General features: G+C 65.7%; 46 protein-coding genes, 2 rRNA genes, 2 pseudogenes and 1 riboswitch (1 of these 51 only partly in view). Of the genes and pseudogenes, 43 read left to right on the forward strand and 7 right to left on the reverse strand.

Annotated elements, in window-relative coordinates; genetic code table 11:
* Window positions 1-998, forward strand: a 23S ribosomal RNA gene (locus tag ACYVH8_RS01350); it begins 1,879 nt to the left of the window's first position.
* Between the two features lie 112 nt (window positions 999-1,110).
* Window positions 1,111-1,223, forward strand: a 5S ribosomal RNA gene (gene rrf / locus ACYVH8_RS01355).
* A gap of 137 nt (window positions 1,224-1,360) precedes the next feature.
* Here rrf and ACYVH8_RS01360 read toward each other — a convergent pair.
* Window positions 1,361-3,046, reverse strand: coding sequence for an AMP-binding protein (locus ACYVH8_RS01360; protein ID WP_460487080.1), 1,686 nt, complete (start codon window positions 3,044-3,046; stop codon window positions 1,361-1,363).
* A gap of 152 nt (window positions 3,047-3,198) precedes the next feature.
* Here ACYVH8_RS01360 and ACYVH8_RS01365 point away from each other — a divergent pair, with 152 nt between their 5' ends.
* The 8 genes from ACYVH8_RS01365 (at window position 3,199) to ACYVH8_RS01400 (ending at window position 11,834) form a co-directional block, all read left to right on the forward strand.
* Entirely contained in the window at window positions 3,199-3,915 is a 717-nt protein-coding gene (locus ACYVH8_RS01365; RefSeq protein WP_460487081.1) for a GNAT family N-acetyltransferase, read from the forward strand.
* A gap of 86 nt (window positions 3,916-4,001) precedes the next feature.
* Complete coding sequence (locus ACYVH8_RS01370) at window positions 4,002-4,883, forward strand: HlyC/CorC family transporter (RefSeq protein WP_460487082.1); 882 nt, start codon at window positions 4,002-4,004, stop codon at window positions 4,881-4,883.
* Entirely contained in the window at window positions 4,876-6,390 is a 1,515-nt protein-coding gene (lnt, locus tag ACYVH8_RS01375; protein WP_460487083.1) for an apolipoprotein N-acyltransferase, read from the forward strand. The genes ACYVH8_RS01370 and lnt overlap by 8 nt, the downstream gene beginning before the upstream one ends.
* A gap of 121 nt (window positions 6,391-6,511) precedes the next feature.
* Window positions 6,512-7,417: a glycine--tRNA ligase subunit alpha gene (glyQ, locus tag ACYVH8_RS01380; RefSeq protein ID WP_460487084.1), complete on the forward strand. Its 906-nt coding sequence runs from the start codon at window positions 6,512-6,514 to the stop codon at window positions 7,415-7,417.
* A gap of 4 nt (window positions 7,418-7,421) precedes the next feature.
* On the forward strand, window positions 7,422-9,566 hold the full coding sequence (gene glyS, locus ACYVH8_RS01385; RefSeq protein WP_460487085.1) for a glycine--tRNA ligase subunit beta: 2,145 nt from the start codon (window positions 7,422-7,424) through the stop codon (window positions 9,564-9,566).
* A 12-nt stretch (window positions 9,567-9,578) separates the two neighbouring features.
* Window positions 9,579-10,133 carry a D-glycero-beta-D-manno-heptose 1,7-bisphosphate 7-phosphatase gene (gmhB, locus tag ACYVH8_RS01390; protein WP_460487086.1) on the forward strand — a complete coding sequence of 185 codons (555 nt, stop codon included), beginning with the start codon at window positions 9,579-9,581 and terminating at the stop codon, window positions 10,131-10,133.
* 10 nt (window positions 10,134-10,143) lie between these two features.
* Entirely contained in the window at window positions 10,144-10,878 is a 735-nt protein-coding gene (locus tag ACYVH8_RS01395; protein WP_460487087.1) for a lysophospholipid acyltransferase family protein, read from the forward strand.
* Window positions 10,879-10,898: 20 nt separating this feature from the next.
* On the forward strand, window positions 10,899-11,834 hold the full coding sequence (locus ACYVH8_RS01400) for a M48 family metallopeptidase (RefSeq protein ID WP_460487088.1): 936 nt from the start codon (window positions 10,899-10,901) through the stop codon (window positions 11,832-11,834).
* Window positions 11,835-11,877: 43 nt separating this feature from the next.
* On the opposite strand, the gene ACYVH8_RS01405 is transcribed toward ACYVH8_RS01400, so the two are convergent.
* On the reverse strand, window positions 11,878-12,078 hold the full coding sequence (locus ACYVH8_RS01405) for a hypothetical protein (RefSeq protein WP_460487089.1): 201 nt from the start codon (window positions 12,076-12,078) through the stop codon (window positions 11,878-11,880).
* 237 nt (window positions 12,079-12,315) lie between these two features.
* Between ACYVH8_RS01405 and ACYVH8_RS01410 the strand changes: the two genes are divergently transcribed.
* On the forward strand, window positions 12,316-13,047 hold the full coding sequence (locus tag ACYVH8_RS01410) for an ABC transporter substrate-binding protein (RefSeq protein WP_460487090.1): 732 nt from the start codon (window positions 12,316-12,318) through the stop codon (window positions 13,045-13,047).
* A 9-nt stretch (window positions 13,048-13,056) separates the two neighbouring features.
* On the opposite strand, the gene ACYVH8_RS01415 is transcribed toward ACYVH8_RS01410, so the two are convergent.
* A complete protein-coding gene (locus ACYVH8_RS01415; RefSeq protein WP_460487091.1) occupies window positions 13,057-14,184 on the reverse strand; it encodes an HPP family protein in 1,128 nt (375 codons plus the stop codon).
* A 299-nt stretch (window positions 14,185-14,483) separates the two neighbouring features.
* A complete protein-coding gene (locus ACYVH8_RS01420; RefSeq protein ID WP_460487092.1) occupies window positions 14,484-15,557 on the reverse strand; it encodes an MBL fold metallo-hydrolase in 1,074 nt (357 codons plus the stop codon).
* 114 nt (window positions 15,558-15,671) lie between these two features.
* On the opposite strand from ACYVH8_RS01420, the gene ACYVH8_RS01425 reads away from it, so the two are divergent.
* The 14 genes and pseudogenes from ACYVH8_RS01425 (at window position 15,672) to ACYVH8_RS01490 (ending at window position 30,574) form a co-directional block, all read left to right on the forward strand.
* Window positions 15,672-16,073, forward strand: a complete 402-nt coding sequence (locus ACYVH8_RS01425) for a MerR family transcriptional regulator (protein WP_460487093.1) — start codon at window positions 15,672-15,674, stop codon at window positions 16,071-16,073.
* 33 nt (window positions 16,074-16,106) lie between these two features.
* Window positions 16,107-16,665 (forward strand): annotated as a pseudogene (locus tag ACYVH8_RS01430) (acyl-CoA dehydrogenase family protein); the annotation flags it as partial.
* Window positions 16,666-16,736: 71 nt separating this feature from the next.
* Window positions 16,737-17,372: pseudogene (locus tag ACYVH8_RS01435) on the forward strand (acyl-CoA dehydrogenase family protein); the annotation flags it as partial.
* Window positions 17,373-17,441: 69 nt separating this feature from the next.
* A complete protein-coding gene (locus tag ACYVH8_RS01440; RefSeq protein ID WP_460487094.1) occupies window positions 17,442-19,472 on the forward strand; it encodes an LTA synthase family protein in 2,031 nt (676 codons plus the stop codon).
* 10 nt (window positions 19,473-19,482) lie between these two features.
* A complete protein-coding gene (gene can, locus ACYVH8_RS01445) occupies window positions 19,483-20,139 on the forward strand; it encodes a carbonate dehydratase (RefSeq protein WP_460487095.1) in 657 nt (218 codons plus the stop codon).
* 3 nt (window positions 20,140-20,142) lie between these two features.
* On the forward strand, window positions 20,143-21,960 hold the full coding sequence (aceK, locus tag ACYVH8_RS01450; RefSeq protein WP_460487096.1) for a bifunctional isocitrate dehydrogenase kinase/phosphatase: 1,818 nt from the start codon (window positions 20,143-20,145) through the stop codon (window positions 21,958-21,960).
* A gap of 47 nt (window positions 21,961-22,007) precedes the next feature.
* Window positions 22,008-22,109, forward strand: a riboswitch (TPP riboswitch).
* Window positions 22,110-22,210: 101 nt separating this feature from the next.
* A complete protein-coding gene (thiC, locus tag ACYVH8_RS01455) occupies window positions 22,211-24,097 on the forward strand; it encodes a phosphomethylpyrimidine synthase ThiC (RefSeq protein WP_460487097.1) in 1,887 nt (628 codons plus the stop codon).
* A gap of 86 nt (window positions 24,098-24,183) precedes the next feature.
* Window positions 24,184-25,365, forward strand: a complete 1,182-nt coding sequence (locus ACYVH8_RS01460; RefSeq protein ID WP_460487098.1) for an acetyl-CoA C-acyltransferase — start codon at window positions 24,184-24,186, stop codon at window positions 25,363-25,365.
* 98 nt (window positions 25,366-25,463) lie between these two features.
* The gene (locus ACYVH8_RS01465) at window positions 25,464-26,984 is read left to right on the forward strand and encodes a methyl-accepting chemotaxis protein (RefSeq protein ID WP_460487099.1); all 1,521 of its coding nucleotides are present in this window, start codon (window positions 25,464-25,466) and stop codon (window positions 26,982-26,984) included.
* 67 nt (window positions 26,985-27,051) lie between these two features.
* Window positions 27,052-28,179, forward strand: coding sequence for an acyl-CoA dehydrogenase family protein (locus tag ACYVH8_RS01470; protein ID WP_460487100.1), 1,128 nt, complete (start codon window positions 27,052-27,054; stop codon window positions 28,177-28,179).
* A 37-nt stretch (window positions 28,180-28,216) separates the two neighbouring features.
* Window positions 28,217-29,104: an amidohydrolase family protein gene (locus ACYVH8_RS01475; protein WP_460487101.1), complete on the forward strand. Its 888-nt coding sequence runs from the start codon at window positions 28,217-28,219 to the stop codon at window positions 29,102-29,104.
* 22 nt (window positions 29,105-29,126) lie between these two features.
* Window positions 29,127-29,543, forward strand: a complete 417-nt coding sequence (locus tag ACYVH8_RS01480) for a rhodanese-like domain-containing protein (protein ID WP_460487102.1) — start codon at window positions 29,127-29,129, stop codon at window positions 29,541-29,543.
* 3 nt (window positions 29,544-29,546) lie between these two features.
* A complete protein-coding gene (locus ACYVH8_RS01485; protein WP_460487103.1) occupies window positions 29,547-29,927 on the forward strand; it encodes a YchJ family protein in 381 nt (126 codons plus the stop codon).
* Window positions 29,924-30,574, forward strand: coding sequence for an HAD family hydrolase (locus tag ACYVH8_RS01490; RefSeq protein ID WP_460487104.1), 651 nt, complete (start codon window positions 29,924-29,926; stop codon window positions 30,572-30,574). Before ACYVH8_RS01485 ends, ACYVH8_RS01490 begins: the two co-directional genes overlap by 4 nt.
* Here ACYVH8_RS01490 and ACYVH8_RS01495 read toward each other — a convergent pair.
* The gene (locus ACYVH8_RS01495; protein WP_460487105.1) at window positions 30,571-32,736 is read right to left on the reverse strand and encodes a putative bifunctional diguanylate cyclase/phosphodiesterase; all 2,166 of its coding nucleotides are present in this window, start codon (window positions 32,734-32,736) and stop codon (window positions 30,571-30,573) included. The two genes, ACYVH8_RS01490 and ACYVH8_RS01495, sit on opposite strands and share 4 nt — an antisense overlap.
* Window positions 32,737-32,926: 190 nt before the next feature.
* Here ACYVH8_RS01495 and ACYVH8_RS01500 point away from each other — a divergent pair, with 190 nt between their 5' ends.
* The 12 genes from ACYVH8_RS01500 to ACYVH8_RS01555 all read left to right on the forward strand — a co-directional run bounded on the left by ACYVH8_RS01500 (window position 32,927) and on the right by ACYVH8_RS01555 (window position 45,549).
* Window positions 32,927-34,534 (forward strand): carboxyl transferase domain-containing protein, encoded by a 1,608-nt coding sequence (locus ACYVH8_RS01500; protein ID WP_460487106.1) that lies wholly within the window; start codon window positions 32,927-32,929, stop codon window positions 34,532-34,534.
* Window positions 34,535-34,858: 324 nt separating this feature from the next.
* Window positions 34,859-36,214: an adenosylmethionine--8-amino-7-oxononanoate transaminase gene (bioA, locus tag ACYVH8_RS01505; protein ID WP_460487107.1), complete on the forward strand. Its 1,356-nt coding sequence runs from the start codon at window positions 34,859-34,861 to the stop codon at window positions 36,212-36,214.
* Window positions 36,211-37,407, forward strand: a complete 1,197-nt coding sequence (bioF, locus tag ACYVH8_RS01510; RefSeq protein ID WP_460487108.1) for an 8-amino-7-oxononanoate synthase — start codon at window positions 36,211-36,213, stop codon at window positions 37,405-37,407. The genes bioA and bioF overlap by 4 nt, the downstream gene beginning before the upstream one ends.
* The gene (gene bioD / locus ACYVH8_RS01515) at window positions 37,407-38,093 is read left to right on the forward strand and encodes a dethiobiotin synthase (protein ID WP_460487109.1); all 687 of its coding nucleotides are present in this window, start codon (window positions 37,407-37,409) and stop codon (window positions 38,091-38,093) included. Before bioF ends, bioD begins: the two co-directional genes overlap by 1 nt.
* Entirely contained in the window at window positions 38,086-40,224 is a 2,139-nt protein-coding gene (locus ACYVH8_RS01520) for an acetyl/propionyl/methylcrotonyl-CoA carboxylase subunit alpha (RefSeq protein WP_460487110.1), read from the forward strand. The genes bioD and ACYVH8_RS01520 overlap by 8 nt, the downstream gene beginning before the upstream one ends.
* A 36-nt stretch (window positions 40,225-40,260) precedes the next feature.
* Window positions 40,261-41,181 (forward strand): 2-hydroxyacid dehydrogenase, encoded by a 921-nt coding sequence (locus ACYVH8_RS01525; RefSeq protein ID WP_460487111.1) that lies wholly within the window; start codon window positions 40,261-40,263, stop codon window positions 41,179-41,181.
* A gap of 22 nt (window positions 41,182-41,203) precedes the next feature.
* On the forward strand, window positions 41,204-42,109 hold the full coding sequence (locus tag ACYVH8_RS01530) for a hydroxymethylglutaryl-CoA lyase (protein ID WP_460487112.1): 906 nt from the start codon (window positions 41,204-41,206) through the stop codon (window positions 42,107-42,109).
* Window positions 42,110-42,114: 5 nt separating this feature from the next.
* The gene (locus ACYVH8_RS01535) at window positions 42,115-42,339 is read left to right on the forward strand and encodes a DUF1289 domain-containing protein (RefSeq protein WP_460487113.1); all 225 of its coding nucleotides are present in this window, start codon (window positions 42,115-42,117) and stop codon (window positions 42,337-42,339) included.
* Window positions 42,336-42,968 carry a DsbA family protein gene (locus ACYVH8_RS01540; protein WP_460487114.1) on the forward strand — a complete coding sequence of 211 codons (633 nt, stop codon included), beginning with the start codon at window positions 42,336-42,338 and terminating at the stop codon, window positions 42,966-42,968. The genes ACYVH8_RS01535 and ACYVH8_RS01540 overlap by 4 nt, the downstream gene beginning before the upstream one ends.
* Before the next feature lie 133 nt (window positions 42,969-43,101).
* Window positions 43,102-44,760, forward strand: a complete 1,659-nt coding sequence (locus ACYVH8_RS01545; RefSeq protein ID WP_460487115.1) for an MFS transporter — start codon at window positions 43,102-43,104, stop codon at window positions 44,758-44,760.
* Window positions 44,761-44,858: 98 nt separating this feature from the next.
* The gene (locus ACYVH8_RS01550; protein WP_460487116.1) at window positions 44,859-45,050 is read left to right on the forward strand and encodes a hypothetical protein; all 192 of its coding nucleotides are present in this window, start codon (window positions 44,859-44,861) and stop codon (window positions 45,048-45,050) included.
* A gap of 46 nt (window positions 45,051-45,096) precedes the next feature.
* Entirely contained in the window at window positions 45,097-45,549 is a 453-nt protein-coding gene (locus tag ACYVH8_RS01555) for a hypothetical protein (protein ID WP_460487117.1), read from the forward strand.
* A 3-nt stretch (window positions 45,550-45,552) separates the two neighbouring features.
* Here the strand turns inward: ACYVH8_RS01555 and ACYVH8_RS01560 are convergent, their stop codons facing one another.
* Entirely contained in the window at window positions 45,553-46,659 is a 1,107-nt protein-coding gene (locus ACYVH8_RS01560; RefSeq protein ID WP_460487118.1) for an ABC transporter substrate-binding protein, read from the reverse strand.
* Between the two features lie 252 nt (window positions 46,660-46,911).
* On the opposite strand from ACYVH8_RS01560, the gene ACYVH8_RS01565 reads away from it, so the two are divergent.
* Together ACYVH8_RS01565 and ACYVH8_RS01570 are read left to right on the forward strand one after the other, a co-directional pair.
* Window positions 46,912-53,193 (forward strand): excinuclease ABC subunit UvrA, encoded by a 6,282-nt coding sequence (locus ACYVH8_RS01565; RefSeq protein ID WP_460487119.1) that lies wholly within the window; start codon window positions 46,912-46,914, stop codon window positions 53,191-53,193.
* Window positions 53,194-53,297: 104 nt separating this feature from the next.
* Window positions 53,298-54,122 carry a DUF4399 domain-containing protein gene (locus ACYVH8_RS01570; protein WP_460487120.1) on the forward strand — a complete coding sequence of 275 codons (825 nt, stop codon included), beginning with the start codon at window positions 53,298-53,300 and terminating at the stop codon, window positions 54,120-54,122.
* Between the two features lie 10 nt (window positions 54,123-54,132).
* Here ACYVH8_RS01570 and ACYVH8_RS01575 read toward each other — a convergent pair whose 3' ends face one another.
* Window positions 54,133-54,948, reverse strand: a complete 816-nt coding sequence (locus ACYVH8_RS01575; protein ID WP_460487121.1) for an HAD-IIB family hydrolase — start codon at window positions 54,946-54,948, stop codon at window positions 54,133-54,135.
* 53 nt (window positions 54,949-55,001) lie between these two features.
* Between ACYVH8_RS01575 and ACYVH8_RS01580 the strand changes: the two genes are divergently transcribed.
* The 4 genes from ACYVH8_RS01580 to ACYVH8_RS01595 all read left to right on the forward strand — a co-directional run bounded on the left by ACYVH8_RS01580 (window position 55,002) and on the right by ACYVH8_RS01595 (window position 57,633).
* The gene (locus tag ACYVH8_RS01580; protein ID WP_460487122.1) at window positions 55,002-55,892 is read left to right on the forward strand and encodes an alpha/beta hydrolase; all 891 of its coding nucleotides are present in this window, start codon (window positions 55,002-55,004) and stop codon (window positions 55,890-55,892) included.
* A gap of 69 nt (window positions 55,893-55,961) precedes the next feature.
* Window positions 55,962-56,282 (forward strand): AbrB/MazE/SpoVT family DNA-binding domain-containing protein, encoded by a 321-nt coding sequence (locus ACYVH8_RS01585; RefSeq protein ID WP_460487123.1) that lies wholly within the window; start codon window positions 55,962-55,964, stop codon window positions 56,280-56,282.
* 122 nt (window positions 56,283-56,404) lie between these two features.
* Complete coding sequence (locus tag ACYVH8_RS01590) at window positions 56,405-56,848, forward strand: putative toxin-antitoxin system toxin component, PIN family (protein WP_460487124.1); 444 nt, start codon at window positions 56,405-56,407, stop codon at window positions 56,846-56,848.
* A gap of 131 nt (window positions 56,849-56,979) precedes the next feature.
* Window positions 56,980-57,633, forward strand: a complete 654-nt coding sequence (locus tag ACYVH8_RS01595; RefSeq protein WP_460487125.1) for an ankyrin repeat domain-containing protein — start codon at window positions 56,980-56,982, stop codon at window positions 57,631-57,633.
* The last annotated feature ends 38 nt before the right edge of the window (window positions 57,634-57,671 follow it).

Below are 57,671 nucleotides of genomic sequence, written 5' to 3' on the forward strand. Positions count from 1 at the left end.
GGCCGTAACTATAACGGTCCTAAGGTAGCGAAATTCCTTGTCGGGTAAGTTCCGACCTGCACGAATGGCGTAACGATGGCCACACTGTCTCCTCCTGAGACTCAGCGAAGTTGAAATGTTTGTGATGATGCAATCTCCCCGCGGAAAGACGGAAAGACCCCATGAACCTTTACTGTAGCTTTGTATTGGACTTTGAACAGATCTGTGTAGGATAGGTGGGAGGCTTTGAAGCGGTGCCGCTAGGTATCGTGGAGCCAACGTTGAAATACCACCCTGGTGTGTTTGAGGTTCTAACCTGGATCCCTTATCGGGATTGGGGACAGTGCATGGTAGGCAGTTTGACTGGGGCGGTCTCCTCCCAAAGCGTAACGGAGGAGTTCGAAGGTACGCTAGTTACGGTCGGACATCGTGACGATAGTGCAATGGCATAAGCGTGCTTAACTGCGAGACTGACAAGTCGAGCAGATGCGAAAGCAGGACATAGTGATCCGGTGGTTCTGTATGGAAGGGCCATCGCTCAACGGATAAAAGGTACTCTGGGGATAACAGGCTGATACCGCCCAAGAGTTCATATCGACGGCGGTGTTTGGCACCTCGATGTCGGCTCATCTCATCCTGGGGCTGTAGCCGGTCCCAAGGGTATGGCTGTTCGCCATTTAAAGAGGTACGTGAGCTGGGTTTAAAACGTCGTGAGACAGTTTGGTCCCTATCTTCCGTGGGCGCTGCAGATTTGAGGAAGCCTGCTCCTAGTACGAGAGGACCGGAGTGGACACACCTCTGGTGTACCGGTTGTCACGCCAGTGGCATTGCCGGGTAGCTATGTGTGGAAGAGATAACCGCTGAAAGCATCTAAGCGGGAAACTCGTTTCAAGATGAGATCTGCCGGGGCCTTGAGCCCCCTAAAGAGTCGTTCAAGACCAGGACGTTGATAGGTCAGGTGTGGAAGCGCAGTAATGCGTTAAGCTAACTGATACTAATTGCTCGTGCGACTTGACCCTATAACTTTGATTCAAGCAATCAAGGTTGTTATGCCATGTGACGCATTCAAAATAAGCTGATTGGCTCTATAAATTGGTCGTCTTGACCCAGTCAAGATGACAAAAAGTTATGCCTGATGACCATAGCGAGGTGGTCCCACTCCTTCCCATCCCGAACAGGACAGTGAAACGCCTCAGCGCCGATGATAGTGCGGATTCCCGTGTGAAAGTAGGACATCGTCAGGCTCTTACAGCAGAAAACGCCCCGCCATTCGACGGGGCGTTTTTATTTGTGCGATTGAAAAACCTGTTGGTTCTGAAGGCCGTAAGCGTGCGGTAAACCCATCTTGAATCGAAGTCGGTAAGTCAGGGCCGGGCCCCGCTCATTTGCCGGCTCGCAGCTCGCGGCGCAGGATCTTGCCGACGTTCGACTTGGGCAGCTCGTCGCGGAATTCGATGTACTTGGGATGCTTGTAGCCTGTCAGGTTCTGGCTGCAGTACTTGGCGACATCGTCCTCGCTGAGGGTGGGATCGCTGCGCACCACATAGATCTTGATAGCCTCACCTTGCTTGGTATCCGGCACGCCGATCACTGCGCATTCCAGCACGCCGTCACAGAGAGAAATCACGTTCTCGAGCTCACTGGGGAAGACATTGAAGCCGCTGACCAGGATCATGTCTTTCTTTCGGTCGACGATGCGGGTGTAACCCTGGGCATCCATGATGCCGATGTCACCGGTGCGCATGAAACCATCGGGCGTGAAGGCATTGGCGGTTTCTGCGGCCTGCTGGTAATAACCTGTCATCACGTTGGCGCCCCTGATGCAGATCTCGCCGGATTCACCCAGAGCGAGGGACTTGCCCTCGTCGTTCTTGATGGCGATCTCGACGCCGGGCAGGGGCAGGCCGATGGTGCCACTGAATTTGCTGGTCGTGACCGGGTTGTTGGTGCCGATGGCGCAGGTCTCGCTCATGCCCCAGCCTTCGACCATGGCGCAACCTGTGACATCCTGCCAGTGCCTGGCCGTGCCTTCAGAAGCGGCCATGCCACCCGCCTGCGAGATGCAGAGGTGAGAAAAATCAAGGGTGCGGAATTGCGGGTGTTGCAACAGGGCGTTGAACAGGGTGTTCACGGCCGGCAGCATGTGGAAAGGGCGGCGCTTAAGCACTTCGATGAATTTGCCAATGTCGCGCGGATTGGGGATCAGCGTCATGTGCGAGCCCCAGCGGATCGCCAGGAAACACAGGGTCAGCGCGAAGATGTGGTAGAGCGGCAGCGCGGCAACGCTGTTGGTCTCACGCACATTGCCCACCTTGTCCAGCGCCGGCGTGAACCAGGCTTCGGCCTGCAGGATGGCCGCGACCACATTGCGATGGGTCAGCACCGCGCCCTTGCTCAGGCCGGTGGTGCCGCCGGTGTATTGCAGGAAGGCGATCGAATCGAGATTGATGGCTGCGGGCTTGAGTGAGAGGTGGGCACCCTCGTCCAGGGCCTTGCGGAAGGGGGTGACGGTGCTGCCCTCGTTCACGGGCAGGCGGAACGGGGGGACCATCTTGGCAAGATGGCGCACGGCAAAGGTCAGCCATCGGCCATACCAGGGGCCCAGCAGGTCCCCGAAGGCCGTGAGCACAACGTGCTTGACGGGGGTGCGGGCGATGACCTCTTCCAAGGTGTGCGCGAAGTTCTCGAGCACCACAATGGCGGTCGCTCCGGAATCCTTGAGCTGGTGTTCCAGTTCGCGCGCCGTGTACAGCGGATTGACGTTGACGCAGGTGTAGCCGGCACGCAGGATGGCGGCCATGGTGACGGCAAACTGCGGGATATTGGGCAGCATGATGGCCACCCGCGCGCCTGGTTCCAGACCCAGACGCTGCAACCAGGCCCCCAGCGCCGCAGACAACTCGTCGAGCTGGCGGTAGCTCATCCAGCGCTCCATGCAGACGGAGAAGGGTTGGGTGGCATTCTTGCGGAATGACTCTTCCAGCAACTGGACCAGGGAGCTGTATTGGCCCGGGTCGATATCGTGAGGGACCCCGGCGGGGTAGCTGCGCAACCAGAATTTTTCCATCAGTGACTCCATGATCCGGCTATTGAACCGCAGTGGCGCCTGACGCGACATCGGGCTTGTCCTAGGTTGGCGGGTGAAACTGTCACGCACGCGTCAAGAGCGATGGCCTGGATGAACTGGATGAAAGGGGGAAATGCCCGTACAGTCGCGGCATGAGCGCCAACGACGAAACCAGCGACGCCGAGCGCAACAGCGAGCTGCTGCGCGTGCTTCCCGCCGAGCAAAGTGCGTCGGCACGTGCGCCCTGGGTGGCTGTCATCCGCCGCCTGGGTTCCCGGCACCGGGGCCGCATCGCACGGCATTTGCAGGCGCTGGACGAACGTGACCGCTATCTGCGTTTTGGCTATCTGGCCAACGACGCGCAGATCCAGGCCTATGTCGACACGCTGGACTTCGAGCGCGACGGCGTCTTCGGCATCTACAACCGCAAACTGGAACTGGTGGCGATGGCGCACCTGGCGCACTCCGTGGACAAGAGCTTCGACGCCTGCGCCGAGTTCGGTGTTTCGGTGCTGCCTTCGGTGCGCGGCCATGGCTATGGCAGCAAACTCTTCGGGCGGGCCGTGCGACACGCACGCAATGAAGGCGTGCACCTGATGTTCATCCATGCCCTGAGCGAAAACAAGGCCATGCTCAACATCGCTCGCAAGGCTGGCGCCACAGTGGAAAACGACGGATCGGAGGCGAGTGCATACTTACGCTTGCCGCCTGCCACTTTTGAGAGCCAGGTCACGGAAATGCTGGAGGAGCAGCTGGCGCGAACGGATTACCGCCTCAAGGTGCAGGCCAAGCAGTTCTGGGCATTCCTGACCGGCCTGCAGGATGTGCGCCGTGGTGTGCGGGACGCACGGCACAAATCGGGCGCCTGAGGGCGGCTGGCACCCCGTCATCTGCGGGTCCTGGTGATCCGCTATCCTATGGGGGTCGTAACAACTGCACCCATGTGCTGACGTCAGTGCCTGACCCTCACCCTGCGCGCGTCCCCGAAAAAGAAGACAAGCGCACCTTTCTGAAGAAGCTCGCGGAATTCATCCATCCGGGGCCGGACTCCACCGCCGAGCTGATCGAAACCCTGGCCGAGGCCGAAGACAACCAGGTCATCGGCGCCGAATCGCGCTACATGCTCGAAGGCGTGCTGCGCATGGCCGAGATGACCGCCGGGGATGTGATGGTGCCTGCGCCGCGCATGGACCTGGTCGACATCGGCGCCCCCTTCGACGAACTGCTCAACGTCGTGATCGACACGGCGCACTCGCGCTTTCCGGTCTACGAAAACGAGCGCGAAAACATCATCGGCATTCTGATGGCCAAGGACCTGCTCAAGCTGCAGCGCGCGCCCGAGCTCAACATCCGTGCCCTGCTGCGGCCGGCGGTCTTCGTGCCCGAGAGCAAGGGCCTGAACGACCTGTTGCACGAGTTCCGCGGCAACCGCAACCATCTGGCCATCGTCATCGACGAGTTCGGCCGGGTGGCGGGCTTGATCACCATCGAGGACGTGCTTGAACAGATCGTGGGCGAGATCGAGGACGAGTTCGATATCTCCGAGGACGAGGGCGATATCTTCGGTCTGGCTGACCAGACCTACCGCGTCAGCGGCCGCGCCTCCGTAGAGCGCGTCAACGAGGCCTTTGATGCCAAGATCACCGGCAGTGCACCCGAGGAAAATTTCGACACCATCGGCGGGCTGATTGCCCACGAGATGGGGCATGTGCCCAAGCGTGGGGAGCAGCATGTGATCAGCGGCCTGAAATTCGTGGTGCTGCACACCAAGGGAGGCGCCGTGAAGTGGTTCAAGGTTTCACCCGTGCCGCCGCCCAAGGCCAAACTTGATGCGTGAGCGCTGGGCGCGCGCCGGCTCCTGGGCCCTGAGCATCGGGGCCGGCCTCGCCCAGGCGCTGGCCATGGCAGCACCCTGGGACGGCCAGCCGCGCTGGTGGCTGCAAATTCTGGCGCTGGGCCTGCTGGCCTGGGTGCTCGAACGCAGCACCCATTGGAAGCAGGCGGCACTGGCCGGCTGGCTGTTCGCCACGGCCTGGCTGGCGACCACCTTCTGGTGGCTCTACATCTCCATGCACACCTATGGCGGCCTGCCCGCTGTGCTCGCTGTACTCGCTGTGCTGGCCCTGGCGGGTGGACTGGCGCTGTACTACGCGGCGGCCTGCGCCCTGCAGCAGCGTTACGCCCCGCGCAGCCCTGCGGCGCGGCCCCTGCTGTTCGCGGCGCTCTGGCTGCTGGCGGAGCTGGCGCGTGGCGTCTGGTTCACCGGTTTCGGCTGGGGCGGCAGCGGTTACGCCCATGTCGAAGGGCCGCTGGCGGCTTATGCGCCCTGGCTGGGCGTCTACGGCATCTCGGCCCTGGCCGCCTGGCTGGCCATGACGCTGCCGCAGATAAGGGCAGCCAGCCACTGGCAGCGCCTGGCGGTGCTGGCGGTTTTGGTCCTGCCTTCCATGCTGCAGATGGGAGGCGGCGAGCTGACCCGCTCTACCGGCCGCCTGAGCGTGGCCCTGCTGCAAGGCAATATCCCGCAGGACGAAAAATTCCAGCCCGGCAGCGGCGTACCCCTGGCTCTGCGCTGGTATGGCGAGCAGCTGCAACAGGAGCATGCGGCCCTGGTCGTGGCGCCTGAAACGGCCCTGCCCCTGCTGCCACAGCAGCTGCCCGAGGGGTATTGGGAAACCTTGCGCCAGCGTTATGCCGGCGGCCAGCAGGCGGCGCTGATCGGTCTGCCCCTGGGCAGCTACCGCGAGGGCTACAGCAATTCAGCGGTGGGTCTGGCGCCGGGCCAGACGCCCTGGCGCTACGACAAGCACCATCTGGTGCCTTTCGGGGAGTTCGTCCCGACCGGCTTCAAATGGTTCACGGCCATGATGAACATCCCCCTGGGGGATTTCAAGCGTGGTGATGCGGGCCAGCCCACTTTCGACTGGCAGGGCCAGCACCTGGCGCCCAATATCTGCTACGAGGACCTGTTCGGCGAAGAGCTGGGCGCGCGCTTTCGCGACCCGGCCCAGGCGCCCACGGTTTTCGTCAACCTCAGCAACATCGCCTGGTTCGGCAACACCGTGGCGATCGATCAGCACCTGCAGATCACACGCATGCGCGCGCTGGAGTTCGAGCGTCCCTTCGTGCGGGCCACCAACACCGGCGCCACGGCCATCATCGACCACCGCGGCCAGGTCATCGCCGAGCTGCCCCGTCACACCCGGGGCGTGCTGCGGGGCGAGGTGGAGGGACGCGCCGGCCTGACCCTCTACGCCCGCTGGGTGGCCTACGCGGGCCTGTGGCCCCTGTGGCTGGCCGGGCTGGCCCGGCTCATCTGGGCTGTCTGGCGCAAAAGAGCCTGACACAGCCCGGGGACGGGCCCGAAGCCCCGTAAAATCAAGGGCTTACGCGGAAATCCGTCCACTTCGGCGCCCCGGCGCGCGACGCTCGCTGCCGGGTGGATGCGCTTGCACTGACCCAAACATGTTGACCTTCCAACAAATCATCCTGAAACTGCAGTCCTACTGGGACGCCCAGGGCTGCGCGCTGTTGCAGCCCTATGACATGGAAGTCGGCGCCGGCACCTCGCACACGGCCACCTTCCTGCGCGCCCTCGGCCCCGAACCCTGGAAGGCCGCCTACGTGCAGCCCAGCCGCCGGCCCAAGGACGGCCGCTACGGCGAGAACCCCAACCGCCTGCAGCACTACTACCAGTACCAGGTGGTGCTCAAGCCCGCACCGAGCAACATCCTCGAGCTCTATCTCGGTTCGCTCGAAGCCCTGGGCTTCGACCTGAAGAAGAACGACATCCGCTTCGTCGAGGACGACTGGGAGAACCCCACACTCGGCGCCTGGGGCCTGGGCTGGGAGGTCTGGCTCAACGGCATGGAGGTGACGCAGTTCACCTACTTCCAGCAGGTCGGCGGCATCGACTGCAAGCCCATCACCGGCGAGATCACCTACGGCCTGGAACGTCTGGCCATGTACCTGCAGGGCGTGGACAACGTCTACAACCTCAAATGGACGGATGCCCTGAGTTATGGCGATGTCTACCTGCAGAACGAAAAAGAACAGTCGGCCTACAACTTCGAACACAGCGATGTCGACTTCCTGTTCACCGCCTTCACGGCGCATGAAAAGCAGGCCAAGCACCTGATGGAGCAGCAGCTCGCGCTGCCGGCCTATGAGCAGGTGCTCAAGTGCGCGCACAGCTTCAATCTGCTGGACGCGCGCGGCGCCATCTCGGTGACCGAGCGCGCCGCCTACATCGGCCGCATCCGCAACCTGGCGCGCGCTGTTGCGCAGAGTTATTACGAGAGCCGTGAGCGCCTGGGTTTCCCCATGGCGCCGCGCGAGTGGGTTGAGCAAATGACGAAGAAGGCAGCCTGAGACCATGACGACCCACAACCTTCTCGTTGAACTGTTTGTCGAAGAGCTGCCGCCGAAAGTCTTAGAAAAACTGGGCCGCGAATTCGCAACACGGATTGCCCTTAGCTTGACAACTCAAAGACTCTTTACCGAGCATTACGAATTGGGAGTGAACATCAAGCCTTATGCGAGCCCAAGGCGTTTGGCTGTTTGGTTAAAAGACGTTCTCGTCAAAGCACCTGATTCCGCGGTGTCGCAGAAGCTAATGCCCGTGGCCGTTGGACTTGATGCCGCCGGCAAGGCCACGCCCGCGCTGCTCAAAAAACTGCAAGCTCTGGGCGCTGATGTGGCCAACCCCGCCGTTGCCGTGGCCGCGCTCAAGCGCGCACCCGATGGCAAGGCCGAGGCCCTGTTCTATGACAGCATGGTCACGGGAGCCACACTGGAGAGCGGCTTGCAGAAGGCACTGGACGAAGCCATCGCCAAGCTGCCCATCCCCAAGGTCATGAGCTACCAGCTCGAGACCGATTGCGAGCTGCCCGGCTGGAGCAGTGTGAACTTCGTGCGTCCGGCCCATGGCCTGGTGGCCCTGCACGGCAGCACCGTGGTGCCCGTCAAAGCCCTGGGCTTGAAGGCCGGCAACAATACCAAAGGCCACCGCTTCGAGGCGAAGAAGGAGGCCGTGGTGCTCAAGGACGCCGACAGCTACGCGACTACCCTGCGCGAGGACGGTGCTGTCATTGCCTCATTCGCCGAGCGCCGCGCCGAGATCGTGCGCCAACTCACGGCAGCGGCAGCCAAGATTGGCGGTGGTGTACGTGCCATCGAAGACGAAGCCCTGCTGGACGAGGTGACGGCCCTGGTCGAGCGTCCCAATGTGCTGGTCTGTGAGTTTGAAAAAGAGTTCCTGGCCGTGCCGCAGGAATGCCTGATCCTCACGATGAAGGCCAATCAGAAGTACTTCCCCTTGCTCGATGCCGCCGGCAAGCTCACCAACAAGTTCCTCGTGGTCAGCAACATCAGCCCGGCTGACGCCAGCGCCGTGATCGGCGGCAACGAGCGGGTGGTGCGTCCGCGCCTGGCCGATGCCAAGTTCTTCTTTGACCAGGACCGCAAGAAGACGCTGACCTCGCGTGTCGAGGGTCTGGGCAAGGTGGTTTATCACAACAAGCTCGGCACGCAGGGTGAACGCATTGAGCGCGTGCGCGCCATTGCCAAGGCGATTGCGCAGCAACTGGGTGATGCCAAGCTGGTGGCGCAGGCCGACATGGCAGCCCGCCTGGCCAAGACCGATCTGCTGACCGACATGGTGGGCGAGTTCCCCGAGCTGCAGGGCATCATGGGTGCTTACTACGCGCGCCACGACGGTCTGGGCGACGATATCGCCCACGCCATCGAGGACCACTACAAGCCGCGTTTTGCCGGTGACGAGCTGCCGCGCAACACCGTGGGCCTGGTCGTGGCCCTGGCCGACAAGCTGGAGACCTTGGTCGGCATGTTCGGTATCGGCAACCTGCCCACGGGTGACAAGGATCCTTTCGCGCTGCGCCGTCACGCCTTGGGCGTGATCCGCATGCTGGCCGAGCAGAACCTTGCACTCGACTTGTCGGTGCTGCTGACGGCGACGCTGCCGGCCTTTGGTGACAAGGTGAGCGATGCCACGCCAGCACTGGCCGACTTCATCTACGACCGCCTCGCTGGCAGCCTGCGCGAGCAGGGCTACAGCGCACAGGAAGTCGATGCCGTGCTGGCCCTGCGCCCGCAGCGCCTGGGTGAAGTGGCCCAGCGCCTGGCCGCCGTGCGTGCCTTCGCCGCCCTGCCCGAAGCCGCCGCCCTGGCCGCGGCCAACAAGCGCATCAGCAACATCCTCAAGAAGGCCCAGGAGGTTGACGCGCATGTCAGCGAAGTGCTGCTCAAAGAGGCTGCCGAGAAGAGCCTCTACGCCGCCTTGAAAGACGTGGTCCCCAAGGCCAACCAGCAGTTCGAAGCCGGCGACTACACCGCCTCGCTCAAGACCCTGGCTGCCCTGCGCGTGCCGGTGGACGCCTTCTTCGACGGCGTGATGGTGAACGCCGAGGAAATGGACCTGCGACTGAACCGCCAGGGCCTGCTCAAGAGCCTGCACGAAGCCATGAACCGCGTGGCCGACCTGTCCCGATTGGCTGCATAACAGATGCACACCATGAAGCTGGTCATCCTCGACCGTGACGGCACCATCAACGAGGACAGTTCGGAATTCGTCAAATCCGCGGTCGAGTGGAAACCGCTGCCCGGTGCGCTGGAGGCGATTGCCAAGCTGAACCATGCCGGCTGGCATGTGGTGGTGGCGAGCAACCAGTCGGGGCTGGGCCGCGGCCTGTTCGATGTGGCGGCGCTCAACGCCATGCACGCCAAGATGCACAAGCTGTTGGCCGCAGTAGGCGGTCGCGTCGAGGCCATCTTCTACTGTCCGCATGCGCCCGACCAGATCTGCCGCTGCCGCAAGCCGCTGCCGGGTCTGTTCGAGCAGATCGGCGAGCGCTATGGTGTCGCGCTCAAGGGGGTGCCCACCGTGGGTGATTCGGCGCGCGACATCATTGCCGGTGCGGCTGCGGGTTGCGAACCGCATCTGGTGCTGACCGGCAAGGGCGGGGTCCTGCGTGGCCAGCCCCTGCCTGATGCGTTCCCGGCCGGCACGCGTGTGCACGAGAGCCTGCTGGCCTTCGCCGATTACCTGGTCGCACGCGACCCCGCCTGAGGAAACCGCCATGTCTTTCCTGCGCTCCCTGCTCCACATGCTCTGGATGTCGGTCACCGTCATCCCGGTGGCCATCGTCCTGCTGACGGCCTCGATCTTTGTGCGTGGTGATCCGCTCTACTGGATTGCCGTGTTCTGGCTGCGCCTGGCCGTGGTCGGCGCGCGCCACATCCTGGGCATCCAGGTGCGTGTCAGCGGCATGGAGCACCTGCCCGTGGGCGAGACCAGCTCGGCCATCCTGCTGGTCAAGCACCAGTCCACTTTCGAAACCTTTCTCATGCCCACGCTGATGCCGCACCCGCTGGCCTATGTGTTCAAGAAGGAATTGCTCTACGTGCCCTTTTTCGGCTGGGCCATGGGGCGGCTGGACATGATCCACATCGACCGTTCGCAGCGCAACGAGGCTTTCAGCAAGGTGGTGGCACAGGGCAAGCAACTGCTGGCGCGCGGGGTCTGGATCATCATGTTCCCCGAAGGCACGCGCATCCCGCGCGGCCAGGCCGGCACCTACAAGACCGGTGGCACGCGCCTGGCCGTGGAGACCGGCGCGCCCGTGATTCCGATCGCCGTGAGTTCGGCCAAGTGCTGGCCGCGCAAGGCTTTCATCAAGCGGCCCGGTATGGTCGACGTCTCCATCGGCGCACCGATTCCCAGCACGGGCCGTGAGCCGGCCGAACTCATGAAGGAAGTCGAGGCCTGGATCGAGGCCGAGACGCGCCGCCTGGACCCCGACGCCTACCCATGAGGCTCTACTAAGATCAGGGCATGCGCAGCTTCCTTCAGCTCGCCCTCGACCTCTTCGATGCAGCGCCCGTGCAGGCGCCGGTGTCCGAGCCTGCGCTGCACGGCCCGCAGCAGCCTGCCCAGCCCATTGCCAGCGTGATGGCGCCGGCCCGGTTCAGTCACCCCCGCGCCAACCGCGAGACGCGCCTGTGCGACGCCCAGGTGGCCTACGAGTTCAAGCGCGGCAAGCGCCGCACCATCGGCATGCAGGTGGGGCCCGACGGCCTGGTGGTCAGCGCGCCGCGCTGGGCGCCGCTCTACGAGGTGGAGGCCGCGCTGCAGGAGAAGGCGAGCTGGATCGTGCGCAAGCTCGACGAGATGCGCGAGCGTCAGCAGCGCCTGGACTCGACGCACATCGAGTGGCGCGACGGTACCAGCTTTCCCTTTCTGGGTGAAACGGTGATCGTGGTGCTGGACCCGACGCACGCCTACAGCGCGGTGGGCGGCAGCCTCAAGGCCGATGACGCGGAAGTGCTGCTGCACACCGATGCCCAGGCGAGCAACCTGACGCTGGAGGGGGTGCCGCGCCTGACCTTGCACATCGGCCTGCCGCAGCACGCGAGCACCCAGCAGATTCGCGACACCGTACAGGCCTGGCTCATGCGCCAGGCGCACCGCGTCTTCACTGAACGCCTGCAGCACTACGCGCCGCAACTGGGCGTGCAGTGGCGCAAGCTCTCGCTCAGCAGCGCGGGCACACGCTGGGGCAGCGCCAGCAGCGACGGTGCGATCCGCCTGAACTGGCGCCTCATCCATTTCCGACAGAGCGTGATCGACTACGTGGTCGCGCATGAGCTCAGCCATCTGCGCGTGATGGACCACAGCCCGCGCTTCTGGGACACGGTGCGTTCGGTCGTGCCGGACTATCAGAGCCTGCGCGGCGAATTGCGCGACGAAGCCCTGCCGCGCTGGCACTGAGAAAAAAGCCCGCACGCAGCGGGCTTTTCAGGGGGCGGGGGGCTTACTTCTTGGCTTCGGCCTTCTTCTCGGTTTTCTTGGCGGTCTTTTTCTCGGCCTTCTTTTCCATCTTGGCCCCGGCCTTTGCGGCCGGCTTGGCAGCAGCAGGGGTGGCCGGTGTCGCGGGTGCGGCAGGTGCGGCTGCCTGGGCAAAGACATTGGCAGCAAACAGGCCGGCGATCAGGGTAGCGAGGATCTTGCTCATTTCATTTGCCTTTCGGTGGATGTTGTGACTTCAGTGGATCTGAAGACACCCACACAACGGGACGCATGACGATTGCGTTGACCGGGCAGGTGTATCGAGACGTATCGGGGCGTGCATCGTTATGATGAAGCGGCTACATGCTCCAGCGACCCCAAGCAAACGTTGGCATGAGTACACAGGCCGATCCGATGTCTTGCAGGACCGCGGCCCCTGCATGATTTCCACGGAACAAGAACGATGGACTCCCCTCTGACCACTGTCTTCGCCCCGACAGGCTGCTTGCGCGCCTCGATCAATCTCGGCAACCCCATCCTGGCCAACAGGGATCCGCTTACAGGCGAAGCCGTGGGCGTGTCGGTCGATCTGGCGCGGACTTTTGCCGAGCGTCTGGGCTTGCCGCTGGAGCTGGTGGTGTTGGAAACGGCGGGCAAGTCGGTCGATGCCGTGCGGCAGGAACAGGCCGACATCGGATTTTTTGCCATCGATCCGCTGCGTGGCCAGGAGATCGCGTTCACCGGGCCCTATGTGCTGATCGAAGGCTGCTACCTGGTGCGCGCGGACTCCCTGTTGCAGCGCAACGAAGAAGTCGACCGGCCCGGCCTGCGTGTGACGGTGGGGGTTGGCAGCGCCTACGACCTCTACCTCAGCCGTGAGATCAAGCAGGCGCAACTGGTGCGTGCGCCCAGTTCGCCCGCAGTGGTGGAAACCTTCCTGGCGCAGGGGCATGACGTGGCCGCCGGTGTGCGGCAGCAACTGGAGGCCGATGCGCGGCGCTTTCCGGGTTTGCGTTTGTTGCCGGATCGTTTCATGGTGATCCGCCAGGCCATGGGTTGCCCCAAGAGCCGGGGCCCGGCGGCGAGCGAACACCTCGGTGCTTTCGTGGAGGAGATGAAAGCCTCCGGCTTCGTGGCGGACGCGCTCCAGCGGCACGCCATCCAGGGTGTCACTGTGGCGCCCGCTGGCGCCTGACCCGGCGCTTTACGCCCCGGTCTTGAAGAGCGCCGCCACCACGTCCGACTGGGTGATCATGCCGACCACGTGCAGCTGTCCGTCCACCACCGGCATGTGGTGCAGACCGCCGTCGGAGAACAGGGTCACCAGGTCCACCATCAGTTGTTCCGGGCGCGCCACGCGCACCTTGCGCGTCATGATGTCGGCCACGTAGCGTGCCGTGCTCATGACGGGCATCTTGCGCGGGTCGGGCGCGCTGTGCCCGACGAAGAAATCATGCAGCGAAACGATGCCAGCCAGCGTGCCATCGAGGCGGATCACCGGCAGCGCCTTGACCTTGTGCCGCACCAGGCGGGCCCAGGCCTCGTCCACCGAGTCGAGCGGCCGGACGTGGACCACATCGCGCGACATGATGTCGCGGCAATGCACATCACCCCATTTGCGACGGCTGGCCTGCAGCTGCGCGCGTGTGAGGATCTGCTCCAGATCGTCGGGGTTGATGTCGAGCAGCTGGCCCTGGCTGGCCAGCGCGGCATCCAGATCCTCTTTGCTGAGGCCCAGGCGTGCGCTGGGCAGCCGGTCGGCCGTGCGGTGCGGGTGGGGCTGGGGCACGGCCTGGTGCGGGTAGCGCCGCTGCATCAGGTTGTTGAAGAGCAGGGCCAGGGCGAGCAGCAGCGCGGAGTTCGCGGCCACCGGCCACAGCACATAGGCGTAACCCAGCTGGCTGATGGCCGGCCCGCCCAGCACGGCGGTCAGCGCCACGGCGCCGCCGGGCGGGTGCAAGCAGCGCAGCGCGAACATGGCGGCGATGGCGCCGGCGCCGGCGATGCCGGCGGCCAGGCCGTCATGGCCCAGGATGTGGGCGCACAGCACGCCGATCAGCGCCGACACCAGGTTGCCGCCGACGATGGACCAGGGCTGGGCCAGGGGGCTGGCCGGCACGGCAAAGAGCAGTACGGCCGAGGCGCCCATGGGCGCGATGAACCAGGGGTTGAGTTCGCCCAGGGCGTGGTGGCTCAGCCATTCGGTGCCGAGCAGGCCCAGACCGGCGCCCAGGCAGCCCAGCCAGATTTCACGCCGGCTGACCGTGAGCGGCGCGGGCCAGAAGCTGCGCAGCCAGAGAAGAAGGGGATGCACGCGAGGGCCTGTTGACATTAATTTCTCGAGATGCGTTGCGGATCAAAAAAGCCATGCGGTAGGCGCGTGGACGCCGCCGGGGTCGCCCCCGGCCACAGTCCGCGCAACACCCCGCATGGCCTTTTTGGCCGCAACCCGTAGGGAACGTGGTGCAAACAGCGCCACTCGTTGTTGCACTCCTCGCCCAGGCGGCCAGCCTGGGCGTCGTCGCGCGCCTAGATTGGCGCTGTTTGCACCACGTTCGCACTTGAGAAATTAGTGTCAACAGGCCCTGCTCCTGCAGGCACCAAAACTGGGCATTGTAGGGGCTGCTGTTTTCATGGCGTGGTTCTGAAGCGGTAGACCCCTTCGGCATCACGCTGGCGCTGCAGTTTCCCTTCGAACCACAGGGCATGCAGATGGGCCACGGCCTCGCCCATGGCGAAGGTGGTCTGGTGCAGATCGAGCTTGCGCTTGAAGAGGGTGGGCAGCACATCGGCGGCGCTGCAGGGTTTTAGTGTGCAGGCCTCCAGCACCTCGGCCAGGCGGTCGCGGTGGTGTTCGTGCAGCTGTTCGATGCGCCGGTGCAGGCCGGTGAAGGGCTTGCCGTGCGAGGGCAGGGTCAGCGTGTCGGCCGGCAGGGCCTTGAACTTGTCGATCGACTGCAGAAAGAGTTTCAATGCATCGGCCTCGGGCTCCATGTCGAAGACGCTGACGTTGGTGGAGATGCGCGGCAGCATCATGTCGCCGCCGATCAGCAGTTTCAGCTCCTCGCAGTAGAGCGCGATGTGCTCGGGCGCATGGCCGTGGCCGCTGATGCAGCGCCAGCCGCGCCCGCCGATGGCCACCACGTCGCCCTCCATCATCCGGCGGAACTGGCGCGGCACGGCCGGCACCAGGGTGGGGAAGTAGCTGGCGCGCTCGCGGATCTTTTCCATCGATGCCGGATCGCGCAGGCCGTGCGCGGCGAAGAAAAGCGCAGAGCTGTCGCCGCCAAAGCCGTTGCCGCCGGACGAACCGATGCGCGCGAGGTTGTAGTCGGTGGCGCTCATCCACAGGCGGCAGGGGTGTTCGGGTGTGCTCCAGCGCTCGCACAGCCAGTAGGCCAGGCCGATGTGGTCCGGGTGCATGTGCGTGACGATCACGCGCAGCAGGGGCAGGCCCTCGAAGCTGCCGGCGAAGAGCTGCTCCCACTGGGCCTTGGCTTCGTCGCGGCTGATGCAGCAGTCCACCACCGTCCAGCCCTCGCGCCCGTCCAGGCAGTCGCGCAGCAGCCAGAGGTTGATGTGGTCCAGCGCAAAGGGCAGGGCCATGCGGATCCAGCGCACGCCCGGGGCCACGTCCAGGGTGGCGCCGGGCTCGGGCAGGGTCTCGCCCAGGGGGTAGTGCAGCTGGCGTTCGAGTTCGTTCATGGGGTCCGTGAATTGCGACATAATTGACGTTTACGTAAACGTCAACTGGCATCCGGCATTCTAGGCGCGCCACCGAGACCGCGCTGTCGCCTTTGTTTTACACCACCCACGACCATGGCAACGACCTACAGCATCAGCGATCTGGCCCGGGAATTCGACCTGACCACGCGCGCCATGCGCTTCTATGAAGACATGGGGCTGCTGCAACCCGAGCGCAGCGGGCCGGGCGGGCGCATCCGCGTCTACAGCGGGCGCGACCGCACCCGCCTCAAGCTCACCCTGCGCGCCAAGCGCCTGGGCCTGAGCCTGAGCGAGGCCAAGGAGATCATCGATCTGTACGACAGCCCGCGTGACACCGGGCTGCAGCTCAAGAAATTCCTCGACGTGCTGGCCGCGCACCGCGCCCAGGTCGAGGAGCAGATGGCCGACCTGCAGGCCAACCTGGACGAGATCAAGGCGCACCAGCGCGAGGCCCGCGCTCTGCTGACCAAACTCGACAAGAAAAACGGCAAATAAGGCCGGACACACAAAAAAGACGGAGACCTATTCATGAACCTGCCCGGACTCAACTTCCAGCTCGGCGAAGACATCGACGCGCTGCGCGACGCGGTGCGCGAATTCGCGCAGGCCGAGATCGCCCCGCGGGCGGCCGAGATCGACCGCAACGATCAGTTCCCCATGGATCTCTGGCGCAAGATGGGTGATCTGGGCGTGCTGGGCATCACTGTTCCTGAGGCATACGGCGGCGCCAACATGGGCTACCTGGCGCACATGATCGCCATGGAGGAGATCAGCCGCGCCAGCGCCTCCGTGGGCCTGAGCTATGGCGCGCACAGCAACCTCTGCGTGAACCAGATCAAGCGCAACGGCAACGAGGCGCAGCGCAGGAAATACCTGCCCAAGCTGATCAGCGGCGAACACGTGGGCGCGCTGGCGATGAGCGAGCCCGGCGCCGGCAGCGACGTGCTGAGCATGAAACTGAAGGCCGAGTGGAAAGAACCGAGTGCCTCGGGGGGTGGCTACTACCTGCTCAACGGCAGCAAGTTCTGGATCACCAACGGCCCCGACGCCGACACCCTGGTGGTCTACGCCAAGACCGAACCCGGTTCCGACGGCCCCCACGCTTCGCTGCCCCCCGAGGGGGCTCACCGGCCTTCGGGCGGCCGGGCGGCCGGTGGCGGCGCGCGCAGCATCACGGCCTTCCTGATCGAGAAAGGCATGAAGGGCTTTTCCATCGCGCAGAAACTCGACAAGCTGGGCATGCGCGGCAGCCACACGGGCGAACTGGTGTTCCACAACGTCGAGGTGCCGGCCGAGAACGTGCTGGGCACGCTCAATGGCGGCGCCAAGGTGCTCATGAGCGGGCTGGATTACGAGCGCGCCGTGCTGACCGGCGGGCCGCTGGGCATCATGCAGGCGGTGATGGACAAGGTCATTCCCTACATCCACGACCGCAAGCAGTTCGGCCAGAGCATCGGCGAGTTCCAGCTGATCCAGGGCAAGGTGGCCGACATGTACACCGTGTTGCAGGCCGGCCGTTCCTTTGCCTACACCGTGGCCAAGAATCTGGACCTGCTGGGCGCTGAGCACGTGCGCCAGGTGCGCAAGGACTGCGCCTCGGTCATCCTGTGGACGGCCGAGAAGGCCACCTGGATGGCCGGCGAGGGCGTGCAGATCTTTGGCGGCAACGGTTACATCAACGACTACCCGCTGGGCCGCCTGTGGCGCGATGCCAAGCTGTACGAGATCGGGGCGGGCACCAGTGAAATCCGCCGCATGCTGATCGGTCGCGAGCTGTTTGCCGAGACCATGTAAGCCCGGCGGTCATGCACGGGCCATGGACAGACGGCACAATACTTCCCTGACATGAAAGGGAAGTCTGACGTGAAGTTTTCGCTGCGCACCTTCGGCCGCCACCTGCTGGGGGCACTGGCTTCGGCCACGCTGCAGGCCTGGGTCATGGTCTTGTGCGTGGCCTTCGTCCTTACCCTGCTGCGCCTGGGCCAGATCGCCTGGCACTGGCCCGAGGGTTTCGGGGCGCCGCTGGCCGATCTCTGGGCCGTGGTCTACCAGGGTGCGCGCTTCGATCTCAAGGTCTGCGCCGCCGCCGCCATCCTGATCTGGCCGCTGCTCATCATCGTGCCCGCGCGCTGGCATGGCTGGCTGGCCGGCACGGTGGCCACGCTGTTCGTCACGGCCAGCCTGATCAACCTGCACTACTTCGGCTTCTACAAGACGCCCATCGACCCGGTGGTCTTCGGTTTCTTCGAGGACGACACCAAGGCGATCGTCCAGACCATCTGGAGCGACTTCCCGGTCTTCCTGACCCTTGCGGTGCTGGTCGGCGCCAGCTGGGGGGCCATGGCCGCACGCAAGGCGGCTTACAGTCGTCTGAGTCTGCGCCTCAACCGGGGCGTGGCGGAGCGGCGCATCCCGGTCTGGCTCACGCTGCTGGGTGTGCTGTTCGCTTTCCTGCTGCTGGTGATGACGACCAAGGGCACGCTGCGCGCCATGGCCCTGGGGCGGCAGAACGTCTCGGTGACCACTTCGCAGTTCCTCAACGACATGGTGCCCAACGGCGTGATCGCGTTCAAGTTCGCCTGGGACGCGCGGCGCGACTCGCAGAACCTCAGCGACCCGCTGCTGGGCCTGAAGCGCCTGGGCTACGGCTCGCCCATGGAAGCCGCGCAGGCGCTGGGCATCGAGGCCCGGGACGAGCAGGCCCTGCGCGCCTCGCTCATCTCGCAGGGCGCGGCGCCGGCTTCGGGGCCGCGCAAGAACCTGCTGTTCTTCCTCATGGAGTCCTGGAGCGCCGAGCCCTTCCTCTACCACGACCCCAAGGACTTCGATGTGCTGGGCCGGCTGGCGCCCACCCTGCCCGGCGCCTGTCACTTCTCCAACTTCGACTCGGCCCAACCCGGCACGCACCCTTCGCTGGAAGCCATTCTCTTCTCCACGCCCATCACGCCGCTCACCCTGGGGCCGCAGGGCAGGACGCCCATCCCCTGGGCCGTTCCGCTGCTGCTCAGGCAGGCCGGTTACCGCACCCTGTTCGTGACTTCGGCGCGTTCAGGCTGGCGCGAACTGGACCGCGTGCTCAAGACCCAGGGTTTCGACGAGGTGGTCGACGCCAGCCACCTGAAGGCCGCCTACCCCGAGGCCGAGCTCGGTATCTGGGGCGTGTGGGACAGTTATGTGTTCCGCTACCTGTCCGAGCGCCTGAAGAAGCCGCAGGACAAACCGCTTTTCGTCTTCGTGCTGACGGCCACCAACCACCCGCCTTACGACCTGCCGCCCGAATACCAGCGTGCCAAGCGCAATCAGGCGAAGTGGGGCGGCGAGCGCAATGCCGACACCCTGTGGCTCAACATCGATTCCTATCACTACGCCACCGACCAGCTCGGCGGCCTGGTGCAGGAGGTGCGCAACGGCCCGCTGCGCCACAACACCGTGATCGCCGCCACCGGCGACCACAATGTGCGCAGCTTCGGCCTCTACGCCACGCCCGAACGGCGTTACCTGATCAGCCAGGTGCCCTTCGTGATCTGGGACGAAGGCCTGAACTGCGGCCCGCAGCGCCAGCTGCCGGCCAGCCACCGCGACATGTTCCCTACGCTGCTGCCTTTGCTGGGCGTGAACAGCGGTTACGTCCAGACCGGGCGCAACCTGCTGCTCGATCCGACGAAGCAGGCGAACCCGGCGTTGAACGCGCCGCTGAGCGTGAACTACTACGGCAATGCCCGCAATGCGCAGGGGGGCTGGACGCTGGGCAACCCGGCCAGTTTCATCTGCTCACCCGTGGACCCGAAGAGGGCCGCCAGCTGCCAGTTCGATCCGAAAAGCGACGCCCTGGCGCGCGCGCAGCTCGGCCTGCTGGACTGGAATGTGCGGGCGGCCTTGAATCGACCTAAGTGAGAATGGAGCCATGAACAAATCCGTCAACGACCTTTTTTCCCACAACCGCCAATGGGCGGCCCAGATGGAGCGCGAGCGCCCCGGCTTTTTCACGGGCCTGGTCAAGCAGCAGACGCCCAAGTACATGTGGATCGGCTGCTCCGACAGCCGCGTGCCGGCCAACCAGATCACGGGGCTGGAGCCCGGTGAGGTCTTCGTGCACCGCAACGTTGCCAATGTGGTGGTGCATTCGGACCTGAACGCCCTGTCGGCCATCCAGTTCGCGGTGGAACGGCTCAAGGTCGAGCACATCATGGTCGTGGGCCACTACGGTTGCAGCGGTGTGCAGGCCGCCTTCGAAGGCGCGCGCATCGGCCTGGCCGACAACTGGTTGCGCCACATCCAGGACGTGCGCGACCGTCACCGTGATCTGCTGGAGCGCCTGCCCGAGGCCCAGCGCGCCAATGCCCTGTGTGACCTCAACGTCATCGAACAGGTGGTCAATGTCTGCGTCAGCACGGTCATGGTGGACGCCTGGGCGCGCGGCCAGCAGGTCAGCATCCACGGCTGGGCGTTCGGCGTGCACGACGGCCTGCTGCAGGACCTGAAAATGACCGTGTCCAGCACCGATTCCATCGAGCCCCTGTACCGTGCGGCCATCCAGGGCGTAGTCGCCGCGCGGGGTTAGGCGGTGTTTCCGCAGCGGCTCGATTCGACCGTTGCCTACGACATCGCCCTGGCGATGATGGACGGCTTCAACCGCCATTACCAGCTCTTCCGCACCGAGTCCGCACGCGCCCAGCACCGTTTCGAGATGGCCGACTGGCATGGCCAGCAGCGTGCCCAGCGCGAACGCATCGAGTTCTACGACCTGCGTGTCAGGGAGTGCGTGAGCCGGCTGGAGCAGGCCTTCCAGGCCGGCACCCAGCCCATGGCCATCTGGCAGCAGGTCAAGCTGCACTACATCGGCCTGCTGGTGGATCACCACCAGCCCGAACTGGCCGAGACCTTTTTCAACTCGGTCACCACCAAGATCCTGCACCGCACGCACTTCCACAACGACTTCATCTTCGTGCGCCCTGCGGTCAGCACCGAGTACATCGAGAACGACGAGCCCGCCGCCCGGCCGACCTACCGCGCCTACTACCCCGCGCGCGAGACTCTGCGCGAGACGGTGGAGCGCATCATCGGCAACTTCCGGCTGCAGTGCCCTTTCGAGGATCTGGAACGGGATGTCGGCCATGTGCTGGCCGCGGTCAACGACCTGCTGGGCCAGAACAAGTTGCGCACCAATTTCCAGGTGCAGGTCCTGTCCAGCCTGTTCTTCCGCAACAAGGGCGCCTACGTGGTGGGCAAGATCATCAACGGCTTTGTCGAGGTGCCCTTTGCCCTGCCCATCCTGCACGGCGAGCAGGGCGGGTTGGTGATCGACGCCGCGCTGTTTGGCGAGGACGACCTGCTCATGCTCTTCAGCTTCGCCCGGGCCTATTTCATGGTGGACATGGAAGTGCCCTCGGCTTATGTGCAGTTCCTGCGCGGCCTGATGCCGCGCAAGCCGCGGGCCGAGCTCTACAACGCCCTGGGCCTGGCCAAGCAGGGCAAGACCCTGTTCTACCGTGACTTTCTCTACCACCTCCAGCATTCGAGCGACCGCTTCCGTATCGCACCCGGCATCAAGGGCATGGTCATGCTGGTGTTCGACCTGCCCTCCTTCCCCTACGTCTTCAAGATCATCAAGGACTGGTATCCGCCGCCGAAGGACACCACGCGCGAGCAGGTGAAGGGCAAGTACCTGCTGGTCAAGCAGCACGACCGCGTGGGCCGCATGGCCGACACGCTGGAGTACAGCCTGGTGGCTTTCCCGCTGGAACGTTTTGACGAGGCGCTGATCGCCGAGATCCACAAGTTCGCGCCCAGCCAGCTGGAGATCAGCGATCGCGACCCCGACGGGCGCAGCGAAGTCATCATCCAGCATCTCTACATCGAGCGGCGCATGATCCCGCTCAACATCTACCTGCAGGAAGCCTTCGACGCGGGCGCGGCCGATCCGGCCAACACCTCGGAGGAAGCCCGCCGGGCGCGCCGCCAGCTGGAGCGCACCGTCATCGAGTACGGCAAGGCCATCAAGGACCTGGTGGCGGCCAATATCTTCCCCGGTGACATGCTGTGGAAGAACTTCGGGCTGACGCGCCAGGGCAAGGTGGTGTTCTACGACTACGACGAGATCGAGTACATCACCGACTGCAACTTCCGCGAGGTGCCGACACCGCGCAACGAGGAAGAAGAGATGAGCGGCAAGGTCTGGTACAAGGTCGGTCCGCGTGATGTGTTCCCCGAGACCTTCGCGCCTTTCCTGCTGGGCAACCCGGCCGTGCGCGAGGTGTTCATGAAACACCACCCCGACCTGCTCGATCCGGTCTTCTGGCAGAGCCACAAGGAACGCATCCAGCAGGGTCACGTCTACGACGTTTTCCCCTACGAGCACAGCCGACGTTTCTCATCGCAGTGAAAAATTGACCTGGGTCATGTTCCGGGTGCCGCCGGGTCGGCTACAGTCCGTCTTGCCCGGGGTGCACACGTGATGTGCTGAGATGGTGATCCGAACCCGCGAACTTGATCCGGTTAATGCCGGCGTAAGAAGAGCCTGACCTGCAGTCCGTCTGCCGTGTCTGTTCCCCTTGCTGGCCTCGTGCCGTCTTCCGGTTCGCGTTCTGTGAACCTCCTTCGGAGCAAAAACTTTTGTTTCAAGGAGATTCACAATGAACGCACCCGACAAACTCACCCAGTTCATCACCCTCACGCGTGAGCCCCTGCCGGCCTCGCGCAAGATCCATGTGACCGGCACACGGCCTGATGTGCGTGTGCCCATGCGCGAGATCACGCAAAGCAATGGCGAGGCGGTGCTGGTGTACGACACCTCCGGCCCTTACACCGACCCGCAGGCCGAGATCGACGTGCGCCGTGGCCTGCCCGCGCTGCGCCAGGCCTGGGTCGAGGCCCGTGGCGACACCGAGGCCTACAGCGGCCGCGCACGCGTGGCGCTGGACGACGGCGTCAAGGGTGCCGAAGCCGACGCGCTCGCCGCGCTGCGCGCTCAGGCCGCCGGCCTGCAGCGCACACCGCGCCGCGCCAGGACGGGTGCCAACGTCACGCAGATGCACTACGCGCGCCGCGGCATCGTCACGCCCGAAATGGAGTACGTGGCCCTGCGCGAGAACCAGCAGCGCGAGTGGACGGCCCAGTACCTGGACAGCCCCGAGCGTGAACAGCGCCTGGCGGGCAACAGCTTCGGCGCGAGCATCCCGAAAGTGGTGACGCCCGAGTTCGTGCGCGACGAGGTGGCGCGCGGGCGCGCCATCATCCCGGCCAACATCAACCACCCCGAGCTGGAGCCCATGGCCATCGGGCGCAACTTCCTGGTCAAGATCAACGCCAACATCGGCAACTCGGCGGTGACGTCGAGCATCGAGGAAGAGGTGGAGAAGCTGGTGTGGTCCACGCGCTGGGGCGCCGACACGGTGATGGACCTGTCCACCGGCAGGAACATCCACACCACACGCGACTGGATCCTGCGCAACTCCCCCGTGCCCATCGGCACCGTACCCATCTACCAGGCGCTGGAGAAGGTGGGCGGTGTGGCGGAGGACCTGAGCTGGGCGATCTTCCGCGACACGCTGATCGAGCAGGCCGAGCAGGGCGTGGACTATTTCACCATCCACGCGGGCGTGCGCCTGCCCTTCATCCACCTCACGGCCAAGCGCGTCACAGGCATCGTCTCGCGCGGCGGTTCCATCCTGGCCAAGTGGTGCATCGCCCACCACCAGGAGAACTTCCTCTACACGAAGTTCGAAGAGATCTGCGAGATCATGAAGGCCTACGACGTGAGCTTCTCGCTGGGCGATGGTTTGCGCCCGGGGTCGGGTGCAGACGCCAACGACGAAGCCCAGTTCGCCGAGCTGCGCACCCTGGGCGAGCTCACGCAGATCGCCTGGAAGCACGATGTGCAGACCATGATCGAAGGCCCGGGCCATGTGCCCATGCACATGGTGCAGGCCAATATGACCGAGCAGTTGAAGCACTGCGGCGAGGCACCGTTCTACACCCTGGGCCCGCTGACGACCGACATCGCCCCGGGCTACGACCACATCACCAGCGGTATCGGCGCGGCCATGATCGGCTGGTTCGGCACGGCCATGCTCTGCTACGTGACGCCCAAGGAGCACCTGGGCCTGCCCGACCGCGAGGACGTGAAGACCGGCATCATCACCTACAAGATCGCCGCGCACGCGGCCGACGTGGCCAAGGGGCACCCGGGCGCGCGGGCACGGGACGACGCGTTGTCCAGGGCGCGTTTCGAGTTCCGCTGGATGGACCAGTTCAATCTCTCGCTGGACCCCGACACGGCGCAGAAATTCCACGACGAGACCCTGCCCAAGGACTCGGCCAAGGTGGCGCACTTCTGCTCCATGTGCGGGCCGAAGTTCTGCTCCATGAAGATCACGCAGGAGGTGCGCGAGTTCGCCAAGACGCAGGGTGTGAGTGAAGTGCAGGCACTGGACGCAGGCATGACGCAGAAATCCGCCGAGTTCCGGCGCACCGGCGGCGAGATCTACATCGCCGTCGACCGGGGGAACACCCCTACGTAGTCCTCCTGACCAAGGCCCGCCGGCCTGTGCCGGCGGGCCTTTCGCGGCAAAATGCGTGCACGCGCATACAGTCTCAGGAGCACACCATGTCCGATCCCATCGTCATCGTCGGCGCCGCCCGCACCCCCATGGGGGCTTTCCAGGGCGACTTCTCTTCCCTCTCGGCCCATGACCTGGGCGGCGCGGCCATCAAGGCCGCGGTCGAGCGCGCAGGCATCGCCCCCGAGCTCGTCAATGAGGTGCTGATGGGCAACTGCCTGATGGCCGGCCAGGGCCAGGCTCCCGCGCGCCAGGCGGGTTTCAAGGGCGGCCTGCCCAAGAGCGCGGGCGCGGTGACCCTGTCCAAGATGTGCGGCTCGGGCATGCGCGCGGCCATGTTCGCGCACGACATGCTGGCCGGTGGCAGCGCCGACGTGATCGTGGCCGGTGGCATGGAGAGCATGACCAACGCACCCTATCTCATGCTCAAGGGCCGCGGCGGCTACCGCATGGGCCACGACAAGATCTACGACCACATGATGCTCGACGGCCTGGAAGACGCCTACGAGGCCGGCCGCTCCATGGGCACCTTCGGCGAGGACTGCGCGGCCAAGTACAAGTTCAGCCGCGAGCAGCAGGACCACTTCGCCAGCAGCAGCGTGCGCCGCGCCCAGGCCGCCACGCAAAGCGGCGCCTTCGCGGCCGAGATCACGCCGGTCACCGTGAAAACCCGCGCCGGCGAGACCGTGGTGGCCATCGACGAAGGCCCGGGCAAGGCCAAGCTCGACAAGATCGCGGCGCTCAAGCCCGCCTTCAAGAAGGACGGCACCATCACCGCCGCCAGCAGCTCGTCCATCAACGACGGCGCCGCGGCCCTGGTCATGATGCGCGCCTCCACCGCGGCCAAGCACGGCCTCAAGCCGCTGGCCAGGATCGTGTCGCACGCCATGCACGCACAGGCGCCCGAGTGGTTCACCACCGCCCCGGTGGGCGCCACGCAAAAAGCCCTGGCCGCCGCCGGCTGGAGCGTGAAGGACGTGGATCTGTGGGAAGTCAACGAGGCTTTTGCCGTGGTGCCCATGGCCCTGATGGAAGAGCTCAAGGTCGCGCACGACATCGTCAACGTCAACGGCGGCGCCTGCGCGCTGGGCCACCCCATCGGCGCCTCGGGCGCGCGCATCATGGTCACGCTCATGCACGCGCTCAAGGCCCGCGGCCTCAAGCGCGGCCTGGCCACGCTGTGCATCGGCGGCGGCGAGGGCACGGCCGTGGCGCTGGAAATGCTCTGAAAAAACGGGTCTGATCGGGGCTTGGGATAGCACCGGGGGTATCCACAAACATCCATAAGTGGGCAATGATGTGGGCCTTGCCCCCGGGAGGCCCTTTCATGAAATTCAGTACCAAACTTCTGCTCTGCGCCCTGGTGCCTGCAGCGCTTTTTATCGTCGGCCTGGCCGGCAGTATCGGCGGCCTGGTCTACACCAAGAACCAGTTCGGGCGCTATATCCAGACCGAGCAGCGCATCAGCGCCGGTCTCAACGAGATGTATGCCCAGGGCCTGCAGATGGGCCAGGCCCTGCGCAACATCGTGCTCGACCCGGTCAATCCCCAGGCCCCCAAGAACCTGGACGCGGCGCGCGCGGCCTATGACAAGGCCTATAACGATGCCGTCAAGACCGCCAAGGGCACGGCGTTCGAAGCGGGCCTGGCCAAGCTGCCGCCCTTGCGCACCGTGCATGCCCAGGCCCAGGAAAAGGTGCTGGCCCTGATCAAGGAGCAGTCGCCGGAGACGGTGAAGTTCCTCAACAGCACCGAGACGCCGGCCTGGCGCAATCTGCGCGCCGAGCTGCTCAAGCAGGTCGAAGTGGCCGAGAAGGTGTCCGAAGAGGCGCAGGACCACGTCGATCGCCAGGCCAACCGGGTGGTCTTCTTTTCCCTGTCCCTGGCCGTGCTGGCCGTGGTCGTGGCCACGGGCTTCACGCTCTACCTGCGCAAGACGGTCGGCCAGGAACTGGGTGGAGACCCCGCGGACGCGCGGCTGGCCCTGTCGGAAATCGCCGAAGGCAATCTGGCCTATCCGGTACCGTCCACACAATACCCGGACAGCCTCATGCAGGGGCTGGTGCGCATGCAGGAGGCCCTGCGTCGCCTGGTGGGCGAAGTGCGCCAGTCCACCGACAGCATCACCACGGCCAGCAGCGAGATTGCCGCCGGCAGCCAGGACCTGAGCGCGCGCACCGAAAGCCAGGCCAGCGCCCTGGAAGAAACCGCGGCATCGATGGAAGAACTCTCGTCCACCGTCAAGCAGAACGCCGACAACGCCCGCCAGGCCAACCAGCTGGCCCAGAGCGCGAGCACCGTGGCCGTGCAGGGTGGCGAGGTGGTGGCCCAGGTGGTGGACACCATGAAGGGCATCAACGACAGCTCCAGGAAGATCGCCGACATCATCAGCGTGATCGACGGCATCGCCTTCCAGACCAACATCCTGGCGCTGAACGCCGCGGTGGAGGCCGCGCGGGCCGGCGAGCAGGGCCGGGGTTTTGCCGTGGTGGCCAGCGAGGTGCGCAGCCTGGCCGGACGTTCGGCCGAGGCCGCCAAGGAAATCAAGACCCTGATCAACGACAGTGTGGAACGCGTGGGCCAGGGCACCACCCTGGTGGACCAGGCCGGTGCGACCATGAACGAGGTGGTGGCCAGCATCCGCCGGGTGACCGACATCATGGGCGAGATCAGCGCGGCCAGCGCCGAGCAGAGCCAGGGTGTGGCGCAGATCGGTGAGGCCGTGACGAACATGGACCAGGCCACGCAGCAGAACGCGGCGCTGGTGGAGGAATCCACCGCCGCGGCCATGAGCTTGCGCGAACAGGCCCAGCACCTGAACCAGCTGGTGGGCGCCTTCCGGCTCTGAGAGGGCTTGCCGGGCGCGGGCCGGCATAATTGACGTCTACGTCAACGTCAATTGAAGCTGGCCTGCCATGCTGCTGACCCCCGACCAGGAAATGATCCGCGATGCGGTACGCGACTTCGCGCGTGCCGAGCTCTGGCCGCACGCCGCGCGCTGGGACAGTGAGCGCCACTTCCCGCATGAGGTGCATCGCGGCCTGGCCGCGCTGGGGGCTTACGGCATCTGCGTACCCGAGGAACTGGGCGGCGCGGGGCTGGATTACCTGAGCCTCTCGCTGGTGCTGGAAGAGATCGCGGCGGGGGATGGCGGCACCAGCACGGCCATCAGCGTGACCAACTGCCCGGTCAACGCCATCCTCATGAAACACGGCAACGCACAGCAAAAAGCCAAGTGGCTGGCGCCGCTGGCGCGCGGCGAGATGCTGGGCGCCTTCTGCCTGACCGAGCCGCACGTGGGTTCGGACGCCTCGGGCCTGCGCACCACGGCCCAGCGCAATGGCGACGCTTATGTGCTCAATGGCGTCAAGCAGTTCATCACCAGCGGCAAGCACGGGCAGGTGGCCATCGTGATCGCCGTGACCGACAAGGGCGCGGGCAAGAAGGGCATGAGCGCTTTCCTCGTGCCCACCGATGCGCCCGGTTATGTGGTGGCCCGCCTGGAAGAGAAACTCGGCCAGCACAGCAGCGACACCGCGCAGATCAATTTCGAGAACTGCCGCATCCCGGCCGAGAACCTGATCGGCGCCGAGGGCGAGGGCTACAGAATAGCGCTCGGCGGGCTGGAGGGCGGGCGCGTCGGCATCGCCTCGCAAAGCATAGGCATGGCGCGCAGTGCGCTGGAGGTGGCGATCCAGTACGCCAAGGAGCGCGAGAGTTTTGGTCAGCCCATCTTCAACCACCAGGCGGTGGGTTTCCGCCTGGCCGAGTGCGCCACGAAAATCGAGGCGGCGCGCCAGCTGACCTGGCACGCCGCCGCCCTGCGCGACGCCGGTCGTCCCTGCCTCAAGGAAGCCGCCATGGCCAAGCTCTTTGCGAGCGAGATGGCCGAGCAGGTCTGCAGCGCCGCCATCCAGACCCTGGGCGGTTATGGTTATGTGAAGGATTTCCCCGTCGAGCGCATCTACCGCGATGTGCGTGTCTGCCAGATCTACGAAGGCACCAGCGACGTGCAGAAAATACTGATCCAGCGCGCACTTTAAGTTTGAGCCTCATACTTCTCCCAGAACGAGGAGAACCATGAAAATCATCGACGCCCATCACCACATCTGGCGCCAGCAGGATCTGCCCTGGCTGCAGGGCCCCATGGTGCCACGCGTCTTCGGGCCTTACGAGGCCATCCGCCGCGACTACCCGGTGGAAGAGTTCCTGGCCGATCAGGCCGGATCGGGCATCACGCAGTCCGTCTACGTGCAGACCAACTGGCCGTCGGCGCAGTTCGAGCAGGAAGCCGCCTGGGTGCAGGCCGAGTCGCACCGTACCGGTTGGCCGCAGGCCATGGTGGCTTATGCCGACATGCTGGCCTCCGACGTGCGGCCGCAGCTCGACCGTTTGAAGCGCTACCCGCTGGTGCGCGGCGTGCGCATGCAACTGCACTGGCACGAGAACCCGCTCTACCGCTACGCGCCCGGGCCCGAGCAGGTGCGCAGCCCCGTGCTGAGCCGCAATATCGGGCATCTCGCCGACTATGGCTACAGCTTCGACCTGCAGGTCTTCGCCGGCCAGATGGCCGATGCCGCCCATCTGGCGGCCGCGAACCCGAAGGTGAACTTCATCCTGGTCCACGCCGGCATGCTGGCCGACACCTCGCCGGTGGGCCTGCGGGCCTGGCGCGAGGGCTTGGGCAAGCTGATGGCGCAGCGCAATGTGCACGTCAAGCTCTCGGGCCTTGGCACCTTCCTGCAGCGTAATGATCCGGCGCATATCGCCATGGTCGTGGAGCAGACCGTGACCTTTTTCGGCGCGCAGCGTTGCATGTACGGCTCCAACTTCCCCATCGAGAAACTCTGGACCGACCACGCCAGCCTGATCGCGGCGCACCGCGCCGCCGTGCAGCACTTGCCGCCGGCCGAGCAGGCCGATATCTTCGGGGGCACGGCTGCGCGCGTGTACCGCCTGGCAGACTGAACCCCACTTCAGGAGACCCGCCATGCCCATCACCAAAGGATTCCGCGCCCTCGTCGACGAGGCCATGGTCCAGGTCCAGACCCGCACCGTTCCCGAGGTGCTGGCCATGCTGGACGACCCGAAGGTGCAGATCGTCGACATCCGCGACGTGCGCGAACTCAAGGAAGGCACCGTCACCGGCAGCACGCACGCGCCGCGCTGCATGCTGGAGTTCTGGGTGGACCCCGAATCGCCCTACCACAAGCCCATGTGGGCCGACGAGAGCAAGCACTTCATCCTGTTCTGCGGCGCCGGCTGGCGCAGCGCGCTGGCCGCCAAGACCCTGCAGGACATGGGCATGACGAATGTCTCGCACATCGAGGGCGGCTACGCCGAATGGGTCAGGCTGGGCGGGCCGACCGAGACGCTGGAAGAGCGCAAGGCGAAGAAGGGCGGCTGAGGCGTGAGTGACTGCCCCTGCGGCCGGTCCCTGCCTTATGCGCGGTGCTGCGGCCCTTGCGTGGAGGATTTCCCCGGCCGGCCTGCGCCGGACGCCGAAGCCCTGATGCGTTCGCGTTACAGCGCCTTTGTGCTGGAGCGTGCCGACTACCTGCTGGCCACCTGGCACGAGAGCAAACGACCCTCGAAGATCAGTTTCGATCCCGGCGTGAAGTGGCTGGGGCTGGAGGTGCGGGATTTCAAAGTGGTCGATGAGGCTCACGCCGCGGTGGAGTTTGTCGCGCGCCAGCGTGACAGGAGCGGCCGCGCCGTGCGCCTGCACGAACGCAGCCGCTTCGTGCGTGAAGAGGGCCGCTGGTATTACGTGGAGGGAGACTGGTTGTGAGATTCGATGCCGTTCTGTTCGATTGCGACGGGGTGCTGGTCGATTCCGAACCCATCGTGAACGGGGTGCTGCGCGACATGCTGGCCGAGCGCGGCTGGCATCTGACCGAGGCTGAGTGCATGCGCATCTTCATCGGCAAGATGGTGCGCGACGAGCGTGAGCGCATCGAACGTGAGACCGGCCGGCCGCTGACGGAAGCCTGGCTGACCGAGTTCCGTGAACGCCGCAACGCCGCGCTGGAGAGTGAGCTGCGCATCGTGACCAACGCACGGGCCGCCGTGCATGAAGTCCACGAACGGCTGGACGCGCGCATCGCCTGCGCCTCGGGGGCCGATCGCCACAAGGTCGAGCTGCAGCTGCGCAAGGTGGGCCTGCACGGCTACTTCGAGGGCCGCATCTTCAGCGGTCACGAGATGCCGCGTTCCAAGCCGCACCCGGATGTTTATCTGGCCGCTGCGGCCGCACTGTCGGCGCCGCCGCAGCGCTGCGCCGTGGTGGAGGACACGCTGATCGGCACCGCCGCCGGGCTGGCCGCCGGCGCCACGGTGCTGGCCTATGTGCCGCAGGGCGAGGCTGAACCTTTCCTGCGGGCCGGGGTGGCCGCAGTGTTCAGCGACATGGCGCAGCTGCCCGCGCTGCTGGCTTAAGCCAAAGGCGTAAAACCCGAGGTTGGTCGCGCCGGGGCCGGTATCACGCCGCCGCCTTCGAGCAGGCGTGTCATGGCCGCCTGAGGCAGGGGGCGCGACAGCAGATAACCCTGGAATTCGTGGCAGCCCTGGTAGCGCAGGAAGTCGAACTGCGCCTGGTTCTCCACGCCCTCGGCCACCACGGTCTTGCGCAGGCTCTGGCCCAGGGAGATCACGGCGCGCGCGATCATGGCCACCTCTTCCTCGTGTTCGATGCCGGTGACCAGGGAGCGGTCGATCTTGATGATGTCCAGCGGGAAACGGCGCAGATAACTGAGCGCGGAGTAACCGGTGCCGAAGTCGTCCATGGCCAGTTGCACGCCCAGGGCCTTGAAATGGCCCAGGGTGGCGACGATGTGGTCGCTGTCGCCCATGAAGACGGTTTCGGTGATCTCCAGCTCCACCAGGGCGGGCGTCAGCTGGGCTTCCTGCAGCAGGCCGGCCACGTGGGCCACGATGTCGCCGCTGAGGAAGAGCCGCGGTGAAAGATTCACGGCCACGTGCAGGGGCGAGGGCAGGCGCTGGTTCCAGCCGCGCGCGGCGGCGAAGGCACGCCGCAGGATGGCCGTGGTCAGCGGCATGATGAGCCCGGTTTCCTCGGCGATGGGAATGAAGCGGTCCGGGCTGATGGGGCCGTACTCGGGGTGGGTCCAGCGGGCCAGGGCTTCCACGCCGACGATGCGGCGGCGATGGTCCACCTTGGGCTGGTAGTGCACCTCGAACTCATCGCGCTCGATGGCCTGGCGCAGCGCCGCCTCCAGGTTGAGCCGCTCGTCGGCCACGCGGTTGAGCTCGCTGGTGAAGAACTGGAAGTTGTTGCGGCCGCGGTTCTTGGCGGCGTACATGGCGGTGTCGGCGTGCTTGAGCAGGCTGGCCGGGTCTTCGCCGTCCCCCGGGGACATGGCCACGCCCAGGCTGGCGCCCACATGGAACTCGCGCCCCGAGAGCATGACGGGGCGGCCGATCTCGGCCAGCACACGGCGCAGCTGCGAGATCACGGTGCTGGCGCGGAAGTGGTCACCGAGCAGCAGCACGAATTCGTCTCCGCCCAGGCGTGCCACGGTGTCGGAGGTGCGCACGCAGTGGCGCAGGCGGCTGGCGATTTCCTTGAGCAGCTCGTCACCCGCGTCGTGTCCCAGGCTGTCGTTGATGAACTTGAAGTTGTCCAGGTCGATGAAGACCACGGTGAGAAAATACCCCAGGCGCGCCGCGCGCGCGATGCCCTGTTCCACGCGGTCGGCCAGCAGGATGCGGTTGGGCAGGCCGGTGAGCATGTCGTGGTTGGCCTGGCGCTCCAGCTCCTCCTGGTAGCGCTTGCGTTCCGAGATGTCCTGCACCGTGCCCTCGTAGTAGAGGGTGAGTCCGCCGGTGTTGCGCACGGCGTGGGCGTTCTCGGAGATCCAGATGCGGGTGCCGTCCTGGCGATAGACCTCGGACTCGAAGTTGAGCACCTCACCCTGCTGGGCCAGGAGCTGCTGGAAACGTTCGCGCTGGCTGCCCCGCACATAAAGCTGGCGACCGATGTCGTCCAGGCCGGCCATCAGCGCCGTGGGGCTGGCGTAGCCGTAGAGCCGGGCCAGGGCCGGGTTGGCCGCCAGGTAACGGCCGTCGATCGAGGTCTGGAAGATGCCTTCGGAGGCGTGTTCGAAGATGTTGCGGTAGCGCAGCTCGGCCTCCTTCTGGGCCTGCGCCATTTCGCGCTGCGACGTGACATCCTCGATGAAACCCTCGATCACCAGTTCACCCTGCTCGTCGGGCACGGCGATGCCGCGCTCGTGCACCCACTTGATCTGCCCGGCCTGGGTGGTGATGCGGTATTCCACCGTGAAGCGCTGGCCGCTGCGCACCGCGGTGTCGATCTGCGAACGCACGCGGATGCGGTCCAGCGGGTGGGTGATGTCTTCCCAGCTGATGGCCGCGTCCTGCACCAGTTCGGCCGGAGCGTAGCCCGTCAGACCCAGGCAGCCCTGGCTGACGAAGATCATGCGCCAGCTGGCGTCGTGCAGGCAGCGGTAGGCCATGCCGTCCAGGTTGTTGACCAGGGTGTCGAGCACGCGGGCCCGATCCAGCTCGCCCGTGCTGAGCAGGCTGGTGCGGCGGATGCGGGCGGGATGGACGGACATGGCGGTGCTTTTTCGATGCTGACCTGTTATGGTTAGCAAGCGCCATGCCGGCACCGGTGCACCGCTGTGGTGCGCCCGCTGCCCTGCCGGGGGGAGGGGCGCCCCGAATCTGCCACAATTGACGTTTACGTAAACGTCAATCAGACGGGCGCCTGCCTGACCGGCCCCGTCGCCCTCAGAAAGCACCTTCATGCCCCTTCTGGAAACCCAGCTCAACGCCCGTTCGGCCGACTTCCAGGCCAACGCGACCGCCATGCGCGCCGTGGTGGACGACCTGCAAGCCCAGGTGGAAAAAGTCGCCCAGGGCGGCGGTGAGGCGGCGCGCGCCAAGCACACGGCCCGCGGCAAGCTGCTGCCGCGCGAGCGGGTGCAGCGCCTGCTCGATCCCGGCACGCCTTTCCTGGAGCTGTCGCCGCTGGCGGCCTACAACATGTACAAGGGCGATGCGCCCTGCGCCGGCCTGATCGCCGGCATCGGCCGGGTCAGCGGCGTGGACTGCATGATCGTCTGCAACGACGCCACCGTGAAGGGCGGCACCTATTACCCCATGACGGTCAAGAAGCATCTGCGCGCGCAGGAGATCGCGCAGCAGAACCGCCTGCCCTGCATCTACCTCGTGGACTCCGGCGGCGCCAACCTGCCCAACCAGGACGAGGTGTTTCCGGACCGCGATCATTTCGGCCGTATCTTCTACAACCAGGCCAACATGAGCGCCCAGGGCCTGGCGCAGATCGCCGTGGTCATGGGCTCCTGCACGGCCGGCGGCGCCTATGTGCCGGCCATGAGCGACGAGGCCATCATCGTCAAGGACCAGGGCACCATCTTCCTGGGCGGGCCGCCGCTGGTGAAGGCCGCCACGGGTGAGGTGGTGAGCGCCGAGGACCTGGGCGGCGGCGACGTGCACACGCGCCTCTCCGGCGTGGCCGACCATCTGGCGCAGAACGACCTGCACGCGCTGGCCCTGGCGCGCGCCTCGGTGAAGAACCTCAACATCGGCAAGGCCCCGCCGCCGGCCGTGAGCGAGCCCCGCCCGCCGCGTTACCCGGCCGAGGAGCTTTACGGCGTGATCCCGACCGACACGCGCAAGCCCTTCGATGTGCGCGAGATCATCGCGCGCATCGTCGACGGCTCGGAGTTCGATGAGTTCAAGGCGCGCTATGGCAGCACGCTGGTGACGGGTTTCGCGCGCATCGAGGGTTTGCCCGTGGGCATCATCGCCAACAACGGCATCCTGTTCAGCGAGTCCGCGCTCAAGGGCGCGCACTTCATCGAACTCTGCTGCCAGCGCAAGATCCCCCTGGTCTTCCTGCAGAACATCACGGGTTTCATGGTGGGGCGCAAGTACGAAAACGAGGGCATCGCGCGCAACGGCGCCAAGATGGTGACGGCCGTGTCCACCGCCCAGGTGCCCAAGTTCACCGTCATCATCGGCGGCAGTTTTGGAGCCGGCAACTACGGCATGTGCGGCCGCGCCTTCGGCCCGCGTTTCCTCTGGATGTGGCCCAACGCGCGCATCAGCGTCATGGGCGGCGAACAGGCCGCCAGCGTGCTGGCCACCGTCAAGCGCGACGGCATCGAGGGCAAGGGCGGGCAATGGAGCGTGCAGGAGGAGGAGGCCTTCAAGGCCCCGATCCGCCAGCAGTACGAAGACCAGGGCCATCCCTACTACGCCACGGCGCGTCTGTGGGACGATGGTGTGATCGACCCGGCCGACACACGGCGCGTGCTGGCGCTGGGGCTGAGCGCGGCGCTCAATGCCCCCATCGAAGAAACCAAATTCGGCGTTTTCAGGATGTGAGGGTTAGGGCCTGTTCATGCCAATTTCACAAGATGCGTTGCGGAACAAAAAAGTCATGCGGTAGGCGCGTGGACGCCGCCGGGGCAGCCCCCAGCCACAGTCCGCGCAACACCCCGCATGGCTTTTTTGGCCGCAACCCGAAGGGAACATGGTGAAAACCACGCCACTCGTTGTTGCACTCCTCGCCCAGGCGGCCAGCCTGGGCGTCGTCGCGCGCCTAGATTGGCGCTGTTTCAACCCCGTTCGCACTTGCGAAATTGGCATGAGCAGGCCCTAGCCTGCCAGAATGCAGGCCCTCATGCACAAAGCAAAAGCAGCATCGAAGTGAAAGCTGAAGACATCTCTTCCGAATGGGTCGCGCGCAGCCTGCGCAGCGTCTGGCACCCCTGCACCCAGATGCAGCACCACGAGACCGTCCCGCTGATCCCGGTCAGCCACGGGCGTGGTCCCTGGCTGGTCGATGTTCAGGGGCATGAGTACCTGGACGCGATCAGCTCCTGGTGGGTCAACCTCTTCGGCCACGCCAACCCGCGCATCAACGCGGCGCTGAAAGACCAGCTCGACAAGCTGGAACACGCCATGCTGGCCGGCTTCACGCACCGGCCCGTGGTGGAACTGTCCGAGCGCCTGGGCGCGCTGAGCGGCGGCGTGCTGGGCCATTGCTTTTATGCGTCCGATGGCGCCTCGGCGGTGGAGATCGCGCTCAAGATGAGCTTCCATTACTGGCGCAACAGCGGCCAGACGCAGAAGCAGGAGTTTGTCTGCCTCGCGGGCAGTTACCACGGCGAGACCATCGGTGCGCTGGGCGTGACCGATGTGGCCCTGTTCCGTGAGGCCTATGGCCCGTTGATCCAGCGCGCCCATGTGGTCGCCTCGCCCGATGCGCGGCTGGCCCAGCCTGGCGAGAGCGCAGAGGATGTGGCGCGCCGCGCCGCCCATGCCCTGGACGAGCTGCTGCAGGAGCGCGCCGGCAAGGTGGCCGCGGTCATCATCGAGCCCCTGGTGCAGTGCGCCACCGGCATGGCCATGCACGACCCCGAGTACCTGCGGCTGGTGCGCGCCTTGTGTGACAGGCACCAGGTGCATCTGATCGCCGACGAGATTGCCGTGGGCTGCGGCCGCACCGGCAGTTTCTTCGCCTGCGAGCAGGCCGGAAAAGATGGGCGGCAGATGTGGCCCGACTTTGTCTGCCTGTCCAAGGGCATCAGCGGCGGTTACCTGCCGCTGTCGCTGGTGATGACGCGCGAGGCCATCTACCAGGCCTTCTACGATGCCGACGTCACCCGCGGTTTCCTGCATTCTCATTCCTACACCGGCAACCCGCTGGCCTGCCGCGCCGCGCTGGCCACGCTGGACATCTTTGCCCAGGACGATGTGCTGGTGACGAACCGTGTGAAGGCGCAGAAGCTCAGCGCCGCGCTGGCGCCGCTGGCCGCCGATGAGCGTGTGCTGCATTTCCGCCAGCGCGGCATGATCTGGGCCTTCGACGCCGCCATCGATGACCCGACCCGGGCCGCGACCTTCTCGCGCCGTTTCTTCACCACCGCCCTGCAGCGCGGTCTGCTGCTGCGTCCCATCGGCCGCACGGTGTATCTGATGCCGCCCTACATCCTGAACGACGAAGAGATCACCCTGCTGGCCGAGCGCACGCGCGCCACCTTCGAGGAGGTGATGGCATGAGATTCCAGATGATCGACACGCTGCAGGCGCAGATCGACCAGCTCGACGCGCAGGGGCTGCGTCGCCGCCGCCGCACGGCCGAGACCGCCTGCGCGCCTGAGGTCCTGGTGGACGGGCAGCGTGTACTGAGTTTCAACAGCAACGACTACCTGGGGCTGGCGGCCGATGCGCGCATCGCCGCGGCGATGCAGGAGGGCGTGCGTCTTTACGGCGCCGGCAGCGGCGCCTCGCACCTGGTCAGCGGGCACTCGAAAGCCCATGAGGAGCTCGAAGAGCGTCTGGCTGCTTTCGAGGCGCCGCATCTGGAACGCGCACGCGCGCTCTACTTCAGCACCGGCTACATGGCCAATCTGGCGGTGCTCACGGCGCTGGTCGCGACGACGCCGGGTGAGGCCGAGATCTTTTCCGACGCGCTGAACCACGCCTCCATCATCGACGGCACGCGCCTGGCGCGCGCCAAGGTCACGGTCTACGCGCACAACGATGTAGGCGCGCTGGAAACGGCGCTGGTTGCCAGCAACGCCAAGACCAAGATCGTGGTCAGCGACAGCGTCTTCAGCATGGACGGCGATATCGCCCCGTTGCCGGCTCTGCTGGCCCTGTGCGAGCGCCACGGCGCCTGGCTCGTGGTGGACGACGCGCATGGTTTTGGCGTCTTGGGCGAGAACGGCCGCGGCGCGCTGGAGCATTTCAATTTGCGTTCACCGCAGCTGGTCTATATGGGCACGCTGGGCAAGGCCGCGGGCGTCAGTGGTGCTTTTGTCGCCGCGCACGAAACCGTCACCGACTGGCTGGTGCAGCGCGCCCGGCCCTATATCTACACGACCGCTGCCGCGCCGGCGCTGGCCCATGCCCTGCTGACCAGCATCGCCCTGATCGACAGCCGGGAAGGGCGGCAGCGCCGCGCACAACTGGACCTGCTGCGCCACCAGGTCTCGGCCATGCCGGTGCGCGCGGGCTGGTCGCACCTGGCTTCGGCCACGCCCATCCAGCCGCTGGTGATCGGCGGCAATGCCGAGGTGCTGGCCGCCGCGCAGGCCCTGCTGGACCAGGGCCTCTGGGTCTCGGCCATCCGTGCGCCCACGGTGCCGGCCGGCACGGCGCGCCTGCGTATCACGCTGTCGGCGGCCCACACCCACGACGACGTGGCGCGCCTGCTCCACGCCCTGCACACGCTTGCGAAAGAAACCTGATGCCCACCTTCTCCTGCTTCGTCACCGGCACCGACACCGAGATCGGCAAGACTCTGATCAGCGGTGCCCTGCTGCACGCCCTGGGGGCCGCCGGGGTGCGTGCGGCCGGCATGAAACCCATCGCCGCGGGGGCCGATTTGCGCGACGGCGTCTGGCACAACGAGGACGTGGATTTTCTGCACGCTGCCGCGCCGCTCAAGCTGCCGCGTGAACTGACCACCCCTTACCTGCTGCGCACGCCGGCCGCACCTCACATCGCGGCGGCGCTGGAATGCGTGCTGATCGAGCCGCGCCGCATCATTGCCAGCTACGAGCAGGTGCGCGCCCAGGCCGAGGCCGTGGTGGTCGAGGGCGTGGGCGGCTGGCGGGTGCCGCTGACCCATGGTTACGACACCTCGGACCTGGCCCGCCAGTTGGGCCTGCCCGTGGTGCTGGTCGTGGGCCTGCGCCTGGGCTGCATCAACCATGCCCTGCTGACGGCAGAGGCGATTGCATCGCGCGGGCTCAAGCTGGCCGGCTGGGTGGCCAACACCGTGGACCCGGCCATGGTCCACAGGGACGGCAATATCGAAGCGATATCTGCGCGCATTTCCGCCCCGCTGCTCGGCCATGTGCCGCGGCTTGAACCAGCGACAGCCGCTGCTGCAGCGGCCTACCTGGATCTGGGAAAGGTGAAACATGTTTAAGAAGATATTGATCGCCAATCGCGGGGAGATCGCCTGCCGGGTGGCTGCGACTGCCCGGCGCATGGGCATCCAGACGGTGGCGGTCTATTCCGATGCCGATACCAACGCCAAGCACGTGGCTGTCTGCGACGAGGCGGTGCACATCGGCGGCAGCGCGCCGGCCGAGAGTTATCTGCGCTGGGAGCGCATCATCGAGGCGGCCCAGGCCACGGGTGCGCAGGCCATCCACCCGGGTTATGGCTTCCTCAGCGAGAACGAGGCCTTTGCCCAGGCCTGTGCCCAGGCCGGGCTGGTCTTCATCGGTCCGCCGGCCGCGGCCATCCAGGCCATGGGCCTGAAAGCCGAATCCAAGCGCCTGATGGGCGAGGCCGGGGTGCCCCTGGTGCCGGGTTACCACGGCGCCGACCAGGACGGCAAGCTGCTGCAGAAAGAGGCCGACCGCATCGGCTACCCCGTGCTGATCAAGGCCAGCGCGGGCGGTGGTGGCAAGGGCATGCGGGTGGTGGAGAAAAGCGCCGACTTTGCGGCCGCACTCGCTTCCTGCCAGCGCGAGGCCATCCACAGCTTTGGCGATGCCGCGGTGCTGATCGAGAAATACGTGCAGCGCCCGCGCCACATCGAGATCCAGGTCTTTGGCGACACGCAGGGCAACTGCGTCTACCTCTTCGAGCGCGACTGCTCGGTGCAGCGCCGCCACCAGAAGGTGCTGGAAGAAGCCCCGGCGCCCGGCATGACACCCGAGCTAAGACAACAGATGGGCCGGGCCGCCGTGGCCGCGGCGCGCGCCGTGAACTACGTGGGCGCGGGGACGGTGGAATTCATCGTGGAGACGGGCAGGGAAGCGTTCGAGGCAGAAGACTTGAGCGCCGCCGGGCCGCCCCAAGGCGCGAAGGCTCCCTCGGGGGGCAGCGCAGTACGCGCAGCGGCAAGCGCGGGGGCCTTCTATTTCATGGAGATGAACACGCGCTTGCAGGTGGAGCACCCGGTGACCGAAGCCATCACAGGCCTGGACCTCGTCGAGTGGCAACTGCGCGTGGCGGCGGGTCAGCCGCTGCCGCTCAAGCAGGAGCAACTCAAGATCAGCGGCCATGCCATCGAGGCGCGCATCTGCGCCGAGAACCCCGACAAACAATTCCTGCCGGCTACCGGTACGCTGCAGGTCTGCCAGTGGCCGGAGCACGCGGCGTTCCAATCTCCCTCGCCCCGCTGGGGAGAGGGCGGGGGTGAGGGGCATGCCAGCGCGCTGCCGCGCATCGACTCCGGCGTGTGCGAAGGCGACGCCATCAGTCCCTATTACGACTCCATGGTTGCCAAGCTCATCGTGCACGGCGACACACGCGAGCAGGCCCTGGCCCGGCTCGACGCCGCGCTGGCGGCCACGCGCATCGTGGGCCTGCAGACCAATGTGCAGTTCCTGCGCCATGTGGTGGGCAGCCGTTCCTTTGCTGAAGGCCATCTGGACACCGCGCTGATCGTGCGCGAGGCCGCCGTTCTGTTCGATCAGGAGAAGGTGGGCCTGCCCCTGGCCGCTGCCGCCGTGGTGGCGCACACGCTGCTGCAGGAACAGGATGCCGCACAGTCGACGGGCTGGGTCGACCCCTGGGCGCGGCGCGACGGCTGGCGTTCGCACGGCCTGACACAGCGCTACTTCGATCTGGAGTTCCATGGTGAGCAGCACACGGCGGTGCTGACCTATCTGCACGACGGGGCCTTGCAGCTGCGGGTGGAAGAGGCGGGGGCCGCGCTGCAGTTCAGCCGCAGCGGGGACGGCATCGTTCTGCACTACGCCGGCCTGCGTGTGATGGTGCAGGTCCTGCGCAGCGGCGAGGTGGCCCATGTGTTCACGCCCCAGGGCGCCACGCAGATCACGGTGCTGGACGCGCTGGCCCATGCGGGTGAAGCGCAGGCCGAAGGCGGCCGCCTGACGGCCCCCATGCCGGGCAAGGTGGTGTCTTTCGCGGTCAAGGCCGGCGACAAGGTGAGCAAGGGCCAGGTGCTGGCCGTGATGGAGGCCATGAAGATGGAGCACACGATAGCCGCGCCGGCCGAGGGCGTGGTGGCCGAGCTGCTGTATGCCCCGGGTGACCAGGTGGCCGAGGGCGCGGAGTTGCTGAAGCTGTCGGCCGCGTGACCGGTCCAGCAGGTATCTGCCGCTAAGCTCGTACCCATGAAGATCTATTTCTGTTGCACCGATTTCAAGGCCGAGCCCTGGCTGGCCGCGCTGCGCACCGCGCTGCCGCAGGCCGAGATCGAGGTCTGGGCCCCGGGCGCCGGCCCGGCCGACTACGCCGTGGTCTGGGCGCCGCCGCAAACATTCCTCGACGAGCAGCCGCAGATCAAGGCCCTGTTCAATATCGGCGCGGGCGTGGATGCGCTGACACAACTCAGGTTGCCGCCCCAGACGAAGCTGGTGCGCCTGGACGATGCCGGCATGTCGGTGCAGATGGCCGAGTACGTGACGCACGCGCTGATCCGCCACTTCCGCGAGTTCGACGCCTACGCGGCCGATGTGGCGCAAAACAAGTGGTCCTTCCGCAAACCCCGCCTGCGCGAGGACTTCCCCGTGGGCATCATGGGCCTGGGCGTGCTGGGCCAGCGCGTGGCGCGCGCCGTGCAGCAGTTCGAATTCCCGGTGCGGGGCTGGAGCCGTTCCCCCAAGGAACTGCCGGGTGTGCGTTGTTACGCAGGTGAGGCGCAGTTCGCCGACTTCCTGGCCGGAACCAGGGTGCTGGTCTGTCTGCTGCCCTTGACCGAAGAAACCCGCGGCATCATGAACCGAGAGACCCTGGCGCAACTGCAGCCCGGTGCTTATGTGATCAATGTGGCGCGCGGCGCGCACCTGGTGGAAGACGACCTGATCCCGCTGATCGACAGCGGCCACCTGGCCGGCGCCACGCTGGACGTGTTCCAGAAGGAGCCCTTGCCGGCCGACCACCCCTACTGGCGCCATCCGAAGATCGTGGTCACGCCGCACACCTCGGCGCGCACCCTGCGCGACGAGAGCGTGGCGCAGATTGCGGGCAAGATCATGGCCCTGGGGCAGGGAAAACCTGTTGCCGGCGTGGTTGACCACCACAAGGGATACTGAACACTTCATCCGAGAGAAGACTATGAACCTGCCCACCCGCGTCCAACTGATCGATGTCGGTCCGCGTGACGGCCTGCAGAACGAAAAGCAGCCCGTGCCGGCGGCCGTCAAGATCGGGCTGGTGCAGCGCCTGCAGGCGGCCGGCCTCAGGGAGATCGAGGTCACCAGCTTCGTGGCACCGAAGTGGGTGCCGCAGATGGGTGACAACGCCGAGGTCATGGCGGGCATCACGCGCCAGGCGGGTGTGCGCTACTCGGTGCTGGTGCCGAACATGAAGGGTTACGAGGCCGCGGTGCTGTCCAGGCCCGACGAGATCGTGGTCTTCGGCGCGGCCAGCGAGCTGTTCAGCCAGAAGAACATCAACTGCTCGATCGCCGAAAGCATCGAGCGTTTTGCACCCGTGGTGGAGGCCGCGCTTGCGGCGGGCATCCGGGTGCGCGGCGCCATGAGCTGCACCGTGGGTTGTCCCTACGAGGGTGAGGTTGCGCCCGAGCGGGTGGGCATGCTGGCCGGGCTGATGAAGGGCATCGGCGTGCAGCGGGTGGACGTGGCCGACACCATAGGCGTGGGCACGCCGATCAAGGTCCGTCGCGCGATCGAGGCGACGCTGGCGCACTTCGGTATCGACGACATCTCGGGCCATTTCCACGACACCTACGGCCAGGCGCTGTCCAACACCTACGCTGCGCTGGAGATGGGGGTCTGGAATTTCCAGTCCTCCGTGGCCGGCCTGGGCGGCTGTCCCTATGCCAAGGGTGCGACGGGCAACGTGGCCACCGAAGACGTGGTCTATATGCTGCGCGGCATGGACATCGACACCGGCATCGACCTGGACCCGCTGGTCGACGCCGGCAAGTACATCAGCGACTTCCTGCAGCGCAAGCCGAATTCGCGCGCGGCCACGGCCCTGCTGAACAAGCGCGCCTGATTACCATGGAGTGGCTGGCCAGACAGGCGGTGCGGGCGCAGGCCAAGGGCCAGGACCTGCCTTCGCCCTGCATCTCGGTCTGCCGCATGGCGGCGGCAACGGGTCTGTGCCAGGGCTGCCTGCGCACGCTGGACGAGATCGCCGCCTGGTCCACGCTGGATGACGCGGGCAAGCGCACCGTCTGGGCCCGCATCGAGGCACGCGCCACGGCGCAAGGAGTGAACCCGTGAAGCAGATCACCTTCTACCTGGACTTCATCTCGCCCTACAGCCATCTGGCCTTCGAGCAGCTGCCCGAGGCGCTGACGGGCCTGACTTATTCGGTGACCTACCGGCCCGTGCTGCTGGGTGCCATGCTGCGGCACCACCAGCTGCTGGGCCCGGCCGAAGTGCCGGCCAAGCGTGCGTGGACCTACCGGCAGGTGCTGTGGCTGGGGCAGCAGCAGGGCGTGACATTGCAGATGCCTGCCGTCCATCCCTTCAACCCGCTGCCCCTGCTGCGCCTGGCCATCGCCGTGGCGAACGGCGGCGATCCCAACCGCTATGTTTGCGAGACCCTGCTGCGCCATGTCTGGCATGGCGGCCTGGATGCCAACGATCCGGCGCGTCTGCAGTCGCTGAGCGGGCAGCTGGCGCCGGCCCTGGCGCCGGACGACGAGGTGGTGAAGGCCCGTTTGCGCGCCAACACCGACGAGGCCGTGGCCGCTGGCGCCTTTGGCGTGCCCTCCTTCGTGGTCGATGGCCGCCTGTTCTGGGGGCAGGACAGTCTGCCCATGCTGCGTCGTTATCTGGAGGGTGACCCCTGGTTCGACGGCCCCGACTGGCACAGCCAGCTCCAGCTTGTTGCGCAGCAGCAATGAAATTTGACGGCCTGACGAGGGCCGAACTCAGGGTAATCCCCTAAGTCCCATGTAAGAAAGCGGTCAGTGCCGCCCCCAAGAATGCACGGCAATCCCCATGTCGGGGAGGGTGTTCATTCTAAGGAGACACAATATGGCAACTTCACAGGCCGCAAGGCCGATGACGCCCGAAGAGAAGAAGGTGATCTTCGCCTCTTCCCTGGGTACCGTTTTCGAGTGGTACGACTTCTACCTCTACGGCTCGCTCGCGGCCATCATCGCCAAGCAGTTCTTCAGCGGACTGGATGCGGGCTCCGCTTTCATCTTCGCGCTGCTGGCCTTCGCTGCCGGTTTCATCGTGCGTCCCTTCGGCGCCATTTTCTTCGGCCGCCTGGGCGACATGATCGGCCGCAAGTACACCTTCCTGGTCACCATCCTGATCATGGGCCTGTCCACCTTCATCGTGGGCATCCTGCCGACCTACGCCAGCATCGGCGTGGCTGCACCGGTCATCCTGATCGCGCTGCGCCTGCTGCAGGGCCTGGCGCTGGGCGGTGAGTACGGTGGCGCCGCCACCTATGTGGCCGAGCACTCGCCCCAGGGCAAGCGCGGCGCCTACACCGCCTGGATTCAGACCACGTCCACCCTGGGCCTGTTCCTGAGCCTGATCGTGATTCTCGGCACCCGTACCGCCATGGGCGAGGCTGCCTTCGCCGACTGGGGCTGGCGCATTCCCTTCCTGGTGTCCATCTTCCTGCTGGCCATCTCGGTGTGGATCCGTCTGTCCATGAACGAATCGCCGGCCTTCGCCAAGATGAAGGCCGAGGGCAAGACCTCCAAGGCGCCGCTGTCCGAGTCCTTCGGCCAGTGGAAGAACCTGAAGATCGTGATTCTGGCGCTGATCGGCCTGACCGCCGGCCAGGCCGTGGTCTGGTACTCGGGCCAGTTCTACGCCCTGTTCTTCCTGACCCAGGCCCTCAAGGTGGACGGCGCCGCCGCCAACATCTATGTGGCCATCTCGCTGCTGATCGGCACGCCCTTCTTCATCATCTTCGGCGCCTGGTCCGACAAGATCGGCCGCAAGCCCATCATCATGGCCGGCTGCCTGCTGGCCGTGCTGACCTACTTCCCGGTCTTCGAAGCCCTGACCAAGGCCGCCAATCCGGATCTCTATGCTGCCCAGCAGAAGAGCAAGGTGGTCGTGACGGCCGATCCGAAGGAGTGCTCCTTCCAGTTCAACCCGACCGGCACCGTCAAGTTCACCAGCTCCTGCGACATTGCCAAGCAGGTGCTGGCTGGCGCTTCGGTGAGTTATGACAATGTCGTCGGCGCCTCCGGTGCCCCCGCCACCATCAAGATCGGTGAGCAGGTCATCACCGGTTTCAACGCCAAGGGCATTTCGGCCGACGAAGCCAAGACCAAGGACGCCGAGTTCAAGAAGGCCGTGGCCGACGCGCTCAAGGAGCACGGCTACCCCGCCAAGGCCGACATGGCCAAGGTGGACAAGGTCATGGTCGTTGCCATTCTGGCCTACCTGGTGATCCTGGTCACCATGGTCTACGGCCCGATCGCCGCCATGCTGGTGGAGATGTTCCCGACCCGCATCCGCTACACCTCCATGTCGCTGCCGTATCACATCGGCAACGGCTGGTTCGGCGGCCTGCTGCCCACCACGGCCTTCGCCATCGTGGCGCAGACCGGCAATATGTACAACGGCCTCTGGTACCCGATCATCATCGCCGGCATGACCTTCGTGATCGGCACGCTGTTCATCAAGGAAACCAAGGACGTGGACATCTACGCCCGCGACTGAGCGCCGCAGTGCCGTATGTGCACCCTGACCCGGCTTGCCGGGTCAGCGCAGGCCCTCTACGCGAGGGCCTTTCTTTTTGTCACTCTGGAAATTGAATCATGTGGAAAATCATTGTCGGCTTCATCGCCTTTGCTGCCCTGGCCCTCTTCGTTATCATCAAAGGGGGTGATAAGCTGGACATGAGTGGCGAAAAGCATGGCGCGGATGCCGTGCACGCGCCTGAGGCGCCCGCATCGGCGCCGGCACCCGCTGTGCCAGCCCCTGTGCCGGCTGCCAGCGCTGCGAAATAGGCGCTGCGCTTGAAGAGGCGAGGCGGCTTCAGGGCCGCGTAACACTATGAATTATTCAAAAACAGACGTTGGGCAACAGGCATTCAAGGAACGTTCGCCGGCCATATCGGCCCGGCAGCGCTCGGCGTTCATCCTGTTTGACGGGGCCAAGTCACTGGACCAGGTGCTGGCCGCCACCGCCGGTCTGGGCGTCACGCAGGCCGATGTGGACTACCTGCTGGCGCGGGGTTATATCGCGGCGGCTCAGTCCCCCGTTTCAGCGGAGGCGTCTGCGGAGGCATCGCCGGTGGGCGGTGACCGTACGGCGCAACAGCGGTATGCGGCAGCTTATCCGATCGCCACGAAGCTGACGGCCTCGCTGGGTCTGCGTGGTTTCAAGTTGAATCTCGCCGTTGAAGCGGCGTCCGGTTATGACGATCTGCTGGCCCTGCTGCCCCGCATCCAGGAGGCCGTGGGTCACGAGGCCTGCCTGCCGCTGGAGCAGGCCCTGCGCGGTTAGCCCTTAACGGCGGAAGCGGCCGTCGGCCGTGATGATGGAGAGATCGGCGAAGTCCAGACCGCTGTGGTCCTGCGGGCCGAAATTGACTTCGAGGCCACCGATGTCGAATTTGCTGAGACCTTCGAGTGCGGCCTGGATGCGCTCCCGGCTGGGCTTGCCGCCTGTGCGGCGCAGGGCCTCCACCAGCACCTTGGCGGCGGCAAAACCTTCGAGCATGGCGGGGCTGACTTCGGTGATGCCCTTGGCGCGGGCCATATCCTGCGCTTCCTTGACCAGACCGTAGGAGATCGACTGCGGGAAGACCTGGCTCACGATCACCCCACGGGCCTGCTCGCCGAGCTGCTTGACGAAACCTCCCGAGGCGTTGTTGGACAGCGTGACCACCTGGGCCGAGGAGCCTGCGGCACGGATGGCCTTGATGCCCGCCACGACGGTGTTGCCCGAGGCGATGAAGATCACGGCCTGGGGCTGTTCCTGGGCCACCCGGGCCGCGAGGCGCTCGATGTCAGGCTTGGCTCGGTCGAGTTTTTCGACGAACAGGGGCTTGAGCTGGGCCTTGTCCAGGCCGCGCAGGGCGCCCTGGACCGAGTCGGCGCCGAAGCTGTCATCGGTCTGCAGGATGCCGATGCGGTTGATGCCGATGGTGGTCAGGTGCTGGATCGCCTTTTCGGCCTCGCGCTGGTAGGTGGCGCGCACGTTGAAAACGTGTTTTTTCACAGGCTGGTGCAGGACCATGGCGCCTGTCGAGGGGGCGATCAGTGGCACCCCGTACTTGTCCAGCAGCGGGATGAGGGCCTCGGTGTGCGGCGTGCCGCGGTTGAGGAACAAGGCTGCCACATTGCGTTCCACGATGAGCTTCTGGGCGTTTTCAGCCGCGAGCTTGGGGTCGAACTTGTCGTCCACCGAGATCAGTTCGATCTTCTGGCCGCCGATACCGCCTTTGGCATTGACAGCGTCGATGTACAGCTTGGCGCCGTCGGTTGTCTCGTTCACGCCCGCGGCCACGAGGCCGGTGAAACCCGCCGTCTGTCCGATCAGGATCTGGGCGGTGCTGGTTTGCCCCAACAGGGCCAGGGCCAGGGCCATTCCAGCAATATGTCTGTTTGTCATGTCTTGTCTCCTGCGCCTGGGGCGCCAAGGCTGGACAGTTTAGGTGCAGACACCCTTGCGGGCATCATGGTGAACACCAGTTTGCGGTTACTACGTAGGCTGAAAGGGCAATAGTGCACGGGGAAGGTCCGATGGTGTTGTGATTTTGCGCGCACCCGTGTCCGGCATGGGCTCGCACACCATGCCCCGCGGTCACGCCGGGGTAAGGCGGGGTCCCTAAAATATTCGGGCTCTAGCAGGAAGACCACGCACATGACCCAGGGATCCATCCGCATCCGCGGCGCACGCCAGCACAACCTCAAGAACCTCGATCTGGACATCCGCACCGGGGAGCTGACGGTGGTCACCGGCCCCAGCGGTTCGGGCAAGTCCAGCCTGGTGTTCGACACGCTCTACGCCGAGGGCCAGCGCCGGTATGTGGAGACCTTCAGCGCCTATGCGCGCCAGTTCCTGGACCGCATGGACAAACCGGCCGTGGACCGCGTGGAGGGCGTGCCCCCGGCCATCGCCATCGACCAGACCAACCCGGTGCGCTCCTCGCGTTCCACGGTCGGCACGATGACCGAGCTCAACGACCACCTCAAGCTGCTCTATGCGCGCGCCGCCCAGCTCTTCGACCGCCAGACCGCCCAGCCCGTGCGGCACGACAGCGCCGACAGCATCTATGCCGAGTTGCAGAAACGGGCCGCAGAAGTCGGTGATCCGCGACTGGTGCTGACCTTTCCGGTCGAGCTGCCCGGCAATACCAGCAGGGAAGAAATCGAGCAGTGGCTCTCGGCCAGCGGTTTCACCAAGGTGCAGGCCGAACGCGAGGTGGTCACGCCCAGCGGGCCGCGCATGAGCGACGCCGGGCCGTCCCAAGGCGCGAAGGCCCCCCGAGGGGGCAGCGCAGCACACGAAGTGGCAAGCGTGGGGGCTCGGAAGATCCTGGACGTCGTCGCTGACCGTTTCCGCCTGTCCAGCGCGGAAAGCGCCCGCGTGATCGAGGCCATCGAGGTCGCGCTCAAGCGTGGCAGCGGGCGGCTCAATGTGTATGCCCTCACCCCACCCCTCTCCCAGGGGGAGAGGGAGCAGGCAGGGGCGGCTTCACCCCCTCTCCCTTTGGGAGAGGGCGGGGGTGAGGGTGCGGGTGAAGAAATCTGGCGCTTCTCGACCGGCCTGCACAACCCGGACAGCGACCTGCGCTACGCCGACCCCATCCCCTCCATGTTCTCCTTCAACTCGGCCGTGGGCGCCTGCGAGGTCTGCCGCGGTTTCGGTCGGGTGATCGGCGTGGACTACGGCCTGGTGATCCCGAACGACAAGCTCACGCTGCGCGCCGGCGCCATCAAGACCATCCAGACCCCCGCCTGGTCCGAATGCCAGGACGACCTGATGCGCCACGCCGAGGCGGCGGGCATCCCGCGCGACACCCCCTGGTACAAGCTGACCCCCGAGCAGCAGCACTGGGTCATCCAGGGTTCGCCCAACTGGAAGGGCAAGTGGAACCAGCAGTGGTACGGCATCAAGCGTTTCTTCGAGTACCTGGAAACCAAATCCTACAAGATGCACATCCGGGTGCTGCTGTCCAAGTACCGCAGTTACACACCCTGCGAAACCTGCAACGGCGCCCGCCTCAAGACCGAGAGCCTGCTCTGGCGCATCGGCAGCAAGGAAGACGCCGATGCTGTGCTGGCACCCTCGAAGCGTTTCCTGCCGGCCGGCACCCAGTGGAGCCGCGCCCAGCTGGAGGCGCTGCCCGGCCTGTGCCTGCACGACCTGATGCTCTTGCCTCTGGACCGGCTGCGCCGGTTTTTCGACCGACTTCAGGCTCCCTCCCCCACTGGGGGAGGGCAGGGGTGGGGGCAAGGTGCGCCGGCACCCGGCCCCCATCCCCACCTTCCCCCAGCGGGGGAAGGAGTGAATCACGGTGAGCGCCAGGCGCTCAAACTTCTCTACGAAGAAATCACCACCCGCCTCAAATACCTGTGCGACGTGGGCATCGGCTACCTGACACTGGACCGCCAGAGCCGCACGCTTTCGGGCGGCGAGGTGCAGCGCATCAACCTCACGACCGCGCTGGGCACCTCGCTGGTCAACACCCTGTTCGTGCTGGACGAGCCCAGCATCGGTCTGCACCCGCGCGACATGCACCGCATCATCGAGGCCATGCACCGCCTGCGCGATGCCGGCAACACCCTGGTGGTGGTGGAGCACGACCCGGCCGTGATGTTCGCCGCCGACCGCATGATCGACATGGGCCCGGGCCCCGGTGAGCGCGGCGGCCAGATCGTTTTCGACGGCAGCACCGACGATCTGCGCAACGCCGACACCCTGACCGGCGCCTACCTCGGCGCGCGCAAGCAGGTCGGCATGGGCTTCAAGCGCATGGTGGCCGAGAACACGCCGCGCCTCATCCTCGAGGGCGCGCGCGAGCACAACCTCAAGAACATCTCGATCGACATCCCCCTGGGCCGCCTGGTCTGCGTGACCGGGGTTTCGGGTTCCGGCAAGTCCACGCTCATCCAGGACGTGCTGGCCCCGGCGCTGATGCGCCATTTCGGCCGGGCCACGGAAACGCCAGGGGTGCATGAGCGCCTGCTGGGCGCCGAGCAGCTGGCCGACGTGGTGTTTGTCGACCAGTCCCCCATCGGCAAGACGGCACGCTCCAACCCCGTGAGTTATGTCGGCGCCTGGGACGCCATCCGCGAGATCTACGCCAATGCGCCCCTGTCGCGCCAGCGCAGCTACACCGCGGCCAAGTTCAGCGCGAACAGCGGCGACGGCCGCTGCCCCACCTGCGGCGGCTCGGGCTTCGAGCATGTGGAGATGCAGTTTCTCAGCGACGTCTATTTGCGTTGCCCGGACTGCGACGGCAAGCGTTATCGGCCCGAGATCCTGGAGATCACGATTGAACGAACCCTTCCCGTTCGGGCTGAGCCCTTCGGCTCAGCTCAGGACAGGCCTGCCGAAGCCCTCGCGAACCCTTCGACAGGCTCAGGGCGAACGGAGGGGATGGCAGGGCGAACGGTGCATCTCAACGTCGCTGATGTTCTGAATCTGACGGTAAGCGAGGCTGTCACTCTGTTCGCCCACGACCGCGATGTGATCCGTGCCCTGCAGCCCATCGTGGACGTGGGGCTGGAGTACGTGCGCCTGGGCCAGCCCGTGCCCACGCTCTCGGGTGGTGAGGCGCAGCGCCTCAAGCTCGCCGGTTTCCTGGCCGAGGCCGCCAAAAGCGCTACGGCCAGCCGGCAGGTGGTGGGCAGGAAGGGCACGCTCTTCCTGTTCGACGAGCCCACCACGGGCCTGCACTTCGACGACATCGCCAAGCTCATGCGCGCGCTGCGCAAGCTGCTCGATGCCGGCCATTCCCTGCTGATCATCGAGCACAACCTGGACGTGATGCGCGCCAGCGACTGGCTGATCGACCTCGGCCCCGAAGGCGGTGACGCCGGCGGCGAACTGGTGGCCGTGGGCACGCCCGAGGAGGTGCGCCTGCACCCCAGCAGCCACACGGGCCGCGCCCTGCGCGAGTACGCCCTGGCCATGGGCGAGGTGCACGAGGCGCAGGAAGGGGCGGCGCGTTTCATCCCGCAGGCCTTCACGCCCGGCCACAAACCGATGCGCAAGAAGCAGGAGACGCTGGACGCAATCCAGATCGTCAACGCCAAGGAACACAACCTCAAGTCACTGAGCGTCAACATCCCGCGCGGCAAGTTCAATGTGATCACCGGGGTCAGCGGCTCGGGCAAGTCCACCCTGGCCTTCGACATCCTGTTCAACGAGGGGCAGCGCCGTTACCTCGAATCGCTGAACGCCTATGCGCGCAGCATCGTGCAGCCCGCGGGCCGGCCCGAGGTGGACGCGGTCTACGGCATCCCGCCCACGGTGGCCATCGAGCAGCGCCTCAGCCGCGGCGGCCGCAAGAGCACGGTGGGCACCACCACCGAGGTCTGGCACTTCCTGCGCCTGCTCTACGTCAAGCTCGGTGTGCAGCACTGCATCCATGATGGCGCAGCGGTGGCGCCGCAGACGCCTGACAGCATCCTGGCCCATCTGATGAAGCAGTTCCGTGGCCAGGAAGTCGGCCTGCTGGCGCCCCTGGTGCTCAACCGCAAAGGGGTCTACACCGAACTCGCCGACTGGGCCCGCCCGCGCGGCTACACCCACCTGCGGGTGGACGGCAACTTCCTGCCCACCACGGGTTTCCCGCGCATCGACCGCTTCAAGGAACACACCATCGAGCTGCCCGTGGCCAGTTTGATGGTGCAGCCCGAGAACGAGGCCGCGCTGCGCCTGGCGCTGACCACGGCACTCGAGCACGGCAAGGGGGTGCTGCACGTGCTCAGCAGCCTGGAGGGCCTGGCCGAGGCCATGAAAAGCGGTGTATCCACCGCCGGCATCGGCGCGCTGCACGTGCATTCCACGCGGCGCGCCTGCCCGGTCTGCGCCACCTCCTATGCCGAGCTGGACCCGCGCCTGTTTTCCTACAACAGCAAGCACGGCTGGTGCCCGGACTGCGTGGGCACGGGTGTCAAGCTCAGCAAGGAGCAACGCAAGCTGCTGGACGACTCGGTGCGCGACGACAAGGAAAAGGGCCGCGAGCAGACCTTTGCCGAACCCGAGGTGGAAGACGTGGCCGATCAGGCCTGCCCGACCTGCGAGGGCACACGCCTGAACGCCACGGCACGCGCGGTGCGGTTTGGCGCGCGTGCCCCTCACCCCGGCCCTCTCCCCAAAGGGGCGAGGGAGCAAGACATCGCCCCGCGCGAGGAGTCTGAATTTCACCCTCTCCCTCTGGGAGAGGGTGGGGGTGAGGGTTGGTCCATCACCGAGATCGCGCGCCTGAGCGTGAGCGATGTGCGGACCTGGGTCGAGACCCTGCAGGTGATGGGTCGTTTGACCCAACGCGAAAGCGATATCGCGCGCGACCTGATTCCCGAGATCAAGAGCCGCCTCGAATTTCTGGAGCAGGTGGGGCTGGGTTACCTCACGCTGGACCGTGGTGCGCCCACGCTCAGCGGTGGTGAGGCGCAGCGCATCCGCCTGGCGGCGCAGCTGGGCAGCAATCTGCAGGGTGTGTGCTACGTGCTGGACGAGCCCACCATCGGCCTGCACGCGCGCGACAACCAGATCCTGCTGGGCGCCTTGCAGCGCCTGAGCGACCAGGGCAACACCCTGGTGGTGGTGGAGCACGACGAGGACACCATCCGCCGCGCCGACCACATCATCGACATCGGCCCCAGCGCCGGCAAGCGCGGCGGCAGGCTGGTGGCCGAGGGGTCGGTGAAAAACGTGACCGACACGGCGGACTCGCAGACCGGCCGTTACCTGCTGCACGCCATGCAGCATCCGCTGCAGCCGCGCCGCAGCGTATTGCCCCTCACCCCCCTTCGACAAGCTCAGGACAGGCCAAGCCTCTCCCCAGCGGGGCGAGGGAGCAAGCCGGCTTCACCCCCTCTCCCTCTGGGAGAGGGCGGGGGTGAGGGCGGCATGCAGTGGCTCACCGTGTACGGGGCCAGCCTGCACAACCTGCAGCACGTCACAGCGAAAGTGCCGCTCAAGCGCCTGGTGGCCGTCACCGGGGTCAGCGGCTCGGGCAAATCCACACTGGCGCGCGATGTGCTGCTGGCCAATGTGGCGGCCGTCGTGGCCAGGCGCGCGACCAAGGCCGGGCGCGACGCGTTGGCCCGTGGCGTGGACTGGAGCGGCTGCGAGGGCGTCAGCGGCTTTGAAGCCGTGGACCGCGTGCTCGAAGTGGACCAGACCCCCATCGGCAAGACGCCGCGCAGTTGTCCTGCCACCTACATCGGTTTCTGGGACACCATCCGCAAGCTCTTTGCCGAGACGCTGGAGGCCAAGGCGCGCGGTTACGCGGCCGGGCGCTTCAGTTTCAACACCGGCGAAGGCCGCTGCCCGGGCTGTGAAGGCCAGGGCGTGCGCACCATCGAGATGAGCTTCCTGCCCGATGTGAAGGTCTTGTGCGAGAGCTGCAAGGGCGCGCGCTTCAACCCGGAAACGCTGGCCGTCACCTGGCGGGGCAAGAGCATCGGCGACGTGCTGCAGATGGAAGTGGACGAGGCGGTGGACTTCTTCGCCGCCATGCCAGGCATTGCGCACCCGCTGCAACTGCTCAAGGACGTGGGCCTGGGCTATCTCACGCTGGGCCAGCCCTCACCCACGCTGTCAGGCGGCGAGGCGCAGCGCATCAAACTCGTGACCGAACTCAGCAAGGTGCGCGACGAGGTGGGCCGGCGCGGCCAGAAGGCGCCGCACACCCTTTATGTCCTGGACGAACCCACCGTGGGCCTGCACATGGCCGACGTGGACAAACTGATCCGCGTGCTGCATCGTCTTGTCGATGGCGGCCACAGCGTGGTGGTGATCGAGCACGACCTGGACGTGATCGCCGAAGCCGACTGGATTCTGGACCTCGGACCCGAAGGGGGCAAGGAGGGTGGCCGCATCGTGGGCGCGGCCACGCCCGAAGAGATGGTGAAACTGGGCACACACACGGGGGTGGCGCTGAGGCCGGTGCTGTCACGGCACTGAATCACAGGGGTCATGCACCATCCTGGGCTCCATGTCCATGCGATGCACGGGACTTTGCTTCCTGTTAGGCTTCGGGCGCCTTCCCTCCCGGCAGAAGAAAACGCATGAAGATCCGTCAACTCCTGTTCTTGTCACCGGCCCTTGCTGCCTTGTTCTTTGCGGTCCCGGCTGCTGCCCAGGGGCAGCCTTCCGGCGCGGATGCGCCCGAACTGGTGCCGCACCCCTGGGTGACGCTGCCCACCTCGCGCACGGCCGAGTCCTATTTCACCAACCTCAAGGATGGTGATGTGAAAGAGGCGCCGCTGGTGGTGCGCTTTGGTCTGTCCATGCGCGGCATCGTGCCCGCCGGCAAGACGGCGGGTCGCGCCGGCCACCACCACCTCTTGGTGAACCAGCCCCTGCCGCTGGATTTCAAGCAGCCTCTGCCCTTCACCGAAAAGTACATCCACTTTGGCAAGGGACAGATGGAGACCGTGCTGAACCTGCCGCCCGGCAAGTACGAGCTGCGCATGCTGCTGGCCGACCAGGGGCACATCCCCTTTTTCGTCTACAGCAAGCCCCTGCACCTGACGATCAGCAAGCAGAACAAGGACGTGACGCCGGCCAGCCTGCTGGGCCCTGCGCGCATCGAGATCATGAGTCCCGCCGACCGCGAGACGGTGCGTCCGCCTTTCCGCGTCCAGTTCCATGCCAGTGGTTACAACCTGGCCCATGTCGGCGGGAATGTGCCTGACACGGGCCACTTCCGGCTCAATATCGAACGTGCCGGCCGCAAGCCCGAGGTGCTGAACTTCACCGGCGGGCAGACGGAGGTCTGGCTCAATCCGCCGGCCGACGACTACACCCTGCGCCTGGAACTGGTGAGCACGACTGCGGGCAGCGTGACGGCGCGCGCCGAAGCGGTGAACCTCAAGGTCGCCGCGCGCTGAGGCGCTGCCTTCAGGTCTGCAGCAGGGCCCGCGCGAGCTCCGCGAAGCCGGCCCCGCGTTCGTTCTGTGTGATGTAGCGCGGCCGGTGGCTGAGCTGGGCTTCAAAGCGCCGGATATTGGCCACCCCCACGCTGCGCGGAAAGTGCTGGAACATCAGCTGGTCGTTGGTGGAGTCCCCCACATAGACCCAGCGCTCGATTTCCCCCTCCAGATCGCGACCCAGCAGCTCACGCACGATCCAGCGTGCGCCGGCCAGCTTGTCGTGGCTGCCGATCCAGCCGTTGATGTGGATGCTGCTGACCGTGGCCTGCAGGCCCTCGCTGCGCATGATCTGCACCACCCGTTCTATTTTTTCTGGCGGCAACTGCGTGAACTCGCTGTGGTCGATGGCGATGTCGGTCTCGCGGCCCGGACTGTCCTGCGCCAGCGTGGTCCCCGGCACCTCGCGCAGCACGCGCTGCGCCACCTGCTGCAGGCGCGCGTAGTTGGCGGCGCGGGAGGCAGCATCCTGCCGGTACAGCTTCTGTACTCCCTCTCCCGCCGGGAGAGGGGTGGGGTGAGGGCTGCTGCCTGTGCGAACCAGGGCCACGGCGCCGTTCTCGGCCACGATGGCGTCCACCGGCCAGCTCTGGGCAAAAGGCACGCTCCAGCCCACGGGGCGGCCCGTGATGGGGATGATGCGCAGGCCGGCGGTGCGCAGCGCGTGCAGGGCCTGCAGCGCGTCGGGGGTGATGGCGCCTTCGGTGGTCAGCGTGTCGTCAATGTCGGTCAGCACCCCGGTGATGCGGCGGCGTTCATCGAGGGGCCAGTGCGTAAGAGGCAGCATGCAGCGGATTTCAGGGAGAATTTGTCTCACTTTACTTGAGCAGGCGCGCGATCATGAAAACAGAAGAACTCCCGGTGCAGGGCGCCCAGCACTGGGTGGTGCAGGAAGGGCTGCGGCTCTTCATCTGGGAGAAATACCAGGGCGGCCCCCAGGGCAAGCCCGTGCTGGTGCTGGCCCACGGCTCGGCCACGGCCGGCCGCGAGAGCTTCGACCTCAAGGTGCCGGGCCATCCCGAGTACAGCCTCATGGACTTCCTCGCGCGCCGGGGTTTTGACGTCTTCGCGCCCGACATGCGCGGCTTCGGCAGCTCCACGCGGCCCGAGGGCCACATCTCGACCGAGCAGGCCGCTGGCGATCTGAACGATGTGGTGGACTTCATCTGCAAGTTGCGTGGCGTGACGCAGGTGCATCTGCTGGCCTGGTCCTGGGGCACGCAGTACGGCGGCCAGTTCGTCATGGCGCACCCGGCGAAGGTGAAACGTTATGCCGCTTATGCGCAGATGCATGCCGAGAGCCCCGATCTCAAGGCCCGGCGCGAGCGCCTGGCGACCTTCCAGCGCGCGCCTTACATCCGCATCACCGAACAAGGCTGGAAGCTGCGCTTCAACTCCATGACACCCGAAGAAGTCAACGACCCGGTGGTCATGGACGCCTTCGCGCGCTCGGCGGCCCTGGTCGAAATCAAATCACCGACCGGCCCGCAGGTGGACCTGCTGACGCGCCAGCCGCTGATCGATGCGACGAAGATCACAGTGCCGACCATGATGATCCACGGCCAGTACGACGACGTGGCGGACCTGGAAGGCCTGCTGCCTTTCTTCACGGCGCTGCCGAATCCGGACAAGCAGTACACCGTGATCCCGGAGGGCGGGCACATGCTGCATCTGCAGAAAGGGCATGCGCGCTTTCAGCGCGCGGTGGCAGACTGGTTCTCTGCGCCCTGAGCGCCGGCGTCACTGGACAAATGGTGGGGGAGTGACTAAAGTAAGGAATCCTTACTTTCCCCGCTTGCCATGCTCGCCAAGATCACCGCCAAGAACCAGCTCACCCTGCCCAAGAGCGCCACGCAGGCCGTGGGCGCCACGGAATATCTGGACGTGCAGGTGCGCGACGGGCAGATCATCCTGACGCCGGTGCGCATCCAGCGCGGCGACGCCGTACGTGCCAAGCTGGCCGAGTTGGGCCTGGGCGAGGCCGACGTGGCGGACGCTGTGCGCTGGGCGCGGACATCGGCTGTGGCGCCGATGGCGGCCGAGCCCGTCAAGTCCTACTCGGCAACGGCGAAGGCGCGCAAGAAGAAAACACCTGCCAGAAAAGCGGCGTCCAGGACATGAGGTGCGCGGTGCCGTCCACGTTCCCTCTCCCTCTGGGAGAGGGCTAGGGTGAGGGCAGCCATGCGACGCGTAGCCCTCGCCCCAACCCTCTCCCAGGGGGAGAGGGGGAAGGGAAGGTCGGCATGAGCGCGCCCCTGCGCGTGGTGCTCGACACCAACGTGGTGCTCTCCGCGCTGGTCTTCGGCGGCGGCCTGCCGGGCGCGGTACGCACGGCCTGGCAAAGCGGCACGCTGCGCCCGTTGGCCAGCGCGGCCACGGTGCAGGAGTTGGTGCGTGTGCTGGCCTATCCGAAATTCCGCCTCAGTGCGGCCGAACAGGAAGAACTGCTGGCCGACTACCTGCCTTATGTGCAGACGGCGCGCATCCCGCAGCCGCCGCCAGTGGTGCCGGCCTGCCGTGACCCGCTGGACGAACCTGTTATGCAGCTTGCGCTGGCGGGGAAGGTGCGTGTGCTGGTCAGTGGAGATAGGGATTTGCTGGCTGTGGCGGATGCTTTTGTGCGGGCGGGCGGTTGTCCCATCCTGAATCTGGAGGCGTTTTGCCGGCGGCAGTGGCTAGGTGTGTAATGCGCGATGGGGGCGAAGTAAAAGGCAAGGCAAGGCCAAACCCCGGGCCTCGCTGCTGAGACGCCTGATTACAGGCGAGATTTGGTCCCATCTGCATCTGATAAATTTTTAGATATCCGAAGAAGGCGCACATGAATCGATATAAGCAGACATTCAGTGATTACTCAACAGAATACCTGCTTGAACGGCGTGCTTTAGGGGACGAAATCGATGATGAAGCACATGCTGCTATAGAGGATGTACTTGCGGCAAGAGGGGTGGCAATACCTCCGCGCCCCACCGCACCGATTCTCGCTAGTTCAATCCAACGGCGCCCCCCACTCTTTAAGCAGTGGTCTTTTTGGGGAGGCCTGCTGTTGGCCTTGGTCGCTTTGGCTGCTGGCAAAGCGCTGGCACACACTTGGATTGGACTTGTATATACGGCTGGCTTTCTAGGGTACTACGCTGTTCGCCACCTGCGCCGTGGCGCAATGACCGAAGAAGAACTTCGCGAGGAAGATAACAAGAGGCGCATCAAAGAGGACGGCGTTACCGACCTCATGCTAATGGCTGCCGAGGGAAATCTCAAACGTGTTCAAGAACTTGTTGATTACGGTGCCTTAGTTAATGAGTGCAGTCATACAGGCGCAACTGCACTTATCTACGCTGCCCGTAATGGCCATAGAGACGTGGCTGAGTACTTATTAAGCGTCGGGGCTGACAAGTCCATTACTACCAATAAGGGATCAACGGCGCGATCTATCGCCGAGAGAAATGGGCATTCAGGGATCGCTGCAATTCTTTAGTTCGTTTCGAGCCAGAACACTCGGCTTTATGCTTTGAC

Source organism: Curvibacter fontanus (genome assembly GCF_054780335.1).

Coding starts and splice junctions, on each gene's coding strand:
- ACYVH8_RS01360 (WP_460487080.1), bottom strand. CDS start 3,046: ATGGAAAAATTCTGGTTGCGCAGCTACCCCGCCGGGGTCCCTCACGAT.
- ACYVH8_RS01365 (WP_460487081.1), top strand. CDS start 3,199: ATGAGCGCCAACGACGAAACCAGCGACGCCGAGCGCAACAGCGAGCTG.
- lnt (WP_460487083.1), top strand. CDS start 4,876: ATGCGTGAGCGCTGGGCGCGCGCCGGCTCCTGGGCCCTGAGCATCGGG.
- glyQ (WP_460487084.1), top strand. CDS start 6,512: ATGTTGACCTTCCAACAAATCATCCTGAAACTGCAGTCCTACTGGGAC.
- glyS (WP_460487085.1), top strand. CDS start 7,422: ATGACGACCCACAACCTTCTCGTTGAACTGTTTGTCGAAGAGCTGCCG.
- gmhB (WP_460487086.1), top strand. CDS start 9,579: ATGAAGCTGGTCATCCTCGACCGTGACGGCACCATCAACGAGGACAGT.
- ACYVH8_RS01395 (WP_460487087.1), top strand. CDS start 10,144: ATGTCTTTCCTGCGCTCCCTGCTCCACATGCTCTGGATGTCGGTCACC.
- ACYVH8_RS01400 (WP_460487088.1), top strand. CDS start 10,899: ATGCGCAGCTTCCTTCAGCTCGCCCTCGACCTCTTCGATGCAGCGCCC.
- ACYVH8_RS01405 (WP_460487089.1), bottom strand. CDS start 12,078: ATGAGCAAGATCCTCGCTACCCTGATCGCCGGCCTGTTTGCTGCCAAT.
- ACYVH8_RS01410 (WP_460487090.1), top strand. CDS start 12,316: ATGGACTCCCCTCTGACCACTGTCTTCGCCCCGACAGGCTGCTTGCGC.
- ACYVH8_RS01415 (WP_460487091.1), bottom strand. CDS start 14,184: ATGTCAACAGGCCCTCGCGTGCATCCCCTTCTTCTCTGGCTGCGCAGC.
- ACYVH8_RS01420 (WP_460487092.1), bottom strand. CDS start 15,557: ATGAACGAACTCGAACGCCAGCTGCACTACCCCCTGGGCGAGACCCTG.
- ACYVH8_RS01425 (WP_460487093.1), top strand. CDS start 15,672: ATGGCAACGACCTACAGCATCAGCGATCTGGCCCGGGAATTCGACCTG.
- can (WP_460487095.1), top strand. CDS start 19,483: ATGAACAAATCCGTCAACGACCTTTTTTCCCACAACCGCCAATGGGCG.
- thiC (WP_460487097.1), top strand. CDS start 22,211: ATGAACGCACCCGACAAACTCACCCAGTTCATCACCCTCACGCGTGAG.
- ACYVH8_RS01460 (WP_460487098.1), top strand. CDS start 24,184: ATGTCCGATCCCATCGTCATCGTCGGCGCCGCCCGCACCCCCATGGGG.
- ACYVH8_RS01465 (WP_460487099.1), top strand. CDS start 25,464: ATGAAATTCAGTACCAAACTTCTGCTCTGCGCCCTGGTGCCTGCAGCG.
- ACYVH8_RS01470 (WP_460487100.1), top strand. CDS start 27,052: ATGCTGCTGACCCCCGACCAGGAAATGATCCGCGATGCGGTACGCGAC.
- ACYVH8_RS01475 (WP_460487101.1), top strand. CDS start 28,217: ATGAAAATCATCGACGCCCATCACCACATCTGGCGCCAGCAGGATCTG.
- ACYVH8_RS01480 (WP_460487102.1), top strand. CDS start 29,127: ATGCCCATCACCAAAGGATTCCGCGCCCTCGTCGACGAGGCCATGGTC.
- ACYVH8_RS01495 (WP_460487105.1), bottom strand. CDS start 32,736: ATGTCCGTCCATCCCGCCCGCATCCGCCGCACCAGCCTGCTCAGCACG.
- ACYVH8_RS01500 (WP_460487106.1), top strand. CDS start 32,927: ATGCCCCTTCTGGAAACCCAGCTCAACGCCCGTTCGGCCGACTTCCAG.
- bioF (WP_460487108.1), top strand. CDS start 36,211: ATGAGATTCCAGATGATCGACACGCTGCAGGCGCAGATCGACCAGCTC.
- bioD (WP_460487109.1), top strand. CDS start 37,407: ATGCCCACCTTCTCCTGCTTCGTCACCGGCACCGACACCGAGATCGGC.
- ACYVH8_RS01520 (WP_460487110.1), top strand. CDS start 38,086: ATGTTTAAGAAGATATTGATCGCCAATCGCGGGGAGATCGCCTGCCGG.
- ACYVH8_RS01525 (WP_460487111.1), top strand. CDS start 40,261: ATGAAGATCTATTTCTGTTGCACCGATTTCAAGGCCGAGCCCTGGCTG.
- ACYVH8_RS01530 (WP_460487112.1), top strand. CDS start 41,204: ATGAACCTGCCCACCCGCGTCCAACTGATCGATGTCGGTCCGCGTGAC.
- ACYVH8_RS01535 (WP_460487113.1), top strand. CDS start 42,115: ATGGAGTGGCTGGCCAGACAGGCGGTGCGGGCGCAGGCCAAGGGCCAG.
- ACYVH8_RS01545 (WP_460487115.1), top strand. CDS start 43,102: ATGGCAACTTCACAGGCCGCAAGGCCGATGACGCCCGAAGAGAAGAAG.
- ACYVH8_RS01550 (WP_460487116.1), top strand. CDS start 44,859: ATGTGGAAAATCATTGTCGGCTTCATCGCCTTTGCTGCCCTGGCCCTC.
- ACYVH8_RS01555 (WP_460487117.1), top strand. CDS start 45,097: ATGAATTATTCAAAAACAGACGTTGGGCAACAGGCATTCAAGGAACGT.
- ACYVH8_RS01560 (WP_460487118.1), bottom strand. CDS start 46,659: ATGACAAACAGACATATTGCTGGAATGGCCCTGGCCCTGGCCCTGTTG.
- ACYVH8_RS01565 (WP_460487119.1), top strand. CDS start 46,912: ATGACCCAGGGATCCATCCGCATCCGCGGCGCACGCCAGCACAACCTC.
- ACYVH8_RS01570 (WP_460487120.1), top strand. CDS start 53,298: ATGAAGATCCGTCAACTCCTGTTCTTGTCACCGGCCCTTGCTGCCTTG.
- ACYVH8_RS01575 (WP_460487121.1), bottom strand. CDS start 54,948: ATGCTGCCTCTTACGCACTGGCCCCTCGATGAACGCCGCCGCATCACC.
- ACYVH8_RS01580 (WP_460487122.1), top strand. CDS start 55,002: ATGAAAACAGAAGAACTCCCGGTGCAGGGCGCCCAGCACTGGGTGGTG.
- ACYVH8_RS01585 (WP_460487123.1), top strand. CDS start 55,962: ATGCTCGCCAAGATCACCGCCAAGAACCAGCTCACCCTGCCCAAGAGC.
- ACYVH8_RS01590 (WP_460487124.1), top strand. CDS start 56,405: ATGAGCGCGCCCCTGCGCGTGGTGCTCGACACCAACGTGGTGCTCTCC.
- ACYVH8_RS01595 (WP_460487125.1), top strand. CDS start 56,980: ATGAATCGATATAAGCAGACATTCAGTGATTACTCAACAGAATACCTG.